At 67.9% G+C, this 41,981-nt stretch carries 34 protein-coding genes; 17 read left to right on the top strand and 17 right to left on the bottom strand.

The genetic code is table 11. The features are described from left to right. Nucleotides 1–2,678: hypothetical protein (locus VF139_07675; protein ID HEX6851274.1), on the bottom strand; the 2,678-nt coding region annotated here is incomplete at its 3' end. Between the two features lie 219 nt (nt 2,679–2,897). Here VF139_07675 and VF139_07670 point away from each other — a divergent pair. The 8 genes from VF139_07670 (at nt 2,898) to VF139_07635 (ending at nt 12,863) form a co-directional block, all read left to right on the top strand. Then, nucleotides 2,898–3,866 carry a PstS family phosphate ABC transporter substrate-binding protein gene (locus tag VF139_07670; protein ID HEX6851273.1) on the top strand — a complete coding sequence of 323 codons (969 nt, stop codon included), beginning with the start codon at nt 2,898–2,900 and terminating at the stop codon, nt 3,864–3,866. Nucleotides 3,867–3,897: 31 nt separating this feature from the next. Next, nucleotides 3,898–6,168, top strand: coding sequence for an ABC transporter permease subunit (locus tag VF139_07665; GenBank protein ID HEX6851272.1), 2,271 nt, complete (start codon nt 3,898–3,900; stop codon nt 6,166–6,168). 8 nt (nt 6,169–6,176) lie between these two features. Beyond that, nucleotides 6,177–7,802 carry a phosphate ABC transporter permease PstA gene (pstA, locus tag VF139_07660; protein ID HEX6851271.1) on the top strand — a complete coding sequence of 542 codons (1,626 nt, stop codon included), beginning with the start codon at nt 6,177–6,179 and terminating at the stop codon, nt 7,800–7,802. 17 nt (nt 7,803–7,819) lie between these two features. Then, a complete protein-coding gene (gene pstB / locus VF139_07655; GenBank protein HEX6851270.1) occupies nt 7,820–8,635 on the top strand; it encodes a phosphate ABC transporter ATP-binding protein PstB in 816 nt (271 codons plus the stop codon). Nucleotides 8,636–8,757: 122 nt separating this feature from the next. Continuing rightward, nucleotides 8,758–9,984 carry a porin gene (locus tag VF139_07650; GenBank protein HEX6851269.1) on the top strand — a complete coding sequence of 409 codons (1,227 nt, stop codon included), beginning with the start codon at nt 8,758–8,760 and terminating at the stop codon, nt 9,982–9,984. Between the two features lie 52 nt (nt 9,985–10,036). Continuing rightward, nucleotides 10,037–10,726: a phosphate signaling complex protein PhoU gene (phoU, locus tag VF139_07645; GenBank protein ID HEX6851268.1), complete on the top strand. Its 690-nt coding sequence runs from the start codon at nt 10,037–10,039 to the stop codon at nt 10,724–10,726. After that, a complete protein-coding gene (locus VF139_07640) occupies nt 10,723–11,415 on the top strand; it encodes a response regulator transcription factor (GenBank protein ID HEX6851267.1) in 693 nt (230 codons plus the stop codon). The genes phoU and VF139_07640 overlap by 4 nt, the downstream gene beginning before the upstream one ends. Next, entirely contained in the window at nt 11,412–12,863 is a 1,452-nt protein-coding gene (locus tag VF139_07635; protein HEX6851266.1) for an ATP-binding protein, read from the top strand. Before VF139_07640 ends, VF139_07635 begins: the two co-directional genes overlap by 4 nt. A 7-nt stretch (nt 12,864–12,870) precedes the next feature. On the opposite strand, the gene VF139_07630 is transcribed toward VF139_07635, so the two are convergent. Continuing rightward, nucleotides 12,871–13,569 carry a peptidylprolyl isomerase gene (locus tag VF139_07630; protein HEX6851265.1) on the bottom strand — a complete coding sequence of 233 codons (699 nt, stop codon included), beginning with the start codon at nt 13,567–13,569 and terminating at the stop codon, nt 12,871–12,873. Further along, the gene (locus VF139_07625) at nt 13,566–14,243 is read right to left on the bottom strand and encodes a peptidylprolyl isomerase (GenBank protein HEX6851264.1); all 678 of its coding nucleotides are present in this window, start codon (nt 14,241–14,243) and stop codon (nt 13,566–13,568) included. The genes VF139_07630 and VF139_07625 overlap by 4 nt, the downstream gene beginning before the upstream one ends. Before the next feature lie 141 nt (nt 14,244–14,384). Here VF139_07625 and VF139_07620 point away from each other — a divergent pair, with 141 nt between their 5' ends. Further along, on the top strand, nt 14,385–15,905 hold the full coding sequence (locus VF139_07620; protein HEX6851263.1) for a type IV pilus twitching motility protein PilT: 1,521 nt from the start codon (nt 14,385–14,387) through the stop codon (nt 15,903–15,905). A gap of 248 nt (nt 15,906–16,153) precedes the next feature. On the opposite strand, the gene VF139_07615 is transcribed toward VF139_07620, so the two are convergent. Next, nucleotides 16,154–16,609 carry a dCMP deaminase family protein gene (locus tag VF139_07615; GenBank protein HEX6851262.1) on the bottom strand — a complete coding sequence of 152 codons (456 nt, stop codon included), beginning with the start codon at nt 16,607–16,609 and terminating at the stop codon, nt 16,154–16,156. A 36-nt stretch (nt 16,610–16,645) separates the two neighbouring features. Between VF139_07615 and VF139_07610 the strand changes: the two genes are divergently transcribed. After that, nucleotides 16,646–17,410 carry a sigma-70 family RNA polymerase sigma factor gene (locus VF139_07610; GenBank protein ID HEX6851261.1) on the top strand — a complete coding sequence of 255 codons (765 nt, stop codon included), beginning with the start codon at nt 16,646–16,648 and terminating at the stop codon, nt 17,408–17,410. A gap of 4 nt (nt 17,411–17,414) precedes the next feature. On the opposite strand, the gene VF139_07605 is transcribed toward VF139_07610, so the two are convergent. The 4 genes from VF139_07605 to VF139_07590 form a co-directional block, all read right to left on the bottom strand. Beyond that, entirely contained in the window at nt 17,415–18,803 is a 1,389-nt protein-coding gene (locus VF139_07605) for a sigma-54 dependent transcriptional regulator (protein HEX6851260.1), read from the bottom strand. After that, complete coding sequence (locus VF139_07600; protein HEX6851259.1) at nt 18,800–19,969, bottom strand: ATP-binding protein; 1,170 nt, start codon at nt 19,967–19,969, stop codon at nt 18,800–18,802. Before VF139_07600 ends, VF139_07605 begins: the two co-directional genes overlap by 4 nt. A 105-nt stretch (nt 19,970–20,074) precedes the next feature. Beyond that, nucleotides 20,075–20,650, bottom strand: coding sequence for a cohesin domain-containing protein (locus VF139_07595; protein HEX6851258.1), 576 nt, complete (start codon nt 20,648–20,650; stop codon nt 20,075–20,077). 8 nt (nt 20,651–20,658) lie between these two features. Next, nucleotides 20,659–21,486, bottom strand: coding sequence for a fibronectin type III domain-containing protein (locus tag VF139_07590; GenBank protein ID HEX6851257.1), 828 nt, complete (start codon nt 21,484–21,486; stop codon nt 20,659–20,661). 301 nt (nt 21,487–21,787) lie between these two features. Here VF139_07590 and VF139_07585 point away from each other — a divergent pair, with 301 nt between their 5' ends. After that, nucleotides 21,788–22,936, top strand: coding sequence for a DegT/DnrJ/EryC1/StrS family aminotransferase (locus VF139_07585; GenBank protein HEX6851256.1), 1,149 nt, complete (start codon nt 21,788–21,790; stop codon nt 22,934–22,936). Here VF139_07585 and asnB read toward each other — a convergent pair. Both asnB and nadE read right to left on the bottom strand, forming a co-directional pair. Continuing rightward, the gene (gene asnB / locus VF139_07580) at nt 22,924–24,921 is read right to left on the bottom strand and encodes an asparagine synthase (glutamine-hydrolyzing) (protein ID HEX6851255.1); all 1,998 of its coding nucleotides are present in this window, start codon (nt 24,919–24,921) and stop codon (nt 22,924–22,926) included. The two genes, VF139_07585 and asnB, sit on opposite strands and share 13 nt — an antisense overlap. A gap of 15 nt (nt 24,922–24,936) precedes the next feature. Next, nucleotides 24,937–25,920 (bottom strand): NAD(+) synthase, encoded by a 984-nt coding sequence (gene nadE / locus VF139_07575; GenBank protein HEX6851254.1) that lies wholly within the window; start codon nt 25,918–25,920, stop codon nt 24,937–24,939. Between the two features lie 161 nt (nt 25,921–26,081). Here nadE and VF139_07570 point away from each other — a divergent pair, with 161 nt between their 5' ends. Together VF139_07570 and VF139_07565 are read left to right on the top strand one after the other, a co-directional pair. Then, nucleotides 26,082–27,647 carry a class I adenylate-forming enzyme family protein gene (locus tag VF139_07570; GenBank protein ID HEX6851253.1) on the top strand — a complete coding sequence of 522 codons (1,566 nt, stop codon included), beginning with the start codon at nt 26,082–26,084 and terminating at the stop codon, nt 27,645–27,647. Between the two features lie 67 nt (nt 27,648–27,714). After that, the gene (locus tag VF139_07565) at nt 27,715–28,839 is read left to right on the top strand and encodes a Gfo/Idh/MocA family oxidoreductase (GenBank protein HEX6851252.1); all 1,125 of its coding nucleotides are present in this window, start codon (nt 27,715–27,717) and stop codon (nt 28,837–28,839) included. Nucleotides 28,840–28,863: 24 nt separating this feature from the next. Here VF139_07565 and VF139_07560 read toward each other — a convergent pair whose 3' ends face one another. From VF139_07560 to VF139_07545, 4 genes are read right to left on the bottom strand one after another with little or no spacing between them, the layout of a single operon-like run. Further along, nucleotides 28,864–30,027, bottom strand: a complete 1,164-nt coding sequence (locus VF139_07560) for an NAD(P)-dependent oxidoreductase (GenBank protein HEX6851251.1) — start codon at nt 30,025–30,027, stop codon at nt 28,864–28,866. Beyond that, entirely contained in the window at nt 30,024–31,046 is a 1,023-nt protein-coding gene (locus VF139_07555; GenBank protein HEX6851250.1) for a Gfo/Idh/MocA family oxidoreductase, read from the bottom strand. Before VF139_07555 ends, VF139_07560 begins: the two co-directional genes overlap by 4 nt. Before the next feature lie 46 nt (nt 31,047–31,092). Then, nucleotides 31,093–32,472, bottom strand: coding sequence for a glycosyltransferase (locus tag VF139_07550; GenBank protein HEX6851249.1), 1,380 nt, complete (start codon nt 32,470–32,472; stop codon nt 31,093–31,095). Beyond that, on the bottom strand, nt 32,469–33,941 hold the full coding sequence (locus VF139_07545) for a flippase (GenBank protein ID HEX6851248.1): 1,473 nt from the start codon (nt 33,939–33,941) through the stop codon (nt 32,469–32,471). The genes VF139_07550 and VF139_07545 overlap by 4 nt, the downstream gene beginning before the upstream one ends. 270 nt (nt 33,942–34,211) lie before the next feature. Between VF139_07545 and VF139_07540 the strand changes: the two genes are divergently transcribed. Further along, a complete protein-coding gene (locus tag VF139_07540) occupies nt 34,212–35,543 on the top strand; it encodes a hypothetical protein (protein HEX6851247.1) in 1,332 nt (443 codons plus the stop codon). Here the strand turns inward: VF139_07540 and VF139_07535 are convergent. Further along, nucleotides 35,457–36,308 (bottom strand): hypothetical protein, encoded by an 852-nt coding sequence (locus tag VF139_07535; protein ID HEX6851246.1) that lies wholly within the window; start codon nt 36,306–36,308, stop codon nt 35,457–35,459. The genes VF139_07540 and VF139_07535 overlap by 87 nt on opposite strands. 213 nt (nt 36,309–36,521) lie before the next feature. Here VF139_07535 and VF139_07530 point away from each other — a divergent pair, with 213 nt between their 5' ends. Both VF139_07530 and VF139_07525 read left to right on the top strand, forming a co-directional pair. Further along, nucleotides 36,522–37,682, top strand: coding sequence for a glycosyltransferase (locus tag VF139_07530; GenBank protein HEX6851245.1), 1,161 nt, complete (start codon nt 36,522–36,524; stop codon nt 37,680–37,682). 38 nt (nt 37,683–37,720) lie between these two features. Next, nucleotides 37,721–39,208 (top strand): O-antigen ligase family protein, encoded by a 1,488-nt coding sequence (locus tag VF139_07525; GenBank protein ID HEX6851244.1) that lies wholly within the window; start codon nt 37,721–37,723, stop codon nt 39,206–39,208. A 272-nt stretch (nt 39,209–39,480) separates the two neighbouring features. On the opposite strand, the gene VF139_07520 is transcribed toward VF139_07525, so the two are convergent. Further along, complete coding sequence (locus VF139_07520; protein ID HEX6851243.1) at nt 39,481–39,738, bottom strand: hypothetical protein; 258 nt, start codon at nt 39,736–39,738, stop codon at nt 39,481–39,483. Here VF139_07520 and VF139_07515 point away from each other — a divergent pair. Continuing rightward, nucleotides 39,725–40,936 carry a choice-of-anchor Q domain-containing protein gene (locus tag VF139_07515; protein HEX6851242.1) on the top strand — a complete coding sequence of 404 codons (1,212 nt, stop codon included), beginning with the start codon at nt 39,725–39,727 and terminating at the stop codon, nt 40,934–40,936. The genes VF139_07520 and VF139_07515 overlap by 14 nt on opposite strands. A 33-nt stretch (nt 40,937–40,969) precedes the next feature. Here VF139_07515 and VF139_07510 read toward each other — a convergent pair. Further along, nucleotides 40,970–41,981, bottom strand: a 1,012-nt coding sequence (locus VF139_07510) for a GNAT family N-acetyltransferase (protein ID HEX6851241.1), incomplete at its 5' end; no start/stop codon positions are given.

Here is a 41,981-nt window from a genome sequence, read left to right as displayed (position 1 = left end):
CCCTCGATGCACAGGGGTGCGCCGCCGAAGTCGAGGAAGGCGCTGTTGTAGACGCGCCCGCCCGCGTTGTCGCGCATGTGGATCGCGGTGTTGCGGTCGTGGTTCGTCCAGGTGGTCTTGGAGGCCCCGAGTCCGACCCAGGTCATGTTGGAGAGCGTGGGGATCGTCTTCGGGAGCGAGGCGTCGGGGTTGTTGCCGCCGTCCCACTCGCCGCCCTTGTCGGTCACTTCGGTGCCGGGGACATTCTGCATCTGGAAGACGAACTGCGCCTTGCCGCGCCAGCCCTCGTCGTAGTCGACGCCGTCGTCGCCGTGGTTGGTGAGGGCCGCGTACTTGATGTTGGCGGCCCCGCCGAAGAACTCGATCGCGTCGTCCTTGGTCTGGTAGACCTCGAAACGCTCGATCGTGGTGTTCCGGCCGACGCCGCCGAGGGTGACGCCGTTGATCTCGTTGTTGGCGGAGAGATTGAAGCCGCCGTAGGAGATCCGGAAGTAGCGCAACGAGCCGCTGTCGCCGTCGTCGCAGTTGCGGCCGTACGGGCCGGCGAGGAAGGCCTGGCAGTTTCCGTAGAGGCCGGCGCCGCCCACGGCCGTCAGGCCCTCGATCTGGACCTCGCGGGCCGGGTTCACCGCCCCCGCCGTGTTGTTGGCCACGTAGCCGTAGCCGAGGACGACGAGGCCGCCCCACTGACCGACGATCGAACGGGACGACGCGCGGTCGGCGTACGAACCGGAGCCGTAGGACGCGCCGACGTTGTCATCGGCGAGGTCGGTGAAGACGACCGGACGGTCGAGGGTGCCGTCCACGACGATCTTGGAGCCGCGGGTGACGACGAGCGTCCCCGGGTCGTTGGCGCCGCTGGTCGGCTCGCCCCGAACCACCGTGCCCGGCTCGATGCGCAGCGTGGCGCCGTTCGTGACGTAGACCGGGTTTCCGATCACGTACTCGTTGTCCGAGGTCCAGACGGTGGAGGTCGTGATGTCCGTCGTCTGGACGACCTGGGGCTTGGGAGCGAAGTAGCCCAGGCGGGAGGTCAGCGTCCATCCTTCCGCCCAGTTGGCGGTGTTCGGGGCGAAGGCCCCCTTGTACGGAGCCGCCTCGAGGAAGCCGCCCGCCGTCGGGCAGGTGAAGGTCGTGCTCGCGAGCGGGCTCCCCGCGGCCGGGATCGGGTCGATCACGTCGATCGGATCGTGCGTGGACGCGAGCCCCGAGGGAAGGCGGGTCAGCTCGCGGATCGGGAGCGGGTCGAGGTTGTCCAGGCGCGTGTTCTCGAGCGCCGCATTCGTGAACAGGCCGTTGTCGTAGTGCCGCTTGGCGCTGTCGCACCCCCAGCGCGAGCCGCTGTTCAGGCAGGTCTCCCCCGCGGGGCACTCGGTGTTCTGGGTGCACTGCGTCGCCACGGTCACCGAGCAGGTCCCGACGGTGGGCAGGGCGTCCGCGAGGAACGCGTCGGAGCCGGTGTTCCACCAGACGTTGCCCCGGAGCTCGAGCTCGAAGGACGACGTCGGTTCGAGGTAGTAGACGCCGTCCACGGCGTACGGCGTGATCGCGCGCTCGCCGGATGTGTTCGCGCCCGTGGCGCTCCCGCCGATGTTGCTCGCCCCCTCGATGCACAGGGGCGCGCCGCCGAAGTCGAGGAAGGCGCTGTTGTACAAGCGCCCGCCCGCGTTGTCGCGCATGTGGATCGCGGTGTTGCGGTCGTGGTTCGTCCAGGTGGTCTTGGATGCCCCGAGGCCGACCCACGTCATGTTGCACAGGGTCGGGATCGTCTTCGGGAGCGAGGCGTCGGGGTTGTTGCCGCCGTCCCACTCGCCTCCCTTGTCGGTCACCTCGGTACCGGGGACGTTCTGCATCTGGAAGATGTACTGGGCCTTGCCGCGCCAGCCTTCGTCGTAGTCCACGCCGTCGTCGCCGTGATTGGCGAGAACCGCGTTGCGGAAGTTCACCGCGCCGCCGAAGAACTCGATCGCGTCGTCCTTGGTCTGGTAGACCTCGATGTACGCCACGTCGGTCTCGCGACCGACGCCGCCCATCGTGAAGCCGTTGATCTCGTTGTTGGCGGAGAGGTTGAAGCCGCCGTAGGACAGGCGGGTGAAGCGGATCGTGCCGCTGTCCCCGTCGTCGCAGTTGCGGCCGTACGGGCCGGCGAGGAAGGCCTGGCAGTTCCCGTAGAGGCCGGCGCCCCCCACCGCCGTCAAGCCCTCGATCTGGACCTCGCGGGCCGGGTTCACGGCCCCCGCCGTGTTGTTGGCCACGTACCCGTAGCCCAGGACGACGACGCCGCCCCACTGGCCGACGATCGACCGGGAGGAGATCCGGTCGCCGTAGCTCCCCGAGCCGGGGTTGTCGAGGATGTTGTCGTCGAGAAGGTCCGTGAAAACGACCGGGCGCCGGGCGGTCCCGAGCGACTGGAGCTTCGATCCGCGGGTGATGACGAGCGTCCCCGGATCGTTGGCGCCGCTGGTCGGCTCGCCGCGAACCACCGTGCCCGGCTCGATCGTGAGCGTCGCACCCGAGGTGACGTAGATCGGCTGCGTCAGGATGTACTCGTTGTCGGCCGTCCAGGTCTGGCTCGTCGTGATGTCGGCGCCGATGTGGATCGTCGCGGCCTGGGCCGTCGTCAACATCAGCGCGATCACGGGCACCGGGACTGCGGCGATCGCCCGCCCCCAATTCATGGTTCGCTCCTCCGTGGTTTCCGCAACGTGCGGACCTCCACGGTCGGCCTGCGGCTTTGCGGGGGGTTTGCGGGGCGGTCACGGTTGCGTGACGTCCCCGGTACGGGGCCGGAAGGGCCGTTAACAGGCCTTTAACACGGAGTTCACGTTCGTGACGTCTTCGTCGCCTCGAATGACGGGGCGAGGCCGTCCGGCCTCCACGTAAAAGGAGAACGAGGCATGAAGCGCATGCTCGCCGTGACGACCCTGACGGCCGTCGCCCTGACGACCCCCGCGATGGCGCAGGCGGTCAAGCTCGACAAGGACATCAAGCCCTACAAGAAGACGAGCGGCATCTCCGGAAGCCTGAACTCGATCGGCTCGGACACCTTGAACAACCTCATGACCCTCTGGGCCGAGGGGTTCCAGAAGCAGTACCCGAACGTCAAGATCCAGATCGAGGGGAAGGGCTCCTCGACCGCGCCCCCCGCCCTCATCTCCGCGACCGCGCAGCTCGGCCCGATGAGCCGGCCGATGAAGCAGTCGGAGATCGACGAATTCGAGAAGAAGTTCGGCTACAAGCCGACCCCGGTGAAGACCTCGGTCGACGGCCTCGCCGTGTACGTCCACAAGGACAATCCGCTCGCGGAGCTCACCCTTCCCCAGGTGGACGCCGTCTTCTCCAAGACCCGCAAGGGGGGATTCGAGAAGGACATCACGACCTGGGGAGACCTGGGCCTCACGGGCGAGTGGGCGGGGAAGCCGATCAGCCTCTACGGCCGCAACTCCGCCTCGGGGACCTACGGCTATTTCAAGGAGCATGCGCTGTACAAGGGCGACTACCGGGACTCCGTGAAGGAGCAGCCGGGCTCGGCGGCGGTGGTCCAGGGGGTCACCGGGGACAAGTTCGCGATGGGGTACAGCGGGATCGGGTACAAGACCTCCGGCGTGAAGGCGATGAAGCTCGCGAGCAAGGCCGGCGGGCCCTACTACAGCGACGAGGCCGACAACGTCCTCTCCGGGAAGTACCCGCTCTCCCGGTTCCTCTTCGTCTACGTGAACCGCGCTCCGAACAAGCCGATCGACCCCCTCACCCGCGAGTTCCTGCGGTACATCCTCTCGAAGGAGGGTCAGGAGATCGTCGTCAAGGACGGGTACCTGCCCCTTCCCGCGAAGGTCATCGAAGACGAGCTCGCGAAACTGAACTGACCCTGCGTTACCATCCGCACGCCCGACGAACATGGCGAGCCTGACCGACCCCCCGCCCGCGCGTGCGGACGCGACTCCGCGCCGCGCCGTCGCCCGCACGAGCCGCTCCCGGCTCCTGGTCGACCGCGCGGCGCGCAGCGTCGTCACGGCCGGAGGACTCGGCATCATCGCGAGCGTCCTCGGCATCCTCGTGTTCATCCTCATCGAGGTGGTCCCGCTGCTCGGCGGCGCCGACGTGACCCCCGTGGAGTCGATTCCGCTTCCCTCCGACGCAGCCGAGGCGGTGCTCGTCGACGAACACCGCACCCATGTGGCCGCGCTCGGACTCGACGGTGTGATCCGTATCTTCCGGAAGTCCGACGGCGGCCTCGCGTCCGAGGCCCCGCTGTTCCCCCCCGGCCCCGACGGAGTCTCTCCTCGACTGGCCGCCGTCGTCGCGGCCACCGGGACCCCGGTCCTCGCCGGCTCGACCGACGACGGTCGCGTCGCCGCGGTGCGGATCGGCTGGGACGTCGCGTTCGACACGAACACCGGGGCGCGCGAGGTCACCCCCGACGTCGGCGCGCCGATCGTCTTCCACGTCGATCCCGAGGGTCGCCCGCTGGGAGCGTTCGCGGCGATCCTGGGGGAGAGCGGCTCGGCCTCCGTGCTCGCCCAGACCGCGTCGGGGGATCTGGCGTTCGTTCGGCTCGAAGTACGTGAGAACGCGATCACGGGAGAGCGATCGTCCGTCGAGAGTCGGACATCGGCGACGGCGTCCGGACGTCGGCTCGTCCGGATCGTCGCGTCCAACGACCTCCGCGACGTGTACGCCGGTTCCGAGACGGGGGAATTGCTCCATTGGAAGGCGAGCGACGGCAGCCCCGGCGACCCCGAGATCTTCCCTGCGACGAGCGGTCCCGTCGCCGCCCTCGCGCTCCTCCTGGGGGATCGTTCGGTGATCGTGGGGGGAGCGGACGGGTCGGTCTCGGTCTGGTTCCAGACGCGCGGCGGCGACGACGTCTTCCGGATGCGCCGGATCCGGGACTTCGCGCCGCACGGCGCACCCATCGTGCGGATCACGCCCTCCCCCCGGGACAAGGGGTTCGCGGTGGCCGACGCGGAGGGAGGCCTGGGCCTCTACTACTCCACCTCCGCTCGGACCCTCTGGCGTGGCTCGACGCCGCATACGCCCGTCCGTGCGCTGCTCTTCGCCCCCAAGGCCGACGCGCTCTACGCCGCCTCCGACCGCGTCGTCGGCGTCTACGACGTCGAGAACCCGCACCCGGAGGTCGGCTGGAAGGCCCTGTTCGGCAAGGTCTGGTACGAGAGTTATCCCGAGCCCGCACACGTCTGGCAGTCCACGGGAGGAACGGACGACTTCGAGTCGAAGCTGAGCCTGACGCCGCTCGTGTTCGGCACCCTCAAGGCGACGGTCTACTCCCTGCTCCTCGCGATTCCGCTCGGCGTGTTCGGCGCGATGTACACCTCCCAGTTCATGCACCCGTCGCTCAAGCGCTACGTCAAGCCTACCGTGGAGATCATGGCGGCCCTCCCGAGCGTGGTGCTGGGCTTCCTCGGAGGCCTCTGGCTCGCCCCGATCGTCGAGAAGCACTTCCCCGCCCTGCTGCTCGCCGTCCCGTTCACGACGATCGCGGTCCTGGCGGCGGGGCTGGCCTGGTCGCGCCTGCCCCGCCCGTGGCGCAACCGGATCCCGACGGGGGCGGAGGTGGGCGTCTACGCCCTCGCGCTCGCCTCCGGCGCATGGCTCGCCGCGGAGCTCGCTCCGGCGTTCGCTTCCGTGGCGTTCGGCGGGAACTTCCAGGTCTGGCTGCTGGAGACGACGGGGCTGCGGTACGACCAGCGCAATGCGGTCGTCGTCGGGCTGGCGATGGGATTCGCGGTCATCCCGATCATCTTCGCCATCGCGGAGGACGCGTTCTCGAACGTCCCGCTGAACCTCGTTTCCGGGTCGCTCGCCCTCGGGGCGAACCGATGGCAGACCGTCACCCGGGTGGTCCTGCCGACCGCGAGCCCGGGGATCTTCTCCGCGATCATGGTCGGATTCGGCCGGGCGGTGGGCGAGACGATGATCGTCCTGATGGCCACGGGCAACACGCCGATCATGGACTGGAGCGCGTTCAACGGCTTCCGCACGCTCTCCGCGAACATCGCGGTCGAGATCCCCGAGGCCCCCGTGGGGAGCACGCTGTACCGGACCCTCTTCCTCGCGGGTCTGCTTCTCTTCCTCGTCACCTTCGCGGTCAACACGGTCGCGGAGATCGTCCGGCAGCGCCTGCGTCGCCGGTACTCGCAGCTGTAGGCGCCGCGATGGGTGACGCGCGCCGTCGTCGGAGCGACCTCCTGGGCGAGTCCCTCACCGCGTTGTGCGGCGGTGCCCTCGCCCTCAACCTGCTGCTGATCGCGGGACTGCTCGCGCTCCTCGCCGCGGTGGGATTGGCCTACTTCTGGCCGAAACGGGTCGAACGGGTCTTCCTCGCGGACGGCACCGTGCTCCTGGGCGAGGTGCACGATCGCGAACCCCTTCCGGTGACGCCGGAGGACCCGGACGCCTCGGGACGCTCCCGGATCCAGCTCAAGATCGGCAACCGCGACCTCGTGGGCCTCGATTTCCGATGGGTGGACGAGCGGCAGATCGTGCGCCGCGAGGCGCCGCCCGGCGTCCTGATGCTCGAACGGCTCGAATGGGGGAACTTCTACGGCTTCCCCGTGGAGTTGCGCCGCGGCGAGGGGGTCGTGGCCGCCGGATCCGAGGCGGTTCTCGCGGCGCTCCCGCCGCTGCTCGAGGCAAAGCACAGGGCGGTCGGCGATCTCCAGCGGCTCGAGCGCGGCGAGATCGGGGACGTGAACCACGCGATCGAGAAGTTGCGCAGGGAGCGCAAGAAGGCCGCCGGGGACCCGCGCCGCACCGCGGAGCTCTCCGCGCGGGAGCAGGAGAAGCAGCGGGAGTACGACACGCTCGCCGAGCGGATGTTCACGATGCGCGAGGCTTTGATGTCGGACGTGCTCGTGATGGAAACCGCGTCGGGGGAGCGCAAGGAGATCGCCGTCGGGAACATCGTCCGCGCGATCCGTCCCAACGCGATGGGCGCCGGGGAGACGGTCGGCCTCTACCTGTCGCGGATCCGGGAGTTCGTCTTCGACGACCCGCGCGAATCGAACACCGAAGGGGGCATCTTCCCGGCGATCTTCGGCACCGTCATGATGGTCTTCCTGATGTCGTTCGCCGTGGCCCCGTTCGGCGTGCTCGCCGCCCTGTACCTGCGGGAGTACGCGAAGCAGGGCCCCCTGGTCCGGGTCGTCCGGATCGCGGTGAACAACCTCGCCGGGGTGCCGTCGATAGTCTTCGGCATGTTCGGGCTGGGCTTCTTCGTCTACCTGATCGGCGGATCGATCGACCGGCTCCTCTACTCCTCCCAGCTTCCGACGCCCACGTTCGGCACCGGCGGCATCCTGTGGGCGTCCCTGACGCTCGCGCTGCTGACCGTTCCCGTCGTGATCGTCGCCACGGAGGAGGGTCTCGCCGCGGTGCCGCGCATCGTGCGCGAGGGGTCGCTGGCGCTGGGTGCGACGAAGTTCGAGACGACCTACAAGGTCGTCCTCCCCGCGGCCGCGCCGGGGATCCTGACGGGGATGATCCTGGCGATGGCCCGCGCCGCCGGCGAGGTCGCGCCGCTCATGATCGTCGGCATGGTGAAGCTCGCGCCCTCGCTTCCCGTGGACCACCACGCCCCGTTCGTTCACTTCGAGCGCAAGTTCATGCACCTGGGATTCCACATCTACGACGTGGGATTCCAGAGCCCCAACGTCGAGGCCACGAAGCCCCTCGTCTTCGCCACGGCCCTGCTCCTCATCCTCGTCGTGACGGCCGTCAACCTCGTCGCGATTCTGGTCCGCAACCACCTGCGCCGGAAGTACGCTTCCAGCGCGATCTGAGCCGAGGAACCGAACGCATGCCCCCCATCGACACGACGGCCGCGCCGATCCACGACCCGGCCCTCGACCCCGTCATCGAGCGGCCGCTGCTCGAGGTCTCGGACCTGTCCCTCTGGTACGGAGCCTCGCAGGCGCTCCACGACGTGCGGCTGCGGATCCCCGAGCACAAGATCACCGCGTTCATCGGCCCGTCGGGGTGCGGGAAGTCGACGCTGCTGCGCTGCTTCAACCGCCTCAACGACCTCGTGGACGGCGTCCGGATCTCCGGCGACATCACCCTGGACGGCCAGAGCCTGTACGACCCCAAGCGGGACGTGAACGAGTTGCGCCGCCGCGTCGGAATGGTCTTCCAGAAGTCCAACCCCTTCCCGAAGTCGATCTACGAGAACGTCGCGTACGGCCCGCGGATCCACGGCGTCCGCCGCCGCGCGGAGCTCGACGAGATCGTCGAGCGGAGCCTGCGCGGCGCCGCGTTGTGGGAGGAGGTCAAGGACCGCCTCTCCGACAGCGCGCTCGGCCTTTCGGGAGGGCAGCAGCAGCGCCTGTGCATCGCCCGCGCGATCGCGATCGAGCCGGAGATCGTCCTGCTCGACGAGCCCTGTTCCGCCCTCGATCCGCTCGCCACGGCCAAGATCGAGGAGCTGATGCAGGAGCTCAAGGGGCGCTACACCCTCGTCATCGTGACGCACAACATGCAGCAGGCCTCGCGCGTGTCGGACTACACGGCGTTCCTGTACATGGGACGGCTGATCGAATACGGGCTCACGGACAAGCTGTTCATCAACCCGGCGAAAAAGCAGACCGAGGACTACATCACCGGCCGGTTCGGCTAGGAGGAGCGTTCACGCCGTTTTAACGGCGTGGTTACAATCGCGACCGATCGCGACGTTCTGATGTCGGTCGTGACGGACCGGCGACGTCGCGGTGACGAAGCCGACACGGAGGAACCTCGCGCATGTCGAACCTCTCGATCAAGATCACGACGGCCCTCGCGGTCGCGGCGCTCGCGGCCATCCCCGCCCTCGCGGCGGGCGAAGAGACGCCGCCGACGGCGGTCGACGCCTCCAAGGGCGGCTTCACCGTCAAGTCGGGGGAAAACAGCCTCACGTTCGGCGCTTACGGCCAGATCCGGTTCCTCGGCGAGGACCGGGAACTCGGCGACAACGACCCCGCCGGCAGCACCGGGGCGGGCGTCGAGGACGGCTGGTCCCCGTCGTTCGACGTCGCCCGGGTCCGCCTGAGCATCCGCGGCACGATGTACAAGCCGTGGCTCAGGTACAACTTCTCCTACGAGATCGGGCGCACCTCGGGGGAGAGCGCCAACAAGCTCAAGGACGCCTACCTCGAGGTGGCCAAGAATCCCGCGGCCTCGGTTCGGTTCGGTCAGTTCAAGGCGCCGTTCAGCCTCCAGGAGCTCGTCGGCGACCAGTACCAGCAGTTCGTCGATCGCGGCATCACGAACGTCTTCGCGGTCAGCCGCGACGCGGGCGCGATGCTGTTCGGCACGACCGGGTCCAAGAAGTTCGGCTACCAGGCCGGGTTCTTCAACGGCTCGGGCGAGTCGAACCGGCAGGACGACCAGGACCTGATGTACGCGGCCCGCGTGTACTTCGAGCCGTTCGGGGAGTACGCGCTCCGCGAGGGGACGAACGACGCACCCGAAAGCCACGTGTTCCATGCCGGGCTCGCCTACCGTGGCGGCGAGGCGACGCGGGGCGGAGACACGTTCACCTCGGCGGGCAGCACCGTGCGCATCTTCGAGGACGCCGACGACCAGACGGCGCTCGGCCTCGAGCTCGCCTGGAAGTGGAAGACCCTCTTCGCCACCGGGGAGTACTACGACCAGACCACCGAGCGCCGGAATCCCGCCCCGGCGCTCGAGGACGTCGATTCCGACGGTTGGCACGTGCAGGCCGGCTGGATGGCGATCCCGGAGAAGCTCGAGCTCGGCCTGCGGTACGCCACGGTCGACGCCGACAACGACGCGGACGACGATACGGTGACCGAGATGCGCGCCGGGCTCAACTGGTTCTGGAAGTCCCACAATCTCAAGCTCCAGACGGACCTCGGGCAGGTGGAGTTCGAGGCCGACGCGCCGGGCCGCGGCGACCGCCTCGCGGCGGCCGCCGGGGAGTCCGTCAAGGACACCCAGCTCCGGGTGCAGTTCCAGCTCAACTTCTGATACACCAACGGGCGTCCCGGCGAGACGCCGGGGCGCCCGCCGGACGGAGGCCATGGAGAAGCTGCAACGCCACTTCGAAGAGCAGCTGGACCTTCTCGCCGAGAAGATCCTCGTCATGGGAGGACTCGTCGAGGAGGCGATCGGGCGCTCCGTCCAGGCTCTCGTGGACCGGAACTCCGACCTCGCGCGCCAGGTGATCGCGGACGACGATCGCGTCGACCGCCTCGAGCTCGAGATCGACGACCTGTGCACCCACGTCCTCGGCCTTCAGCAACCGTTCGCGCGCGACCTGCGGTTCGTGACGACCGCGATGAAGATCACGACGGACCTGGAGCGCATCGCCGACCTCGCCTGCAACATCGCCGAACGCGCGCTCGAGCTGAACGACGAGCCCCAGCTCAAGCCGTACATCGACATCCCCGTGATGGCGCGACGCGCGCAGGAGATGGTCCGGGGCGCCCTCGACGCCTTCGTCCAGCGGGACGTGGAGACCGCGCGGCGCGTCATCGCGATGGACGACGATCTCGACGGCCGCATGGAGCAGGTGTTCCGCGAGCTGCTTTCGTTCATGATCGAGGACCAGCGTACGATCACGCGAGCGCTCCGCCTGGTCTTCGTCGCCAAGGCGTTCGAGCGGATCGGAGACCAGGCCACGAACGTCTGCGAGCAGGTCGTCTACATGTGCGAGGGGCGCGTCATCAAGCACGGATATCTGCACCCCGAGGGCGATTCGAAACCGTGACGCGCCGCGTGCTCCTCGTCGAGGACGACGCCGACATCGCGTTGTCGCTCAGGCACAACCTCGAGCGCGAGGGCGGCTTCGACGTGACGGTCGCCCCCGACGGCGAGCGCGCGCTCCAGGCGGTCGCCGTCCGCCTCCCCGACCTGATCGTCCTCGACCTGAACCTCCCCGGAATGGACGGGCTCGAGCTCTGCCGCCGCCTCCGCCGCTCCGAACCCACGGCGTCCGTCCCCATCGTGATGGTCACCGCCCGCATCGCGGAAGCCGACAAGATCTCGGGGCTCGACCTGGGCGCCGACGACTACATCACGAAGCCGTTCTCGGTGAAGGAAGTGCTCGCGCGGGTTCGCGCGGTCCTTCGCCGCACGGAGCGGACCGAGGGCGAAGGCGAGACGCTTTCGGACCCGCCGATCGTCGTGGACCTCGCCTCGCGTCGCGTCCTCCTGGACGCGACGGAGGTCGCGTTGACCCGCAAGGAATTCGACCTCCTCGCCGACATGCTCCGCAGTCGCGGGCGCGTGCTGACCCGGGAGCGCCTGCTCGAGCGCGTCTGGGGCTACACCTACCCCGGCGAGACCCGTACGGTCGACGTGCACATCCGACGCCTTCGCAAGAAGCTCGGCGCCGTCGCCGACGAGCGGATCGAGACCGTCGTGGGTGTCGGGTATCGCTGGCGGGCCGGCGCTTGATCCTCCGGCGACCGGCCGCCGCGTACGCCGTCGCCGCCGTCCTCGCGACGCTGCTCGCCGCCTCCGCCGCCGTGGCGCTCTTCCGTTCTGCGGCGATCGCCGCGCTCCAGCCCGCGCCCGCCGACGACCGCACGCTCCTGCTGGCGCTGCTGACCCAGGAGAGCGGCCGGATCTTCTGGACGACCGTCCTCACCGTGGCGACCGCCTTCGCTCTCCCGGCCGCCGTCGCCTGGGCGGCCCGAAGACGCACGCGCCGGAGTCTGCACGAGCTGACTCGCGGCGCGGCGGTCGCGGCGCAGGGGGACCTCGCGAGCGACCTCCCCCTTCCCGAGGACGACGAGGCCGCGGAGCTCGCCGCGGCGATCAACCGGATGCGCCGCGCGCTCACGGCGAAGATCGAGGAGGTCGAGTCCGACCGCCGCCTCGTCCTCTCGTTGATCTCGGGGATGCGCGAAGGCCTCGTCTGGGTGGGCCCGGGCCGCCGCGTCCGGATGGCCAACGACACCTTCCGGCAGATCTTCGCGCTCCCCTACGACCCGACGGGTCACCTCCTGGCCGAGGTCGTGCGCAACCCCTCGGTGATGCGGGAGCTCGACCTCGCGCTCACCGAGCGCGGCGAGTCCCGCGAGTTCACGTTTCACATGATCGGAAGCGGACGGTCGTTCGAGGCGCACGTCACGCCCCTCACCGGCCGCGCGGGCGAGCGCTCCCCCGGCGCGCTCATCCTCTTCTTCGACGTGACCCGGCTCGAAGCGCTCGAGCGGGTGCGGCAGGATTTCGTCGCGAACGTCTCCCACGAGCTTCGGACGCCGCTGACCTCCATCAAGGCCTTCGTCGAGACGCTCAGCGACGACGGCCTGGAGGATCGCGAACAGAGCCTGAAGTTCCTGTCGATCGTTCGCAAGCACGCGGACCGCATGGGCGAGCTGATCGACGACCTGACGGACCTGTCGCTGATCGAGACGGGCGCGGTGGCGCTCGACCAGCAGGAGCTCGACGCGGGGGAAGTCGCGCGGGACGTCGCGGCCCAGCTCGCGCTCAAGGCACGTGCGGCGGGGGTCGAGGTCGCCGTCGAGATTCCCGACCCCTTCCCGGTGCGGGCGGACCGGCGCCGGCTCGTGCAGATCCTCGTCAATCTCATCGACAACGCGATCAAGTTCAACCGGCCGGGCGGGCGCGTGGTCGTCGGCGGCGGAACCGAGGAAGGGCGGCCGACGCTGTGGGTCGAGGACACCGGGACGGGGATCCCGGCCGACAGCCTGGAGCAGGTCTTCCACCGCTTCTATCGCGTGGACAAGGCGCGGTCGAAGGAAATCGGGGGAACCGGGCTCGGCCTCGCGATCGTCCGCCACCTGATGCGCCTGCACGGCGGCCAGGTGGTGCTCGCGTCCGAGATCGGCCGCGGGTCGCGGTTCACGCTGGAGTTCCCGCCTCCTCCCCCGCCGTGACCCCGCGTCAGCGCGCGACCGGCTCCGAGGGTTTCCGCATCTGGAGCTCGGGCGTCGGAGGGTCGTAGGGGACCGGGTCCGGCAGCGGCCTCGGCGCGCCCACCGCGCGAACCGTCACCTTCCGGATCGTGACCTTGTCGAGCGGGCGCCCCCCGTCGTCGGTCTTGCGCGCGCAGATCCGATCGACGACTTCGCGCCCCGCCACGATCTCCCCGATGCACGGATGCCGCCGGTTCAGCCACGGGGCCGGGATCGCCGTGACGAAGAAGATCGCTCCGTTCACCCGACCCTGTCCGGTGCGGGTGAGGCCCACGCGGTAGGCCTTCGAGAAGTTGACGCTTCCGTCCCCCTCCTGGGGAACCCAGACCGGAGGGGCGCCTCGCCCGGTCCCGGTCGGATCGCCCGCCTCGAAGCGCTCCCCGGCGACGACTCGATGGATGGCGAGGCCGTCGTAGTAGGGGCGGCGGACCGATTCCCCGGTGAACGCGTCCGTCCACGTGAGGCGTCCCTCCGCGAAGGCCGCGAGGTGCGCGACCGACTGGGGCGCCTGTTCCGGGAGCAGTCGGGCCACGATCGCGCCGGCGTCGGTGTCGAGGATCGCGTACCACCCTTCCGGCAGGCCCTCGGGAAGCTCACCCCCCGCGGACGCGGTCGGAACCGCGCCCGCGAGGGCGAAGGCGAGGGTCACCGCCGCGGCGAGGCTCACTCGACCTCGATGGAGACCTTCTCCATCACGAGTTTCTCGGACGTCTGGCCGGAGCGCGAGCCTGCGGCCTCGAGGGCCTTCAGCGTGTCCATCCCCTCGACGACGTTGCCGAAGATCGTGTGTTTGCCGTCGAGCCAGGACGTCGGAACGAACGTCAGGAAGAACTGGCTTCCGTCGGTGCCCGGACCGGCATTCGCCATGGACAGCACTCCGGGCTTGTCGTGCCGGGCGGGTCCGTCGAACTCGCCGTTGAACTTGTAGCCGGGGCCGCCGGTGCCGGTGCCGAGCGGGCAGCCCCCCTGCGCCATGAAGCCGGTGATCACCCGATGGAACGAGAGGCCGTCGTAGAAGCCGAGCTTCGAAAGGTAGATGAAGCTCGTGACGTGCATCGGCGCGGTCTCGGGAAGGAACTTGATCCGGATCGGGCCCTTGTTGGTCTGAATCCGCGCGAAGTACGAGCGGCCGGCCTCGAAGGCGACCACCTGGGGCATCGGGAGTCGCGTCCGCCAGTTCGACGCGCTCTTGTCGATCTTCTGGGCCTGGATCTGGCGGTCGATCGCTTCGATGGCCTTGTCTCCTTTGGGCTTGGCCGGTGCCGGCGCGGGTGCCGGATCGGCGGCGAATGCGGTGGCGACGCTGAGGATCGCGAACGCCGCCAAGAACGGTTTCGTCATCGGGTTACCACCTCCGTCGCGACAGGCGCGACCGACGAAGCATGCCACGCGCGACGGGGAAGGCGCAAAGGCGCCCCGCTGGTTCCACCGGAAAGCCGAACCTATATTCCGGGCGAGCCCGCGCCTCCCGGAGGTTCCAACTTGGCCCAGCTCGACGCGATGCTCCGCGCCCTCGCCGACCGGGGCGCTCGAGAACTCGTTCTTTCCGAGGGGGTTCGCCCCTCCTTCCGATTCGACGAGGGGGACCGGCCGGTCTCCCAGTCGGTGCTCAGCCGCGCACAGATCGTGACGCTCCTGTCGGAGCTCGGGGGCGACAAGTCCCGCCTGGCGAACGGCGGCCCCACGCGGTTCGCCTACCAGCTCGGCGACGGGCGTCGGTTCGTCGTCGATGCCGGGGGCTCGGCGGGGAGTTTCTCGGCCAAACTCTCCCTGGAGGCGGCCCGGCCCGTGACGGCCGCGCCGCCGGCGGCCAGCGCCGTCGCGCCCCCCCCGCCGGCGGTTCCCGCACCCGCCTCGAGCCAGCCCCGCTTCGACGCCGCGAAGGTGCGCGCGGGCTCCCCCGCGATCGAGGCGTATTTCCTCCACCTGGTGGAGACGGGAGCCAGCGACCTGCACGTGAGCGCCGGCGAGACCCCGATGCTGCGCCTTCACGGGGACATGGTGCGGATCGAGGGCGCCCCCGTGTTGTCTCCGGAGGAGGCGGCGCGCCTGCTCTTCCCGCTGATGCCGCCGCGGTTCAAGCAGGAGTTCGAGGAAGGCAACGACACGGATTTCGCGCACGAGGTTCCGGGGCTCGCCCGCTTCCGCTGCAATGTCTTCATGGATCGCAAGGGCGTCGGCGGCGTCTTCCGCGTGATCCCGAGCAGGATCCCCTCGGCGGAGGACCTCGGCCTGTCGAAGGCCGTGCTCGACCTCTGCCACCTCTCCAAGGGCCTCGTGCTCGTGACGGGGCCGACCGGCTCGGGGAAGTCGACCACCCTGGCGGCTCTCGTCGACTACGTCAACCGGAACCGCGCCGATCACGTCATCACCATCGAGGACCCGATCGAGTTCGTGCACGCGAACAAGAAGTGCCTCGTGAACCAGCGCGAGGTGGGGACGCACACCCGGGGATTCAAGACCGCGCTGCGGGCCGCCCTGCGCGAGGATCCCGACATCGTGCTCGTCGGCGAGATGCGCGACCTGGAGACGATCGCCATCGCGATCGAGACGGCCGAGACCGGCCACCTCGTGTTCGGCACGCTCCACACGTCGACCGCCGCGTCCACGGTCGATCGCATCATCGACCAGTTCCCCAGCGACCGGCAGTCCCAGATCCGCGTGATGCTCTCGGAGTCGCTCAAGGGCGTGATCTCGCAGTCGCTGCTCCGCAAGAAGGGCGGCGGCCGGGTCGCGGCGATGGAAGTGCTGATCGGCGTCCCCGCGATCGCGAACCTGATCCGCGAGGGAAAGACGTTCCAGATCCCGAGCATCATGCAGACCGGCCGCCGACACGGGATGGTCCTGCTGAACGACGCCCTCGTCGAACTCGTGAAGAAGGGACTGGTCACGAGCGAGGAGGCGTACATCAAGGCCATCGACAAGATCGGGTTCGTCGGGCAACTGAAGTCGGCGAATCTCGAGATCCCGTCGATCGCCGCGGCGGGGACCTCGCCCCCCTGACCTCCAAAAACGTCTTGACGGGACTCCGCGGCCCTATATATTGGTGGCCGATCTGGTCCGGATACCAGATCTAGAGTCCCGGACCCCGGAAGGGCCTCGAAACTCCTGATACGGGGATTGGAGGATCGAAGAACATGGCCACGAAGAAGAAGGCTGCGAAGAAGGCCGCCAAGAAGACCACCAAGAAGAAGGCCGCCAAGAAGTAGTCTCGCCGAAACAGAAATCAGGCCGTCATGAAAGGCCGGCGCTCACGCGCCGGCCTTTTTTTCTCCCGCCCCGGCCCCGCTCAGATCGATCAGCTCGATCCCGAGTTGCGCGGCGACGTCGATGCTCCTCGTGTCGCGGTAGAACTCGCCGTAGTAGATCGTCCCGATACCGGCATTGGCGATGAGTTTGAAGCAATTCCAGCACGGCGACGCCGTGGTGTAGAGCTCCGCCCCGTCGATCCTCACGCCGTTCTTCGCCGCCTGGATGATGGCGTTCGCCTCGGCGTGCACGGTCGCGACGCAGTGTCCGTTCTCCATCAGGTGCCCCACGTCGTCGCAGTGAGGCATTCCCCGGATCGAGCCGTTATATCCGGTGGAGAGGATGGTCTTGTCGCGGACGATGACGGCCCCGACGTGCTTGCGGTCGCAGGTGGAGCGAGTGGCCGCCTGCCGGGCGATGTTCATGAAGTAGGTGTGCCAGTCGACTCTTTGCGACATGACCGGATGCTAACACGCTTGACACTGCCGAGGCGGGTGCCCCAGCATGAACGCAGCACGATCGGCCGCCTGGAGTACGACGTGAGCGACGAGGGGAAACGCTCGTATCGTGGGGCTTTGCGGGCCTATCTGGAGCAGATCCGGCCCATCGGTCTGCTCACCGAGAGCGGCGAGTACCGCCTCGCGGTGGACAGCCGCGCCGGGGACGAGGCGGCGCGCAATCGCCTGCTCGAAGCCAATCTCCGGCTCGTCGTCAAGATCGCGCTCGAGTACCGGCACTCGCCCGTCAAGCTCGAGGACCTGATCGCCGAAGGGAACATCGGCCTGATCCAGGCCGTCAAGCGCTTCGACCCGAACCGCGGAGTGCGCTTCGTGAGTTACGCGTCGTGGTGGGTCCGCAAGTACATGGTCGCCGCCCTGAACGACTCGACGAAGGCGGCGACGAGCCCCCTCCCCCGCGACGCCGGCGCCGTCACCCCGATCAAGCGGGCGCGCGTGCTCTCGCTCGAGGACTTCCTGCACAACTCCGGCGACCGGGTTCTGCTCGAGAAGGTGGCGCCCGCCGACGCCGAGGATCCGGAGCACCTGGTCGTCGAGAGCGATCTCCAGGAGGCGTTGCGATCGGTCCTCGGGCGGATCCCGGCCCTCGAGCGGCGCGTCCTCGAGATGCACTACGGACTCGACGGCGGCCCGCCGCGGACGCTCCAGCTCATCGGACAGGAGCTCCGCTGCACCCGCGAGCACGTGCGCCAGATCGAGCTGCGCGCCCGCGATCGGGCCCGCCGCCTGCTCGAGCGATGAATCGCTAGACCGCGGCCTTGTTCTTCGTCCAGCGCGGGTTCTTGATCTCGTACTTCGCGACCTTGTAGTTCATCACGCGGGACGAGATCCCGAGGAACTTCGCGGCGTCTTTCTGCACCCAGTTGTTGATGCGCAGCGCCTCGAGGATGGCGTGACGCTCGAGCTCGTCGAGCGGGATCCCGTTGGGCGGCAGGCGCAGGTTCATCGCCGCGACGTTGTCCGACGACGCCTGCCCGTCGAAGAGGTTGAGGTCCTCCTCGAGGACGTAGCGACCCTCGGACATGAGCACGGCGCGCTCCACGGTGTTCTCGAGCTCGCGGATGTTCCCGGGCCAGGTGTGACGCTTGAGGGCCCGGACCGCTCCGGGGTCGAGCCCGCGCACGTCCTTCTTGAGCTCCGCCGCGAAACGCTCGATGAAGTGCGTGGCGAGGGGGACGATGTCCTCCTTGCGCTCGCGCAGCGGCGGCACGTGGATCGTGACCACGTTGAGCCGGTAGAAGAGGTCCTCGCGGAACTCCCCGCGGGAGATCGCCTCCTCGAGGTTCTTGTTGGTGGCGGCGACGAGCCGGACGTCCACCTTGATCGTACGGGACCCGCCGAGGCGCTCGAACTCGCGCTCCTGAAGGACGCGCAGCACCTTCGCCTGCGTGGACGGCATCATGTTCCCGATCTCGTCGAGGAACAGCGTGCCTTCGTTGGCGAGCTCGAAACGGCCGATGCGCTGGCGGTCGGCGCCGGTGAAGGCGCCGCGCTCGTGCCCGAACAGCTCGGACTCGAGCAGGTTCTCGTGGAGCGCCGCGCAGTTCATCTTGACGAACGGACGGTCGGCGCGGGACGAGTTGCGGTGCAGGGCCTCCGCGACGAGCTCCTTGCCGACGCCGGTCTCCCCCAGAACGAGCACCGTGGCGTTGGAACGCGCGACCTTCTCGATCGTCCGGAAGATGTCCTTCATCTGGGGGGCCTCCCCCACGATGTTCTCGAACTTCGGGAGGATCGACTGGCGATCGTAGACCTGGATGCGCGCCATCAGGCGACGGTGCTCGAGCGCGCGCTCGACCTTCAACTCGAGCTCCTCGAGATCGAAGGGCTTGAGCACGTAGTCGTAGGCCCCCGCCTTCATCGCCTCGACCGCGGTCTCGACCGTTCCGTACGCGGTCATCACGAGGCAGACCGTCCCCTCGTTGATCATCTTCGCGCGTTTGAGGACCTCGAGCCCGTTGCGCTCGGGCATCTTGTAGTCGGTCACGAGGACGTCGAAAACCTCTTCCTCGAGCCGCTGCGACGCCTGCGCACCATCCACGGCCTCGGTGACCTCCCATCCGCGGTCCCGAAAGGCGGTCGCGATCCCCTCACGCAGCGTCTGTTCGTCCTCGGCGACGAGAATTTTCTTCATGATGCGACCTGCCCCCCGTTCCGGCCGGTGGCGATCGGCAGACGCACCGTGAAGGTGGTCCCCGCTCCGGGCCGGCTCTCGACGTCGATGAGCCCGCGATGGCTGTCCACGATCTTCCTCGCCATGGACAGGCCCACACCCGAGCCCTGTTTCTTGGTGGTGAAAAACGGATAGAACAACTTGTCGAGGTGCTCGTCCTCGATGCCGCTCCCGGTGTCCGTCACCCGGACCACGGCGTAGCGGTCGAATCCCTGCCAGGGATCGGAATCGCGGAACCCCGCAGGACGGTAGGGCGTCGACGCGGAGGCCGGAGCCGGCGCCGTCGTGCACTCCACGGTCAACGTTCCCGTCTCCCCCATCGACTCGAGCGCGTTGAGCATCAGGTTCTCGAAGACCTGCCGCAGCTGCGTCCGGTCCATCAGCAACGGGCCGGAGCGCTCCGGATAGCGCCGCACGATCTCGACTCCGGGCCGGCCGCGCCGCCCGGTCGCCACCGTGATCGCTTCGTCGAGCACGGCCTCGAGGTTCGCCGGCGCGAGCGTCAGCGACAGCGGCCGCACGAACTCCAGGCTCGAGGTGATCGTGCGGTTGAGCCGGCGCACCTCGGCGATGATCTTGTCGAGGAGATCGCGGGTCCCCTGGTCGGCCGAGTCGACCCGTCGCTTGAGCAGCGAGCACGACACCTCGATCGAGGCGAGCGGATTGCGGATCTCGTGGGCGAGATTCGCCGCCATCTGGCCGAGGGCCGCGAGGCGGTCGCGCAGGCGCTCCTGCTCCTCCTTGTGCTCGACGTAGGTCAGATCCTTGAAGAAGATCGCGGCGCCCATCGGCGCGCCGTCCTCACCGGGGACCATCGACAGGGTGAACCCGATCGTCTTCCCCCGGTCCGACCGGCATCGCAAGTCGATCTCGGCGCGGTTCGGAAGGCTCGACATCGAGAACGACTCGCGGAGGATCTGGGCGAGCTGCGGGTGCCCCGAGAGCGCGGCCTCGACCGAATCGCCGGCTCTCGGAAGCCGGTCGAGCTCGAGAATCCCGCGGGCGTGCTCGTTCATCATCACGACGCGGCCGTCGCGGTCGATGGTGAGGATGCCGCAGCGCATGCCCTCGATCAGGCCGCGGAAGAAGTCCCGCGACCCGTCGTCCACGGCGCCGTTCACACCCATAGCGCTCAAGTCAGAGGACATATGCGACATCTATTGATCACCTACCCGGTACGCTATTGAAATCTATGCGCCGAGTGGCGATTGGCAAGCGGAAATTGAGGGGACTCAGCTGCCCTGGAAGGTCCCTGCGGTCCAGTTGATCCCGGGCTTGGGCTGCGGCGTTGGCTGCCCGTCGTAGAGGACCGGAGCCAGCCCGAACTCGGCCCGCGAGGCCCCCTTCGCACGCACCCGGAAGGTGAGTCGGACCGCATCGACCGTGCCGCTGGCATTGACCGTCCCCACGTTCCCGTTCCGGCTCACCGCGACCACCACCCGGCCGGGATCCGGCACGTTGACCTGGTAGGTCGGCGCGTGGCCGCCCTGCTCGAAGAGCTGCCCCGCCGAGTGGCTGACGTAGGTCACCTGCGTGTCGTCGTAGGTGAGATCGAACGCCGTCGCGTAGAGGGCCGTCGTGTTCGTCACCGCGACCCTGACGGTGACCGTGTCCCCGCTCTTGGATCCTTCGAGCATGGAAACGGTGTTGCCGCCCGGCGCGGTGGTGTCGGCCGCGAACGCCGCGATGATCGGATCCGGGGAAGGATTCGGGCCGGTCCCCGCGTCCGAGCCGCCGCCGCCGCCGCCGCAACCCGTGAGCACGAGCGCCGAACCGAAAAGTAGTCCCCGAACGCCGATGCCGATCATGTTCGCCCCTATCGGAGGTTGGCGGGACACGAGGCCGCCGACCAGTTCGTACCCGACCAGCAGCGGCCGAGGTTGCTCGCGAGGTAGGCCAGGTCGTTCCCGTCCACCCAGCCGTCGCCGTCGAAGTCGGAATCCGGATCGTAGGATGCGCCGCCGTCCTGGCTCCCGAACAGGCGGGCGATCCAGATCGTGTCCTTGCCGTCGAGCCGGTTCTGGGTGGCGGAATCGGTGGTGTTGATGTTGAAACGGGCCGGGTTGATCGAGACCTCGAAGGCCTGCGACTTCTGCCCGAAGACGTCGTCGGGGTTGGAGACCGAGACGGTCCATCGCCCGACCTGCGCCGCGCGGACGTTCTGCGCCGGCGGATCGAGGGTCGCGACGAACTGCATCTGGTTGCAGGCCACGGTCCGAACGCCCGTGAGGGTGACGCGCGGGTTGTCGATCTCGACGATCGCCCCCGACTGGAAGTTCGCTCCGTTCACCGTGACGGTCACCTGGGATCCCTGCATCGCGACCGCCGGGGTCGCGGAGGTCACCTCGGGACGCGACCATCCCGACAACTCGTTCGAGAAGGAGGGCGACTCGCCGGCGGCGTTGTAGGCCTTCACCGCGAGGTAGTAGGTCGTGCAGTCCTGGAGTCCGGACAGCGTGGCCGTCGTCGCCGACGTGGAGACGTTCGCCGTGTAGCTCCCGGATTGCGTGCCGTAATACACGCGATAACCGGTCGCGCCCGGCACGGCGTCCCAGGCAATCTGAATTTGCCCGGCGTGTGCGGAGAACGCGAGCGCGGCGCTCACGGCCACGAAGGCGATTCGACGGAGGGGGTGACAGGCCATCGGTTCGCTCCTGGTCGGACGTTCAACCGTCCCGCCCCAACCAAGGCAATTGCGGTGCCAGACCCCGAAAACCCGGAACCTCGCCCGAGAACGCCAGAAGCGCCCTCATGACGCTGATTTTGACGAATATGGCCCTCTCGGACATTCCCCACGCGCATAGTTTTCCCGCTTCCGGAATACAAGAAGGTAATTACTACCGTGGCGGTGTAACGACCGAGGGTGCCCCGGGGGGTGCGAAAACCAGCGTGGTAGCATCTCGGCCCGCCCGTCGCTAAGTTTGTGAGCATCCAGGAGTCCACCCGTGGAGCAGCAGATCCCCCTCTCCAGCCCCGACATCGATCCGTCCGACATCGAAGCGGTGATCGCCGTCCTCCGGTCGACCCAACTGAGCCTCGGACCGACCGGGCCGCGCTTCGAGCAGGCTTTCGTGGAGTACACCGGGGCCCGGCACGCGGTCGCGGTGAACAGCGGGACGAGCGGGCTGCATCTGGCGGTGATCGCCCTCGGAATCGGCGCCGGCGACGAGGTCGTCACGACGCCCTTCTCCTTCGTGGCGTCCACCAACTGCTTCCTCTTCGAGGGTGCGAAACCCGTGTTCGCCGACATCGATCCGGTGACCTGGGACCTCGACCCCGCGGCGGCCGAGGCGGCAATCACCCCACGCACCAAGGCCCTTCTGCCCGTCCACGTCTTCGGCCGCCCCTGCAGGATCGGGGAGTTCGTCGAGATCGCGCGGCGGCGCGGCTTGCGCCTGCTCGAGGACCCCTGCGAATCCCTCGGATCCGCGGTGCGCGGCCGCATGACGGGGACGTTCGGGGACGCGGGCGTCTTCGCGTTCTACCCCAACAAGCAGATCACGACGGGTGAAGGCGGGGTCATCGTCACCGACGACGACACGATCGCCGGTTTGTGCCGCTCGCTGCGGAATCAGGGCCGAGACGCGGGCGGCGGCTGGCTCGAGCACGTTCGCATGGGGTTCAACTACCGTCTGTCGGACATCCAGGCCGCGCTCGGATTGTCCCAGATGGCGCGCCTGGAGTCGTTCGTCGCGATGCGCCAACGGGTCTTCCAGCAATACGGCGAAGCGCTGCGCAACGTCGGCGGAGTGATCGCACCCGCCCCCGCCCGCCCCGACGAGCGGGTCTCGTGGTTCGTCTACGTCGTGCGACTCGCCGACGAGTTCGATCGTGAGGACCGGGACGCGGTCCTCGCGCAGCTTCGCCGGCGCGGCATCGGCTGCAGGAACTACTTCGTACCGATCCACCTCCAGGGCTACATGCGGGAGCGATTCGGCTTCCGGGAGGGGCAGTTCCCGGTGACCGAAGCCGTCGCGGCGCGGTCGATCGCCCTTCCGTTCCACAACCGGGTGGGCGAGGCGGAGATCGAGGCGGTCGCAGGGGCGTTGCGGGAGGCGATCGACGCGCGAGTCCGGGCGCGTCAGGGGGCCTGAGTCCCGATTTCCTCGGCGCGGACAGGCGCCGCCGACGGCGCCGTCCGAACGAAGTCACGCCACAGGAGCTGGCTCGAGAGCACGCCCACGAACGCCATGTTGTCGGCGTTGGCGAGCTGCGAGGCGCCGGCACGGGCGCGGCACTTCGCGACGAGCGCCGTCACGGCATCGGGATCGAACATCCCCGCCTCCCGGATCGCGGACGGATCGAGCACCTCGTGGATCCACGCGGGTGCGGCGTCCCCGACGAAGCTGGCGGCATCCGGGGCCCGGTACGGCTGCTTGGGCCGCTCCAGGATCTCGCGCGGCACCAGTCCGCGGGCCGCGCGCTTGAGCAGATGCTTCTCGTCGAGCACGCGCAGCTTGTAACGGGACGGCAGTGCGTTGCAGAACGTCACGACGTCGTGGTCCAGGAAGGGGAACCGCCCCTCCACCGAATGCGCCATGAGCATCCGGTCGCCCTGAGAGGAGAGCAGGTAGCCGGAGAGCAGCGTGCGCACCTCGAGGTACTGCACGCGGCTCACGAGATCCCATCGATCGAAACCGTCGGGAAGGGCCTGCGTGAGCTCCGCGACGGCGTCGACTCCGCGGACCGCGTCGCGAACGCCAGCCGAGAACAGGCGCTTGAGCCCTGCAGCCGAGTCCCAGCGCATCTGGTGGCCGAACTCCGGACGGCCCGCGCGGTCGAGCCCCTGTCCGAAGAACCGGCAGGCCATGGCCGGGGACTGGGTGGGCGAGCGCTTGAGATAGGGGTAGAGCTTGCCCAGCAGCAGCGGGCGCCGCTGGGACCCGGGCTGTCGCGCCCACCAGCCGCGCACCTTCGCCTCGCGGAAGAGGTCGTACCCCGCGAGGATCTCGTCGCTCCCCTCCCCCGTCAGGACGACCTTGAAGCCGGCGGCGCGCACCAGGCCCGAAAGGAGGTACATCGGCGCCGGGGCGGTCCTCAGCACGGGGCGCTCGGTGTGGCGGACGACGTCCGGGAACACCGCGGCGATGTCGCGCCGCTCGCAGAGCACCTCCTCGTGTTCCGAGTCGAGGGTGCGGGCCATGATCCGCTGGTACGGGGTCTCGTCGAACTCGGCGTCGGCGAATCGCAGCGAGAAGGTCTTGAACACCCCCTCCTTGGCGCGGCGACCGAGCGCGGCCGTGACCGACGAGTCGATCCCCCCCGACAGATAGGCTCCTACAGGGACGTCCGCCCGGAGCATCCGGAGCCTCGTCGCGGTCTCGAGCTTCTCGAGTAGCCCGTCGGTCGCGTCGTCGAGGGACATCGGCGCGGGGGCGGAGGCTTCGGGGTACGCGGGCTCCCAGTAACGACGCCACCGTCGCGACGGCTTCCCGGACGCGGGAACCTCGAGGATCATGTTGTGACCCGGGGGCAGTTCCTCGACGCCGACGAACGGGGTCCGCGGTGCGACGGTCGTCCAGAAGGTGAAGACCTGGTCGAGCCCCGCGGGGTCGATCTCACGCGGCACCGCGCGATCCGCGAAGATCGCCTTGACCTCGGACGCGAAGTAGAACCGTTCCCCGACGGTCGCGTGGTAGAGGGGGCGCACGCCCAGCCGGTCCCGCGACAGGAACAGGCGCCGGCGGGGGGCATCCCAGGTCGCGATCGCCCACTGTCCGTTGAAGCGCTCGACGGAGGACTCGCCCCACTGCTCCCACGCATGGACGATGACTTCGGTGTCGGACGCCGTGCGGAAGCGGTGGCCCAGCGCCACGAGCTCCTCCCGGAGCTCGACGTAGTTGAAAATCTCCCCGTTGAAGACCGTCCAGACGGTCCGATCTTCGTTGGCGAGCGGCTGCTGGCCGGTCGCGAGATCGATGATGCTCAGCCGCGCGTGGGCGAGCGCGGCCGGCCCGTTCCGGTAGACGCCGAACTCGTCCGGGCCGCGGTGACGCAACGCCCCCAGCATCCGGCCGAGGGCCTCGACGCCGGGAGGTCCGTCGCTTCCCCAGCCGAGGGCGCCCGCGATGCCGCACATCGGTGGGTCTCCGCTTCAGTCGACCCGGATCTCGGAGACGGGCTCGACGAGGACCGGCTTGCGGTGCAGGATCGCCGTGGTCCTGCGCTTGGACTCGATGTCGCGGTAAACGGCCTCGACCTGCGACGGGGTGATCCCGACCACCGGAGCCACCTCCTCGGCGGCGACGCCGTGATTGTAGGCCCAGAGGCAAAGGTCCATGCGATCGTACGGCAGGGAGAAGTAGAACTCCTCCTGGGTCTGCGGGAGCGAGTAGGTATCCGTCGTGGGAGTGCGCCCGAGGATCTCGTCGGGGACCCCGACCGCCGCGGCCATCGCGTAGACCTGGGTCTTGTAGAGGTGGGCGATCGGCTTGAAGTCGGCCAGACCGTCGCCCCCTTTCACGAAGAAGCCCTGGTCGTATTCGAGCCGGTTCGGCGTTCCGGCGACGGCGAAGTGAAGGCGCTCGCCGTGGAAGTACTCGGTCAGCTTCCGGGTCCGCTGCTTCATGTTCGTGGAGGCCACGATCGTGAGGTAGACGTCGAGGGGGGCCCTCGCCCGGAGGATCTCGCCGTCGGGGCGCTGGACCACGATGCTGAAGACGTTCAGGCGCGGACGATCCGACACCTGGGGAAGCACGATCTTCGACTTCCAGCCGGGACCGTAGTCGGGGAAGACCGTCCGGATCGCCTCGTCGCGCTGGCGGTAGCACCCCATCGCATCGAGGGCCGGACCGATGTTCACGACCTGGGCGGGGATCCCGAACTTCGCCGCGAGCGCCCGGCCGAGCCGGAGGCTGTCGTCCGAAGAGTCGTTCTCGGGAAGGAACAGTCCGAACACGCGCTCGGGCCCCAGCGCCCGGGCGCACAGGGCGGCGACGAGCGAGCTGTCGATCCCCCCCGAGATGGCGACGACGGCCCCCTTGCGCTTGAGGTCCTCCGTGACGATGCGTCGGATCCCTTCCTCGATCCGACGCGCCTGCGCGGGATAGTCGAGATCGAGGACGTGTTTCGAAAACATCGGACCTCCGGGGGTGCGATCGGGTCGGCCCGACCGCGGGCGGGGTGAATCATAGGGACCGGCGGAGGCGAGCGTCAAACGGACGGGTCCGTAGATCGTGGATTTCCAGCGATTCGGAGATATACATTCGGGTCCGTCCGCTCCGTTGCGAGGGGTGATTCTTGGCGGTCCACCTGCTCGACGATTTCCTGCGCGAATCCGCGCAGCGGGTCCCCGGATCCGTCGCGCTGATTCACGGCGAAGAGAGGACCTCCTACGGGGATCTCGACCGGGCGTCCGACCGCGTGGCCGGAGCGCTCGCGTCCCAGGGGATCCGGCGGGGGGACCGCGTCGGCCTGCTCGACGACAACGGACTCGATTACGTCGAGGGTTATTACGCGGTCCTCAAGGCGGGGGCGGTGGCCGTTCCGCTCAACACGCAGGCCGACCCGCGCACGATTCAGGGCCTGCTCGCCGACTGCGGAGCGAGGGCCGTGATCGCCGGTCGCCGTCACGCTCCCCTGATCCTCCCGGGGCTGAACGGGCTCGGGGCCATGGAGTTCGCCGTTCTGCCCGACGGCGACGTCGAGAGTGCGCCTGCCGGGCCGGTCCGTCTCGTCCGCATTTCCGACGCACGCGCGTTCGGCGGACCCGCCCCGTCCCTGCGCCGCATCGACCTGGATCGGGCATCGATCATTTACACGTCCGGAAGCACCGGGAGGCCCAAGGGGGCCGTGCTCTCCCACCTGAACCTCGTCGCCAACACGCGGAGCATCGTGCAGTACCTGGAGCTGACATCCGCCGACCGCGTTCTCGCCGTCCTACCCTTCTACTACGTCTACGGAAAGTCCCTCCTGAACACGCACGTGGCGGCGGGCGGAAGTGTCGTGATCGAGAACCGCTTCCTCTTCCCCCAGGTGGCCGTCGACACGCTCCAGCGGGAGGCGTGCACCGGCTTCGCGGGGGTACCGTCCACGTTCGCGATCCTGCTCGACAAGACCAACGTCGCGAAGCGAGACCTGCCTGCGTTGCGCTACGTGACTCAGGCAGGCGGGGCCATGGCCCCGGCGATCATCCGTCGCGTCATGGAAGCCCTCCCTCGAACGCGCGTCTTCATCATGTACGGAGCCACCGAGGCGGGCGCCCGGCTGTCCTACCTGCCCCCCGACGAGCTGCCGAGCCGCGTCGGATCCATCGGCAGGGCCATCCCGAACGTCGAATTGCTGGTGCTTCGCGACGACGGCTCGACGTGCGAGCCCGGGGAGGTCGGCGAAATCGTCGCGAGAGGCTCGAACATCATGGAAGGCTACTGGAACGACCCCGCCGAGACCGCCGCCGTGCTCGACCGACACGGTTACCACACCGGCGATCTCGGGGTCGCCGACGAGGAGGGCTACCTCCGGGTCGTCGGTCGAAAACGCGAGATGATCAAGAGCGGCGCTCACCGTATCTCCCCGAAGGAGATCGAGGAAGCCATCCTGGAGCACGCGTCCGTCCTCGAGGCCGCGGTGATCGGGATCCCGGACGCGATGCTCGGGGAGGCGATCCGTGCCTACGTGGTCCCCCGCGAAGGCTGCACGCTGTCGATCGACGCCATCGCGGCGCACTGCAGGGAGCGACTTGCCGGCTACAAGGTCCCGCGGGAGTTCGTGAAGCGGGGAACCCTGCCGAAGAACCCCTCGGGGAAGGTGATGAAGGACCGGCTTCACCACGACGCCCCGACTCCGGGCTCCGACGCGCGGGAATGAGGCCGGCCCCACCCGAAAGCTGGCGACCGCGTGCGATCATGACGCCTGGACCGAGGAGAACCCATCGATGAACGAGGCAGGAAACGGTGGAGGGAACCGCAAGCTGCGGTTCGGGCTCGTGGGGTGCGGGCGGATCGGTTCCCGTCACGCCGAGCAGATCGCCAAGAACCCCAGGGCGGAGTTGACCGTCGCGTGCGATGTCGAGGGCGACCGGGCGCGCGCCGTCGCCGAGCGCTTCGGCGGGCGGGCGACGGAGCGATTCGAGGACGCGCTCGGGCCGGAAGTCGACATCGTTTCGGTTTGCACGCCCAGCGGACTCCACGCGGCGATGTCGATCGCCGCGCTGGGCGGTGGGAAACACGTCCTTTGCGAAAAGCCGATGACGATGTCCGTCGCGGACGCCGAGGCGGTCGTCGAGGCCGAGCGGCGGAGCGGCAAGCGGTTCCTCCTGGTCAAGCAGAATCGCTACAATCCGCCCATTCGCTTCCTGAAAGACCTCGCTTGGCACAAGCGGCTGGGGCAGATCACCCTCATCAACTGCAACGTCATCTGGAACCGCAGGAAGTCCTATTACGACGAGTCGCCGTGGCGAGGAACCATGCACCTCGACGGCGGCGCCCTGATGACGCAGTGCTCCCACTTCCTCGACCTGATGATCTGGATCGGCGGGGCGGTGCACAGCGTTTCGGCCATCATGGCCAACCTCACCCACCCCTACGTGGAGACGGAGGACGCCGGCTTCGTCACGTTGCGGTTCCGAAGCGGCGCGCTCGGCTCGCTCCAGTACACCACCAACGCCTACGAGAAGAACATCGAGGGAAGCATGACGATCCTCGGAACCGAGGGGAGCGTCAAGGTCGGCGGCGAATATCTCAACACCCTCGAGTTCTGCAACGTCAGGGACCTCGAGTCCCCGACGCTGGAACCCGGCAACCCGGCGAACGACTACGGATCGTACAAGGGCTCGATGTCGAATCACGACAAGGTGATCGAAAACGCGGTCGAGGTGCTCCTCGACGCGAAGGAGATCGCGGTCAACAGCGTCCAGGGGCTGGAGTCGATCGAAGCCCTGCAAGCCGCCTACGTCTCCGCGATCGAACGGCGCGAGGTGAAGCTCCCGCTGTCGGGAGCCGACCGGGCCTTCCGGCTCGACCGGCAGCCGCCGTTGAGCGGGGCGAAGAGGAGACTCTAGCGGCGCCACGCCGACCGCACGGGCTCATGCGAGATCCCGACCGCCCCGACCACCCATCGGCGCGACTCCGGCGAAGCGCATCCACGCCGTCGTCACGTCGAGACCCTCCTCGTACGTGAGCGGCGGCCGCCATCCGAGCGTCTGCGCGAGCCGGGCCGGGCTGTGAAAATGCTGCCGAATCTGCACCTTGACGAATCGCTCGTCGAGCGGAGCCGAAGTGCCGCGCTTTTCCAGTTGGACCGGCCACCGCAGCCTCCTGCGCAACGACTCCTGGTTCTCGATGGAGAGTCTCCGAAACACGCCGAGGGCGAGACGGTTGGCGGCGGCGACCACGGGCAGACGGTTCATCGAGCGGCGGAACTCGTCCGAGGCAGCGACCCTGAGGTGCTCCCGGAGCCCGGCCCGTCGCTGTGGCGCGTTGATCCTGTCCAAGACCGCCTCGCGAGTCACCTCGACGAAGGTGGGGGCGACGTCCATCCGGACGCAAAGGTCCTCGAGGAGTTCACGCCACGGCACGGGACGGGTCTCGTTCACGAAGTAGCGCGCGCCGGCCCCGCGGCCCGATCGGATCGCAGCCAGGATCCCTTCGACCAGATTGTCGACATGGATGAGGTTGCTGGGATACCGACCTCCGTCGACGAGCGGGAGCGGACCCTGGACCAGTCGCTCGCAGAGGGAGCGGAGGAAGGGAGAGTAGGGGCCCGTGATGTTCCCGGGACACAGGATGTAGCTGGGTACGCCGCCGCGGTGGAGCCCGAGGACCAGGCGGTCCTGGGCGAGTTTGGTTTGGCCGTACTCGTTTCGTCCGGGGTCCGGCTCCGCGTCCTCGTCGACACTGGCCGCGGGGGGGGTCTCGCCGTAGATCAGGATGCTGCTCAGATGGATGAACTTCGAAGGTCGTACGTCCCGGAGTGCACGCACGAGGTTTCGGAAGCCCCGCGTCATGGCGTCGTGGTCGCCCATCGCGCAGTTCACGACGACCTCGCAGCCTTGAATCGCTTTCCGGATGCTGTCGGGCTTCATGAGATCCGCGACGCGGAGCTCGATCCCGAGCCGTGCGATTCGACCGGCCCTTCCGCTCCCGTGGATGACCGCCACGAACTCGTCCGATCCCTCGAAGAAGAGCCGCTCGCAGAGTGCGGAGCCCACGAACCCCGATGCGCCGAGTACGGCGATCCGCCGGCTCACGGGTGGCGTTCCTTGTTGAGGTGCCGGTACCAGGCCCAAGGCTCCTCGAGCTGGGTTCGGGCCGAGTAGAAGCGTTCGCACCACCGCACGCTCGCCGCGCCGGCTTCGCCGTCGACGGTAGGCGCAGCTCCGTCGCGGAGGACGCGGGCGAACTCGTTGAGCTGCTCCTGGAAGTAGTCGTCGGTCCCCGACGCCCCGAGGCTGTCGATGCGGAGCCGGACGCCCGGCAGATCACGTCGCGTCACGGTGAGTTGTCGCGTTTCGTTCGCGCCGAGTTCGACGATCGCCTGATCGCTCTCGAAGACGAAACGGTTCTTCAGGGCGATCGTCTTCGAGAAGAAGAACGAACCCCGAAGTCCGTCACCGTAGTCGAGTTCCGCTTTGCAGTTCGCCTCCACCCCCCCGTAGCTGTCGTCCGCGTAGGTGAACGACTTCGGCTCCCCGAACCAATACAACAGGCGATCGATCGCGTGCGTGCCGTTGATGACGAGGACGCCTCCGCCGGAGAGTTTCCTGTCCAAGTTGTAGTTCGACACCGGTGCCCAGCCTCCCGCGGTGCCGAACTCGACGTGGAATCGCCCGACGCGTCCGAAGAAGCGTTCGTCCAGGAGCCGCTTGAACAGTCGCGTCACCGGGTATTGGCGCGTCACGAACCCGACGGAAATGAAGGTCGATCGCCTTCTGGCGAGCTCGCACAACGCCTGCGCCTCGGCGTAGGACGTCGTCATGGGCTTCTCGATCAAGACGGGAAGGCCGTTCTCGAGCACCAGGCGCGCGACGTCGCCATGGGCGTGATTCGGGGTGGCGACGAGCACGCCGTCCACCTTCGAGAGGACACGAGCGACGTCGTCGCAGACCTCCGCGGAACACGCGTACTTGCGCCGGAGCAGTTCCGCCCGGGCGAGGTCGTTGTCGACCAGCGCCGTCACCTCGATGAGCGGCGATCGAAGGGCCGCGGGCAGATGGCCCTGGTCGGTGATCGCGCCGCAGCCGACGATGGCGAGCTTGATGGGAACCATGCACCCCGGGGGAAGGGCGTCGAGCGTCGCCTTGCCCCGCGTGAGTCTACGAATTCGACCGCCGCGAGGTCAACTCACGGCTCGCCACCGCGTCGAGAATCGTCGCGAGACGCCGCGTGAGCGCGCGGCGCTCATAGGCTCCCACGGCATCGTCCTTGGGATGAGGTGACGCAGCCGGGTCGGTCAGAAACGATTCGAGCACCCGCGTCACCTCATCCTGCCGTCCGGGCGGAATCGCAACGCCGCAAGCGGTTTCTTCCACCACCCTGCGGGTGGCGGCGGACGTCGTGACGGCGAGCACCGGGCGACGCGCGTAGAGGTACTCGTAGAGCTTCGACGACACCTGCGTCGGAGTATCCGGCGAGTTCTGAACCAGGAAAAGGACGGAAGCGTCGAGCATCGCCTTCACGCAGACGGCGTGGGGCTGGTGATCGAGGACCTCGATGCGGTCCCGCAGGGGGGACTCCTGGAACAGCCGGCCGTACGGCCCGGTTCGTAGGATCGGCCCCCCGCCGATGAATCGCAGGATCAGCCGATCCCTCAGCGCCGGATGACGTGCGACCACCGTCTCCAGGCCGCGAAGGACCTCGCTCGGATCGCCCAGGCCGTGATAGACGTCCCCGACGTGGAGCACCACCTTCCGGCCGTCGTCCCTACGCGGGGCGGACTCCCGCGCCGGGAAATCCGAACTATCGAACCCGTTGGGAATCGCCACGAACCGGTCGGGCGGCAGGCCCGTATGGCGGGCACGCACCATCTCGGCCATGGCCTCGGTGTTGAGCACGACCGCTCCCGCCAACCGGAAGACCAGCCGCTCGAGGGTGCGAACCGCGAAACGTCGCACGGGCCGACGCGTCAGGTGGAACAGGTCGGCCCACGGATCCCGAAGGTCGACGACGAGGGGGACGCCCGATGCCCGGGCGGCGAGATACGCCGCGAGTTGCGCGGAGTGCGGTGGCGTGGAGCAGAAGATGGCGTCGAAGGACCGGCTCCGACACGCCCGTGCGCTCCACCAAGCCGCTGCAGGCACCCATCCGACGTGTGCGTCGGGGAACTCGACGAGGTCCCGCAACGCGCCGTAGGCGCGAGCGAGCCCACGCCGGACCGCCGAACGTCCACCGACATCCGGAGGATCGGACCGCCCCAGGGCCGCCGGATCGGGTGGACTCGCCGGTCCTCGGACCCATCGCAACGCGCGCTGCTCGAGTCGCCTCCAGTACCACCCTGTGGCGCCGTGCACCTTCAAGTCGCGCGGTAGCTGCGCGAGCAGCGTGTCGTCACGCCGCTGGTTGAGCGGGTTGCGGACGGTGACCACCTCGGGTGTCCAGCCGAACTCCGGGAGGTAGCGGACGAACTTGGAGATCCGCAACGAGCCCGCCCCCGTCTGGGGGGGGAAGCGGTAGGCGACGACGAGCACGCGCTTCACTTCGACCTCCGCCGCCAGAAGGAGCGGGTCGACGCGCTCAGCATCGCGCGTGCGGTACGACCGAATCCGGCGAGTTGTCGCCGTTCCCTGTCGTCGAACCACCCGCCCGCCACGGCGGCCACCGGAAATACCGCGAACATCGTCGTCTTGAGCACGACGTCCAACCACGGCCGCCCGGTGTCCGGAAGGACGCTGATCGCCGCGACGATCGCCGCGAGCGCCGCGAAACCGAGGATCCTCCGGACCTCAAAGGGAATCGAGAAGACGCGCTGGGAGACGACTACGGTGACGACGAGTTGCACCGCGTAGGCGATCAGAGTCGTCCACGCGGCCCCGATCATCCCCCACCGGGGCACACAGTAGAAGTTCAGCCCGACGTTGATCGCAGCGGCGAAGGTCACGATGATCGCCACGAGCGAAGTACGCTGCCGGATCAGCACGCCCGCGGTTGCGACGTTCGTCAGCGCAAGGAAGTACTGCGAAAGCGCCACGATGCCGATCACGGTGTGTGCTTCGCGGAACTGCGGTCCGGTCATGAGCAACGTCAATTCTCGCGCAAAGACGTGAAGGCCCAGCGACGCCAAGCCGAGACCGACGACGTAGTAGGTGGCCACTCGGGCAAAGAGAGGTCCGGCGTCCTCCTGCTTCTGGTTTGCGAATATGAACGGCGACCAGACGAGCTGGAACGCCATGGCCACGAAGGTGATGGTCTGCCCGAAGCGATAACCGACCGAATACAGCCCCAACTCGTTGAGCGAAGCGTACGCCTTCAGGAAGTACCGATCACTCAACGTCAGGGCGAACGTCGAAAGTCCGGCGGGGATGAGCGGTATTCCGAACCGCAGCAGTCCGCGAAGGAGCGCGTCCCGCCAAACGACGCGGTAGTCCCGCAGCACCGAGCGGGCGAGGAACGCCGCGATGGCGAGGGTCGCCCAGAACTGCGCCCAGACGATCCCGGCCGGGCCCATCTTCAAGGACACGACAAAGACGAACGTGAGGCCGATGTCGAGGAGCGTCTGCGCGAGATTGGCCAAGGCGTACCGAAACGACTCCTGCCGCGCGCGCATGACGCAGTAAGGGAGCTTGAGGAGCAGCTCCAGGTAGGTCGTGACCGTCACCAACGCCACGAGCCCGCCCCATTGCGAGCTCCCGGTCAACAACTCCGCCGAGACGTTACGGGCCAGGACGAGTCCCGCGCAGGGCAGGGCCATCGCGCCCATGATCGCGAGGGCCGCGGTCAGTACCGCGTTGCGGTGCGTCGGCTCGTCGGAATCCAGGTAGAACCTGAAGATGCCCGTGCTCAAACCCACGCTGATCAGCACGAAGAGGACCGCGGAATAGGCGGCAAGCAGCGAAAGGACACCGTAGTCCTGCGGAGTCAGGACACGGGTGTACAGCGGCAGGAGCAGGAAACCGACGAGTTTCCCGAGAATCTGACCCACACCGTAGGTGAGAAAGTGCCCGAGCAACTCTCGAATTCGACCTGACAAGGATTAGGCTCCACCGTAAGCCGATGCCCGCGACAACTTACCCTATCACCTATGCTTAGTGCGCCAGGACCGAGCGGTGGGGTCGGTCCGTGAGCTGGCCTTTGTCTTGCATCGCCAAGCGTCTGTCGCCCCGGCCGCCGACGGCCTTCGGGCGGCCCCGGTCCAACCCGGCGATGGTTCGGCCGGTCGTCGGGGTTCGATCCGGTGTCCGAGGCTTCGAAATCGTAATCCGTGGGTGATGGAGCAACCGTGAGACGTCGAGGCGCGGAGTTCGCGGGATGGATGTTGGCGTTGGTCGTGGCCTCGCCGGTCGCTGCCCAGCGGATCGACTGCACCGAGGCGGCCTATGAGAGGGCGATCGCCGACGCCAATGCCGCCGGCGGCAATACGACGATCACCTTCAATTGCGCCCCGGGGACCATCATCCCCATCACTCCGGGACGCTACGGCTACCGCGTGATCACAGCCTCCAACGTCGTGATCGACGGCGAGAACAAGGTGAGCCTGGACATGACGCCCCCGTGGTGGGACGCGATCACGAACCTCTGCGGCGGTGCGAACTGCGACCCCGACGGGGACAACCTGCCGAACGCGTGCCCCGACACCAACGATGGGACCACGTCGATGTGGGTGCTTCAGATCCGGGGGAGCGGTTCGAAACTCAAGAACATCACGTATCGCTACTTCATGGAAGGCGTGCGTATGGAGGCGAGCGGCGCCGAGCTGGACGGCGTCACCGGCGTGATGCCGGGCGACGAGGTCCTCTCGAACCCGGGAGGCTCGAACGTCGTCATACGCAACTCCACATTCCTCAATGCCTGCGACAAGAACATCCAGGCCTATGGCAACGAGCCCCTGGGCGGGACGAACTGGGACATGCAGATCTACGACACGACGATCTCCAATTCGTCCTCGCACATCCGGATGTCGGGAAGCAGCGCCCGAGGCCGGTTCCTCCTCGAGCGCGTCACGTTCAACGCGGCCGATCCCCCGTCATCGTTGTTCACAGCGCGAGGTCCGTACATCGGTGACGAAGGGGGAACCGAGCCGATCGCGCTCTACATGAAGGACAGCACCGTGACCGGAACGACGCGCGGACTTCGCATCACGGGGGCGGCGCACTACATCTCGCTGGGCGGCAACACGTTCTCCGGGAATTCACTGCGCGGACTGCAATGTTCCGGTTCGTCGCGATGCCTCGTACAGAACGACACGTTCACGGGCAACGGCGGCGGCTCCACGGGGGGAGACCCCATTCCCGGCTACGGCGGGATCGCGGTCGGGCAGAGCGCGGTGGTGGACGCCGGAGGTGGCTCCCAGACGCTCGACGGCGCGATCCGCTCCTCCTCGGGCAACAACACGCTCACCGGGAATCGCTCGTCGTCGGATACGACGCTCGATTTTCACAACCTCACCACGGTGGCGATGCAGGCCCAGAACAACTGGTGGGGCGACGTCGATCCTTCGAACCAGGTCACGGGGCCCGTGACCTACTCACCCTTCCTGTCGAGCCCCCCGGGGAGCGGCGGGGGCACCGCCCCCACCGACGTCGAGAACGTGCGCCGAACCGATCGGCGGTGACGCCGCGTTCGTGGGGAGCTCCGCGAGGAACTTCAACAGGTGCGCGGCGACCCATTGGCGCCCCACTTCGTTCAGGTGGCGCCCGTCATGGGAGTAACCCGCGATCAACGCCGGGTAGCTGGTCCCGTCCCGGGTGAAACTCCGACGGCTCCCGTCCGGGTAGGTGGACTCCACGCTCGCCAAATCGAAGATCGGCTCTTTCCCGACATACTCCGCGCGAAGCATGTCGTTGAATCGGCTACGGATCACGTTCTCGCGGACCCCGGCGAGCGGCCGCCGCAGGATCCGCTTGGCCCATGCCTTCGGCCCTGCCTCCACCGTGGTCAGCGGGACCGTCACATGCGCCAGGTTCGTTCCCGGATGCCGCTGACGCAGGCCGGCCATCGTCGCCTTGTAGTCGTTGAAGAGCTTCGCCAGGTCGGTGTCCGGAGTGAAGTCGACGTAGCAGAATTTAAAGAATGCGATGTCCGCACGGCCGCCGAGGCCGGAATCGAGAGCCTTCTCGAAGGCCTCGATCTTGACCCACGGCTGCTTGTTGACCCCGCTCTTCGAGTGGGCGAAACAGGCCGCGCCTAGCGCCTCGGGATCCCCGGTCTCGATGATTCGAATGCCGAGGGTCGGGTCGCGGTCGAGAAGATCCTCGATGCCCTTGACGATGTCGTACCCCACGGATTGGTGGCCGAAGTAGACCTTCTTGGCGGCCAGACTCGACTTGGCTTCCGCGGAAAGCCCCGCGAGCAACGCCTCCGACCGTCCCGGTGCCATGGTCTCCTTGCCTCCGCAGCCCACCAGCGCACTTGCCGTAAAGAGAAGGCCCACTCCCACCCTTCCACGCACGTCGTTACCTCCCTGGACCGCAATCCGTATCTGCGTGCGCTTATGTTACCGTCCGATGTCCGGACGTGCACCCGGTATCCCCGTTACGCCTTGGCCGGGTCGCCGGGCGACCGGTCGCCCGCGCCGAGGGAATCCGTGACGATGGAGCCGCTCAGCATCCTGCTCGTGTCGGGTTACCTCGGTTCGGGGGGAGGCGCGGAGCGACAGATCACCGAGCTCGCGAGGCACCTTGACCCGCGTCGTTTCAGAACCGCCGTGGTCTCGCTGGTGCCGGATCGCGCGCTGTCCCGACACGGCGGCGCCCACTACCAGCGACTCCGGGAGGCGGGCATCGAGGTCCTGACCCTCCGGCGAACGCTCCGGCTCGGGCCGGGGCAGCTGATCGGGCTCGCGAGGTTGCTTCGGTCCCGGCGGCCCGACGTGGTTCACTCGTTCCTGTTCTCCGAGAACTGGCGCACCCGACTCGCCGCGATCGCGGCCCCGGGTGTGCGTGTCATCAGCTCCGAGCGGAGCGTCAATGTCTGGAAACGGTCCCATCACCATGCGCTCGAGCGGCTGTTGGCCAGGGTGAGCGTTCGCATCGTCGCCAATGCGGACGCGATTCGTCGCTTCCTCATCGAGGAGAGCGGCCTGCCGCCGTCGAAGATCGTCGTCATCCCGAACGGCGTCGACACGACTCGGTTCAAGCCCCTCGCCGATCGGGAGCGGAGGCGCGCGGAGCGAGGCTGGCCCCCCGACGCATTCGTCGTCGGACACACGGGAACGATGGTGCCGCACAAGGGCCAGTCCGAAGTGCTTCGGGCCTGCGCGACCGCGGCGAGCCGGGTACCGGGGCTCCGCGTGGTCCTGCTGGGTGACGGGCCGGACCGCGGCGGCCTCGCGGAGCTGGCGCGCACGCTGGGACTCGAAGGACGCGTGGAGATGCCGGGTTTCGTCGGCGACGTCGAGGCGGTCCTCCCCTGCCTCGACGTCTACGTACATTTCTCCCGGGAGCGCGAAGGCTGCTCGAACGCCGTGCTCGAGGCGATGGCCTGCGGCCTGCCCGTCGTCGCGACGGACGTGGGCGGTAATCGCGAGCTTGTGGAGGACGGCCGGACCGGGTGCCTCGTCGGCGAGGAAGACGTGGCTGGCGTCGCTTCCGCCATCGTCCGATTGGGACTCGATGCCGCGCGCAGGCAGGAGCTCGGTAGCGCCGCCGCCCGGGCCGTGGCGGATCGTTTCAGCATCCCGCGGATGGTCGGGGCCACTGCGGCGCTGTACGAGTCCGTTTGTTCCGGGGAGTCTGGGGAGACCCATCGGTAGCGTCGGGCCGCCGGCGACCGCGTGGGAGGAGAGGCACGATGCCGCGCTGGTTCTACTGGGTCTGCGCGCTCGCGATGGCCGTCGCGTGGCTCCTCCCCTATCCGCCGGTCAAGTTCGCGATCTTCGCGATGTTCGGCTTGATCTTCGTCTCGTTCTACCGAACGGCGCCCGAGCGGACTCTCTTTGTGTTCCTGCTGGGGATGCCCGTACTGGACCTGATCCCCGCGACCATGTTCCCGCTTCCCGGTCTGAACGCGGAGACGATCGTGATCGGCGCGCTCTTCGCGGCCGGGGTGACGAGCCAGCGCCAGCAGGAGCAACCCGCGCCCGAGAACCCGTTCACGTTGCCCGTCGCCTACTACGCGATCGTCATGGCCGTTTCTGGCGTGCGCAGCTACCTGTCCGGCGTGGGCGAGGCCGCCGAGTTGTTGGCCTCCGTCAAGAACCAGATCTTCTTCGTATTCCTGGCGCCGATCGCCTTCCGCCTCATCCACACGGAAAAGCACTTGCGCACGGCGCTGAACCTGATCGCGCTGACGTGCACGCTCGTTTCCTTGCATGCGCTCTGGCTGACCCGGGACACACTGCTTCGGGGCCTGATGCTCGAACGGAATCGCGCCGTCGGACTCGTCGCGGGGCAATCGAATCTGTTCGGCGGCTTTTTGGCGATGATGATCCTGATCTTCGTTGCCGTCCTGCTCGGCCGGGACCTGAAGTTCCGCGTGCGCCTCGGATACATGGCCCTGGTCGCCGCGATGGGTGGGGCGTTGTTGATGACCCTCTCGCGCGGTTCGTGGCTGGCGTTGCTCCTGGGGCTGAGCGCGCTGGCCCTGCTGCGCGGCGCCCGGGCGGTTGCGTTTGTCCTTGCGGTTGCGCTCACCGCTCCGTTGTGGCTTCCGGAGAAGGTCGTCGAGCGCGTCCAGCACACGTTCCAAGGCCGGCAGAGTACCGACGATCAGTTGCTCGAGGATTCGGCGCAGGTGCGCCTGGATCAATGGAAGGCCCTGCCGACGATCGTGGCCGAGGCCCCGATTTTCGGTCACGGCTTCCAGTCGTTCAGACACCGGTGGGCCCGGTACGCAGCGGATGGCGAGCCCAAGGCGGCCCACAGCATGTGGGTCGAGTTCCTGGCGGAGGAAGGCCTGGTGGGCATCGCGGCCTACCTTTGGTTGCTGGGCCTGCTCGGGTTCACCGCACTTCGCGTCTGGCTGGGACGCGATGGCGGCCTCGTGCGCGACGTCGCGTTGGGCCTGATGTGCGCGATCCTGTGCCTGGCGCTGCTGGACACGTCGGGGACGCGTTTCCGCAACCGCGAGGTGATGGCCTACATCTGGGTGCTGGGAGGCGCGCTGGCCCGCTTCGCCGTCGAGCGACGGCGAAAGCGGGGGGACGCGGGGACGTCGACCGCAGGGCCGACGCAACCCGATCGGCGACGGAAGCCCACCTGGACCCGGCCTCGGCGTCCACCGGACGGGTTGCAGAAATGTAGTTCTTACATCAGCATCGTGGCTTCCGGGAAGTCCTAGGGGAAGTATGACGGAGCCGTGGCTTCCACGATCGGGCGCGGTACTTGCACTACCGTCAGATGCGAGAGTCCGGTGCCGGGCCGACGACATCGTGGCCGGGGCCCCTCCGGGGGCCGCTCGCGGGCTCCGGGCTGGCGTGCGTTCCGACGAGACGTGTCGATGGAGTTCGACTCGCCCTTCGCGACCGTGGTAAAGGGGATCTGAACGATGAGACGCCTTCTCCTTCTACTGGCGACGCCGATGCTCGCGACCACCGTGATGGCCGCGACCTACTACGCGTCTCCCAACGGGAGCGGCACCACGTGTTCCGCCGCGGCGCCCTGCACGCTCTCCCAGTGCGTTGCGCGCATCGCCGCGAACGGAGATGTGTGTTCGGTCGGGGACGGCGTGTATACGAATCCCCCGCAGATCGAGGCGTCTCGGAACTGCGGGACGGGGGCGGGCGTCTGCGCGATCCGCGCCACCAATCGCCACGCCGCCCGGATCGACTTGACCGCGAATCCGGGCTCGACGCCGGTGTTCCTGATCACGGGCGACAACTGGGTGGTCGACGGCTTCAAGGTGCGCATGAACGCGAGCCGACGCTTCACGCACGCGACGAGCAATACCGGGGTCACTTTCCAGAACAACCGCGTCGAGGTGAAGCCAGGGGCCCAGGAGTATGCATTCATCGTTCAGACGGCGAGCAACGTCACCGTCAAGGGCAATTGGGCGCACCACTACCCCCATTGCATCAACGGGGGCGAAACCTACGCCGCCGGCCCTTGGGGCGACGGGGGAACCGCTCCGGCGTGCGGTACCCACTCCCGGTGCGACTTCGACACGACGAACTCCTCGGACATCTTCAACATCAGCGGGAACGGAACCGGCGCCGCCGACTCGAATCTCGTCTTCGAGGAGAACGACTTCGGCCACTGGCAGAATCCTGTTCGAATCCGCAACTTCACGAACGTGACGGTCCGTCGGAACAAGTGCACGAACGCCACGAACCACGGCTGCTGGGAGATGGACGACGTCCTGGGCGCCGTCATCGAGAACAACATCGCGGACATCGATACGGGCCCGGGTTGCAGCGACGAGATCCTCCAGTCGTCGCTCTTCGACAGCTACTGCTTCGAGGATGTCGTCATTCGCAACAATACCGTCGTCGGAAAGGGCCTCGGTTGGCAACAGCAATTGGCGGTCCTCGCTCCGAACCCCGGAGCGGACTCCCGATGCAACGACGGAATCGCTCCCGAGGTCGCCGACGACGGAACGGAATACGACTACTTTCGCGTCTACAACAACATCATCTACGACGGGAAGCCCAGTGGTTCCTATGGCGTGGGGCTGAGCACCTCGAACGCCGCGGCCGAGCCCAGCCCGTGCTGCCATTCCGACTACAATCTCATTCATCGGCCGTCCGGTGGCACCGTCGGCAGCGACGGCAGCACGAGATACCGCACGCTTGCCGAATGGCGCAGTCACGGGAAGGACCTGAACGGCACGGACGCCGCGCCGCAGTTCATGAATTACTCCGCATCGGACTTCAGGCCGCTCAACGTGTCCGCGCCGCAGGTCAACGCCGGCGTCAACAACGCCTCGTTCCCGTGCCCGGCGAACGATTACTTCGGCAACCCGCGATCGGACGGTCGCTGCGACATCGGCGCCATCGAGCTGCAGGGAGGGGGTACCTCCGATCCCTCACCAGGAACCGTCACCAACGTAAACCGCACCGACGTGAAGTGATCGTGCGATCGGAGGCGAATTCGCCGTACCCCCTCAGCGGTCGACGCGCCGACGGGAATCCGTCGAGTCCGTGACGGCCGGTGCCGGACTCCGGTAGGCAGGGAAGTAGGCGTCGCCGGGTTCCGCGGCGGCGCCGTAACGGGTCCGCCAGGCGCGGACCGCATCCGCGTAGGTTTCCGGGGACGTGACGATTCTCCAGGTCGAGAAGTTGCCTCGGAGCTTGGAGAATCCCGCCTTGAAACCGAAGAGGGAGTCGGTCCTTCCCCCCAATCCGCCGCCGAGGTGGAACCACCGATTGCCCCGGTCTTTCGCCCACTTCGTGGCGAAGTCCAGCATGAGGCGACTCGGGGCATCCTCCCGGAAGGCTTCGTCCGTCCCCGACAGGTGGAACTGGACGATGCCGCAGGTTTCGGTGAAGAGACCCGCCGCCGCGGCGTCGTCGCCCTTCTCGACCACGATGAGGCTCAGCGACGTGCCGAGGGCAACCCTGAGGTCCTGGAAGTAGCGATCCTCGAAATAGTAGTCGGGACTCGCTCCGACGCGGGCCATGGTCTCCCGGTAGATTCGCAGGAAGTCGTCGAACCGCGTCCATCCTTCGTCGACTCTCGCGACAAAGCCATCACCCACCAGCCGACGGAGGTTCGCACGGTCGCTCGGACGCGTCTGTCGCCGAATCTCCTCGTCGCTGAGCCGGAGGTCGATGTAGACCGTGGGCCCGTGCGTGACGAGCGTCCCGCAGGACTCGAGCGCCCAAGGGGGGGTCGGCAACAGCGGATGCATTCGGATGAACGCACAGCAGGCACCCAAGCTTTTCAACCCTTCGATCGCCGCGGTGATCGCCCGCGCGCCGGCTTCGCGGGACGACGCCGCTCCCGCCGAGACGATCGGCGGGCAGTAACCGTACGGCGACGTCGCGTCGAGGATCACACGCGACGATCCCGCGTCGAGCGGGAATCGCCTGAGGATCAGGGGCAGGAACACCTGCACGCCGTCGGCGTATCCCACGATCGCCACGGGGTCACCGCCCTGGCGGCGGGCCTCCAAC

This window comes from Candidatus Polarisedimenticolaceae bacterium, assembly GCA_036376135.1.
In the GTDB taxonomy this organism is placed as follows: domain Bacteria; phylum Acidobacteriota; class Polarisedimenticolia; order Polarisedimenticolales; family DASRJG01; genus DASVAW01.
The sequence above is the reverse complement of the archived record's forward strand: the minus strand, read 5'-3'. Positions and strand labels throughout refer to the sequence as shown.

Excerpts from the sequence above, each read along its gene's own strand:
- VF139_07530 (HEX6851245.1), top strand. The coding sequence starts at position 36,522 with ATGGAGCCGCTCAGCATCCTGCTCGTGTCGGGTTACCTCGGTTCGGGG.
- pstB (HEX6851270.1), top strand. The coding sequence starts at position 7,820 with ATGCCCCCCATCGACACGACGGCCGCGCCGATCCACGACCCGGCCCTC.
- VF139_07665 (HEX6851272.1), top strand. The coding sequence starts at position 3,898 with ATGGCGAGCCTGACCGACCCCCCGCCCGCGCGTGCGGACGCGACTCCG.
- VF139_07605 (HEX6851260.1), bottom strand. The coding sequence starts at position 18,803 with ATGAAGAAAATTCTCGTCGCCGAGGACGAACAGACGCTGCGTGAGGGG.
- VF139_07590 (HEX6851257.1), bottom strand. The coding sequence starts at position 21,486 with ATGGCCTGTCACCCCCTCCGTCGAATCGCCTTCGTGGCCGTGAGCGCC.
- asnB (HEX6851255.1), bottom strand. The coding sequence starts at position 24,921 with ATGTGCGGCATCGCGGGCGCCCTCGGCTGGGGAAGCGACGGACCTCCC.
- pstA (HEX6851271.1), top strand. The coding sequence starts at position 6,177 with ATGGGTGACGCGCGCCGTCGTCGGAGCGACCTCCTGGGCGAGTCCCTC.
- VF139_07625 (HEX6851264.1), bottom strand. The coding sequence starts at position 14,243 with ATGACGAAACCGTTCTTGGCGGCGTTCGCGATCCTCAGCGTCGCCACC.
- VF139_07565 (HEX6851252.1), top strand. The coding sequence starts at position 27,715 with ATGAACGAGGCAGGAAACGGTGGAGGGAACCGCAAGCTGCGGTTCGGG.
- phoU (HEX6851268.1), top strand. The coding sequence starts at position 10,037 with ATGGAGAAGCTGCAACGCCACTTCGAAGAGCAGCTGGACCTTCTCGCC.
- VF139_07525 (HEX6851244.1), top strand. The coding sequence starts at position 37,721 with ATGCCGCGCTGGTTCTACTGGGTCTGCGCGCTCGCGATGGCCGTCGCG.
- nadE (HEX6851254.1), bottom strand. The coding sequence starts at position 25,920 with ATGTTTTCGAAACACGTCCTCGATCTCGACTATCCCGCGCAGGCGCGT.
- VF139_07535 (HEX6851246.1), bottom strand. The coding sequence starts at position 36,308 with ATGGCACCGGGACGGTCGGAGGCGTTGCTCGCGGGGCTTTCCGCGGAA.
- VF139_07595 (HEX6851258.1), bottom strand. The coding sequence starts at position 20,650 with ATGATCGGCATCGGCGTTCGGGGACTACTTTTCGGTTCGGCGCTCGTG.
- VF139_07615 (HEX6851262.1), bottom strand. The coding sequence starts at position 16,609 with ATGTCGCAAAGAGTCGACTGGCACACCTACTTCATGAACATCGCCCGG.
- VF139_07650 (HEX6851269.1), top strand. The coding sequence starts at position 8,758 with ATGTCGAACCTCTCGATCAAGATCACGACGGCCCTCGCGGTCGCGGCG.
- VF139_07555 (HEX6851250.1), bottom strand. The coding sequence starts at position 31,046 with ATGGTTCCCATCAAGCTCGCCATCGTCGGCTGCGGCGCGATCACCGAC.
- VF139_07600 (HEX6851259.1), bottom strand. The coding sequence starts at position 19,969 with ATGGGTGTGAACGGCGCCGTGGACGACGGGTCGCGGGACTTCTTCCGC.
- VF139_07670 (HEX6851273.1), top strand. The coding sequence starts at position 2,898 with ATGAAGCGCATGCTCGCCGTGACGACCCTGACGGCCGTCGCCCTGACG.